Origin of the sequence: Mycolicibacterium brumae, assembly GCF_025215495.1 — a bacterium.
Taxonomy (GTDB): domain Bacteria; phylum Actinomycetota; class Actinomycetes; order Mycobacteriales; family Mycobacteriaceae; genus Mycobacterium; species Mycobacterium brumae.
In genome coordinates this window covers 2,091,896-2,149,566 of the sequence record NZ_CP104302.1, presented here as the reverse complement: position 1 = coordinate 2,149,566, position 57,671 = coordinate 2,091,896, and the positions used below count along the sequence as shown (strand labels likewise).

The following is a 57,671-nucleotide window of genomic DNA, read 5'->3' as shown; positions in this document are numbered from 1 at the left end:
CTGACCGCGAACCGGTCCGGCTCGCCACCGACCTCGTTCAGGGACACCAGTCGCGGATCCCGGTAGAACAGGCAATCCTCGACTGCCTTCGCGGTCACCGCGCCGCACAGCTGCTGGAAGCGCGCCGCCGGATCGGGGTGCAGCAGCCCGGCGATCACCAACTCCAGCGCGGAAGCCAATTCCGGGTGCGCGGAAACCGTTTCGGCGATCGCGATGCCCAGCACTTCCGACAGCCCGGCATAGTCGCAGCGATACACCGGGATCCGGGCCGCCAGCGCCACGATCGCATCCGGCAGCAAGTCGTGGTCGCGGCCCGCCGCGGCGGCCACCCCGCGGCGCAACCGCGCCAGTTCGGGGGCCAGAATCTCGGTGGCGGCCCGGCTTTTCAGATCGATCAGGGTGGGGGCGGGATCGTCGTCGTCGAATCCGGCCGCCGCGGCAAGTTCCGTCAGCCGGGCGCGGCCGGCCGGGTCGGTGAACAGCCCGCCGATCTCACGCAACACGTCGTAGCCGGTGGCGCCCTGCACCGGCAGCGTCGGCTCCAGCGCCTCACCGGCGGCGAGCACCTTCTCGATCACCAGGTAGGCGTCCGGCCCGATCAGCGCCCGCAACTGGTCGAGGTAGCCGGCCGGGTCGCTCAACCCGTCGGGGTGGTCCACGCGCAGACCGTCGATGAGATCCTCGTCGAACCAGCTTTTGATCTCGGCGTGGCTGGCGGCGAACACCTCCTCGGTGCGCTGGCGCAGCGCCGCCAGCGAGGTGATCGAGAAGAACCGGCGGTAGCCGCAGCCACCGGTGCGCCAGTCCACCAGCCGGTAGTGCTGCCGGTCGTGCACGGCGCGCGGGTCCCCGTTGCCGGTGCCCGGGGCGATCGGCAGCATCAGGTCCCAGAGCCGCAGCGTGTCGCCGTCGACCCGCAGACCCGCCAGATCGTCCTCGGAACCCAGCAGCGGCAACACGATCCGGCGGTCGGGGTCCAGCTCCCAGTCGATGTCGAAGAACGACGCGTACTGCGACTGCTCGCCGTGTCGGAGCACATCCCACCACCACGGGTTCTGTTGCGGTGCGGCAACTCCCACATGGTTGGGCACGATGTCGACGATCAGCCCCATCCCGCGCTGACGCGCGGCGGCCGACAGCCGGACCAGGCCCTCGCGACCACCGAGGGAAGTGGCCACCGTGGTCGGATCCACCACGTCGTAGCCGTGCTCGGAGCCGTGCACCGCGCTCAGGATCGGCGACAGGTACAGGTGCGAGACCCCCAGGCCGTCCAGGTAATCCAGCAGCCCTTCGGCTTCGGCGAATCCGAAGATCGCCCCGGACGCCGGGCCGCGCAACTGCAATCGGTAGGTGGACAGCACCGGGACACCCATGGGCTCAGTTGACCTTCCTCAGGATTTGCACGGACCTGCCGACCAGCCGGAATTTGTCGCCGGCGCGCACCGGCTGGTCCGAAAAACCATTGGGAATCGCGGTGTCCAGCACCGTGATCCACTCCTCGGCGTAGTGCTCGTTGGGGGCGAGCACGTCGATGTCGGCGCTGTGGGCGTTGAAACAGAGCAGGAACGAATCGTCCACCACCCGCTCGCCGCGGCTGTTCGGCTCCGGGATGGCCTGGCCGTTGAGATAGACCACCACACTTTTGAACCCGGAATACCAGTCGACGTCGGTCATCTCGACGCCATCCCGGGTGAGCCAGGTGATGTCGCGGGACTTGCCCTCCACGCCGAGAATCCGTCTGCCGTCGAAGAAGCGGCGCCGACGGAACACCGGATGCTTGCGGCGCAATTCGGTGATGCGGCCGACGAACTCGAGCAGTTCCGCGCCCGAATCCCGCATGGACCAGTCCATCCAGGACAGCGGCGAATCCTGGCAGTACACATTGTTGTTGCCGGACTGGGTGCGGCCGAACTCGTCGCCGTGGCTGATCATCGGCGTGCCCTGGCTGACCATCAGGGTGGCCATCATGGCCCGCACCTGTTTGCCGCGCAGCGCCAGGATCGCCGGATCGTCGGTGGGGCCCTCCACCCCGCAGTTCCAGGACCGGTTGTGGCTCTCGCCGTCCCGGTTGTCCTCGCCGTTGGCCTCGTTGTGTTTCTCGTTGTAGGACACCAGATCCGCCATGGTGAACCCGTCGTGCGCGGTGACGAAGTTGATGCTGGCGCTGGGCCGTCGGCCGGTGGCCTCGTACAGGTCCGAGGAGCCGGTGAGCCGGGAGGCGAACTCGCCGAGCGTCGCCGGCTCGCCGCGCCAGTAATCGCGCACGGTGTCGCGGTACTTGCCGTTCCACTCGGTCCACAGGCTGGGGAAGTTGCCGACCTGGTAGCCGCCCTCACCGACGTCCCACGGCTCGGCGATCAGCTTCACCCGGCTCACCACCGGATCCTGCTGCACCAGGTCGAAGAACGCCGAGAGCCGATCCACCTCGTGCAACTCCCGGGCCAGGGTGGAGGCCAGGTCGAAGCGGAAGCCGTCGACGTGCATCTCGGTCACCCAGTAGCGCAGTGAGTCCATGATCAGCTGCAGGGTGTGCGGATTGCGGGCGTTGAGGCTGTTGCCGGTGCCGGTGTAATCCCGGTACAGCCGTTTGTCTTCGTCGAGCAACCGGTAGTACGCGCTGTTGTCGATACCGCGGAAGTTGACCGTCGGTCCCAGGTGGTTGCCCTCGGCGGTGTGGTTGTAGACCACGTCGAGGATCACCTCGATGCCCGCCTCGTGATAGGCCTTCACCATCGCCTTGAACTCGGCGACAGCGCCGCCGGCATTACGGGTGGCCGCGTACTGGTAGTGCGGCGCGAAGAACCCAACGGTGTTGTAGCCCCAGTAGTTTCGCAGGCCCAGGTCCAGCAGCCGGTGGTCGTGCATGAACTGGTGCACCGGCATCAGCTCGATCGCGGTGACGTTCAACGACTTAAGGTGATCGATCACCACCGGGTGCGCCAGGCCGAGGTAGGTGCCGCGAATCTCCTCCGGCACCCCGGGATGGGTCTGGGTCATGCCCTTGACGTGCGTCTCGTAGATGATCGTCTCGTGGTACGGCGTGCGCGGCGCGCGGTCGTGGTCCCAGCCGAAGTACGGGTTGATCACCACCGAGGTCATGGTGTGTCCCAGCGAATCCAGCCGCGGCGGAACGCCGCCGGAGGCCAGGTCGTCGGCCTCCAGGTCGTAGGAGTACAGCTCCTGGCCGAAATCGAAGTCGCCGTGAAATGACTTGCCGTACGGGTCCAGCAGCAGCTTGGACGGATCGCAGCGCAGCCCGGCCGCCGGGTCCCACGGGCCGTGCACGCGGAAGCCGTAGCGCTGGCCGGGGGTGATGGTCGGCAGGTAGGCGTGCCAGACGTGGCCGTCGACCTCGTCGAGGTTGATCCGGGTTTCGGCGCCGGACCGGTCGATCAGGCACAGTTCGACCCGCTCGGCGACCTCGGAGAACAACGCGAAGTTGGTGCCGGCCCCGTCGTAGGTGGCGCCCAGCGGGTACGACGATCCGGGCCAGATCGAGGTGATCCCGCCCTGGCTGCGGTCGGCGTCGGTGCCGACCGGCAGCGACCCGGATTCACCGGAAATAGGGCGGGCGGTCATGCAGGAAACCCTAGTGGGTTCACCACCAGTTGGTGGCGGCGCCGATCTGACGGCCCAATTCCGCCGTCATCGTGCGCATGTAGGTCGAGGTGAAGTGATGAGAATCGTGGTAGATCAACACATTGCCCTCGACCGCGCGGCAGTAATCCGGGCGGCAGACCGCGTCGCTCATGTCCAGCGGCTTGAGCAACGGGAACTGGGTCAGGTACGCCAGCGTCGGGTTCGTCTCGGCCAGCACCACGTCGCGTTTGATGCCGCAGGACACCGCGTCGCCGCCCCCGGACAGGCAGTCCTTGGGCACCTGCGGGTTGCCGTCCTTGACCAGCCACGGGGTGTCGCGCATGGCCAGCACCGGGATGCCCGCCGCGTCGAGGTACTCCCAGATGCCGACGTAGCCCTTCGGCATGACGTCGCCCGGGCGGATGTTCCACGGCCGGGTCGAGGTGGTGAACACGTAGTCCGGGCGATCCTCGACGAGCTTGGTCATCACCTTGTCCACCCACTGCCGGCACTGCGGGTAGGGGGCGTTGGAGCCCATCACCTTCGGCACCGGCTCGGTGGTCAGCGCGCAGCCCATCTTCAGGTAGGTGACCACCTTGAAGCCGTGCTTCTTGCCCAGCAGGTCCAGCGCGGTGATCCAATGCTCGGCGTGCGACCCGCCGGCCAGCGCGATGGTGCGCCGCCCGTTCGGGTCGCCGTAAACGCAGTTGACGATGTCGCCGTTCTTGAAGTCGCTGATGCACTTGTCGTCGGTCGACATCGGCAGGTCTTTTTCGGCCTCCAGCACCGTCGGGCGCATCGGCACATTGGGCACCCGCAGGTGCGGGTCCAGCACCGCCCGGGCGCCCGGGTAGTCCCGGGGGCTCAGCGCGGCGAGCTCACCGCCGTCGGCGCGGGCATTCGCCACGTGGATGCGCCAGGTGAACGACGTCGCGACCAGCGCGACGCCGAGCAGCACCACGATCGTGGCCACCACGCCGGTGCGCCAGGACTGCCGCGCGGCGGAGTCCTGACGCAGCGGCTCCTCCACGAAACGCATGGTGAGGTAGGCCAGCACCCCCGAGATCAGCAGGATCGCGGCGCCGTCGAGCAGCCCGGCGCGCTCGTTGCCGGTCCAGGCCAGCCAGAAGATCAGCAGCGGCCAGTGCCACAGGTAGAGGGCGTAGGCCATGCCGCCGAGGGTCAGCAGCGGACGCCAGGCCAGCATCCGGTTGGGCAGCGGCAGCTTGTCGCGGGTGCGCGGGCTGCTCTGCCGGTTGGCGGCGGCCAGGATCAGCACAATGGTGGCGCCCACCGGAACTAGCGCCCACGGGCCGGGGAACTCGTTAACGCCGTCGATCCAGAAGCCGCAGCTCACGATCAGCCCGAGCGCGATGAAACCGAGCAGCGAACGCAGCCACATCGGCCAGCGGACCGTGCCGATCAGCGCCCCGGCCAGCGCGCCGATCAGCAGCTCCCAGGCGCGGGCGAAGCTGTCGTAGTAGGCCCAGGCCTGGTCGGCGTTCCCGGCGATGATCGCGTACACGAACGACGCGATGGTCAGCGCCGTGATCAGCACGATGAAGAACGGCCGCAGTTTCGCGCCCAGCGGGCGGCGCAGCAACCACGCCAGCCCCATCACCAGGATCAGCAGCGACAGGTAGAACTGGCCCTGCACCGACATCGACCAGATGTGCTGCAGCGGGCTGACCGCCTCGCCGGCGCGTAGGTAATCCGAGGCGGTGTTGGCCAGTTCCCAGTTCTGGTAGTAGCCGAGGCTGGCCAGCGTCTGATTGACGAAGGTCTCCCACCGGGTCTCCGGCTGGATCAGCACCGTCAGCACCGCGGCGCCGGCCAGCACCACGATCAGGGTGGGCAGCAGCCGGCGCAGGATCCGGTGCATCTGGTGCACCGGCCGCAGCGGCGCGCTCGGGTTGATCGCCCCGCGCAGCAGTTTCCCGCCGAAGAAGAAGCCGGACAGCACCAGGAACACGTCGACGCCGCCGGAAACCCGGCCGAACCAGACGTGGAAGACAGCGACCATCGCGATGGCGACACCGCGTAGGCCATCGAGATCGTGCCGGTAGAAACCCGCTTTCCTGGCGCCCATCGCGGTGGGGGCCACAGGCTCGGCGGGTGCTGTGCGCACCGGCCGCTCGGCGGTCATGGTTGCCATGATCGTCTGACAGGGTACCGGGACCTCCCGGTTAGCCTCGCGCTTTCATCGTGAGTCGCCACGCGGGGTGTGTCGTGAATAGAGAAAGGTGCTCTGAACTGGGATAATTCGGATTGTCAAGATCTGAATTTCCACCAGAAGCCGGAGCACCTTTCAGGTGAAGAAGTCTACGTCGTCCTATCCTGCGTTGTCCGTGGAGGCCACCGGAACCGGGATCGTGTCTCATGCCGGGGCGGTTCTGCTGACACGCACCGCCGATGCGACCGGGTTGAGCAGCACCTTGACCAGGGCGTTGACACCGTGGCGCAAACCCCTGGCCACTCACGATCCGGGCAAGGTCCTCCTCGATCTGGCGATCAGCCTGGCTGTGGGTGGGGATTGCCTGGCCGATATCGCGGTGCTGCGCGAACAACCCGCCGTCTTCGGGCGGGTGGCCTCAGATCCGACAGTGTCACGGCTGATCGCCACCTTGGCCGCCGACGCCCCGGCGGCGTTGTCGGCGATCGACTCCGCCCGCGCCCAGGCGAGGGCAACCGCCTGGGCCGCCGCCGGAGACAACGCCCCCGATCACGGGCGCACAGTCGCTGATCCGCTGGCCATCGACATCGACGCCACCCTGGTCACCGCGCACTCGGACAAAGAGTCCGCCGCGCCAACGTATAAGCGCGGCTATGGGTTTCACCCGTTGTGCGCGTTCGCCGACCACGGCCCCGACGGGACGGGGGAACCCCTGGCCATCATGCTCCGCAGTGGCAATGCCGGGGCGAACACCGCCGCCGACCACAAGACGGTGCTCCAACAGGCACTGGAACAAATCCCCGGGATCAGCGGGTATCGGGTGGGCAAGACGGTGCTGGTGCGCACTGACACCGCCGGCGGCACCCATGAATTCCTGAACTATCTGCACGCCCGACGGCTGGCGTACTCGGTCGGGTTCGGGCTCACCGAGACCATAGCCGCCGCCGTCGACCAGATACCCGAGCAGGCGTGGACCCCGGCCTATGACAGCGCCGGCGGCGTGCGCGACGGGGCGTGGGTCGCCGAGCTCACGGGCCTGATCCCCCTGGCCGGCTGGCCGCCCGGGATGCGCGTCATCATCAGAAAGGAACGCCCGCACCCGGGAGCCCAGTTGCGGTTCACCGACCGAAACGGCCTGCGACTGACCGCATTCGCCACCAACACTGCTCGCGGACAAGTCCCCGACCTGGAATTGCGGCACCGCCGCCGCGCACGCTGCGAAGACCGGATACGGGCCGCCAAAGACACCGGCCTGGCCAATCTCCCGCTGCACGGGTTCGATCAGAACCGCATCTGGTGCGCCCTGGTCCAACTCGCCTGCGAGCTCACCGCGTGGACCCAGATGATCACCCTGGCCGGCCACCAAGCCCGACGCTGGGAACCCAAACGCCTCCGCCTGCGCCTGTTCAGCGTCGCCGCGAGGATCACCCGCCACGCCCGAAGGACACGACTACCCCTCTCGGCCACCGCGCCCTGGTCCGAACTGCTGGTCACCGCCACCGCCAAGCTGCAACCCGGATAACCGGACAGACCAGCACTGATAACGCCGACCAACGAAAGACCCCCCGGGAAGTGGAACCCGGCAGAACCCGCTGACCCGGCGACCCTGTCACACCCACCAGCAAGAATCAGCCCGCAGCAACACAATCCGAACCCCGACAAGCAGGGAGATCAACCGCACGAAAGATTGAGGTTAGGCTCACATTCGTGGGAATGACCCCCGAGCGGATCCGCTCGATCGACGCCGCGCACATCTGGCACCCCTACTCCCGGATCGAGTTTGAGCCCGGATTCCTGCCGTTGGTGGCGACCGCCGCGCGCGGCGCGGAACTGACGCTGGTCGACGACGGCCGGGAGGTGGTGGCGCTCGACGCGATGGCGTCCTGGTGGACCGCGCTGCACGGCCACGCCCACCCGGTCCTGGACGCGGCGCTGACCAGCCAACTCGGCGTCCTCAACCACGTCATGTTCGGTGGGCTGACCCACCAGCCGGCCGCCCGGCTGGCCGAACTGCTGGTCGAGATCACCCCGGAGCCGCTGCAGACGGTTTTCTTCTCCGACTCCGGTTCGGTGTCGGTGGAGGTCGCGGTGAAAATGGCGCTGCAGTACCAGCGGGCGTGCGGCAAGCCCGGCAAGCACCGGCTGATGACCTGGCGTGGTGGATATCACGGCGACACCTTCACCCCGATGAGCGTGTGCGACCCCGACGGCGGGATGCACGCGATCTGGAACACCGGCGAGCATCCGTTGCTGGCCACCCAGATCTTCGCCCCGGCGCCGCCGGCGGACTACCGCCCCGAATACGCCGCCGCGTTCGACGCCCAATTGGCCGCGCACGCCGGCGAGGTCGCCGCCGTCATCGTCGAGCCGGTGGTGCAGGGCGCCGGCGGCATGCGGTTCCACGACCCGCGCTACCTCGTCGACCTGCGGGCCTCCTGCGACCGGCACGACGTGCTGCTGGTGTTCGACGAGATCGCCACCGGATTCGGCCGCACCGGCGAGCTGTTCGCTGCCGACCACGCCCGCGTCAGCCCCGACATCATGTGCGTCGGCAAGGCGCTGACCGGCGGCTACGTCACCCTGGCCGCGACGCTGTGCACGCGGTCCATCGCCGAGGCGATCAGCGGCTCCGGCGACGGGGCGCTGATGCACGGGCCGACCTTCATGGCCAACGCGCTGGCGTGCGCGGTGTCGGTGGCCAGCGTCGAGGTGCTGCTCGGCCAGGACTGGCGGTCCCGGGTCGCCGAGATCGGCGCCGGGCTGGCCGACGGTCTGGCCCCGCTGGCCGACGACCCGCGGGTCGCTCGGGTCCGCACCCTCGGCGCGATCGGGGTGGTGCAGACCCGCGAGCCGGTCGACGTGCCGACCGCCACCCGCGCCGCCCTGGACCACGGCGTCTGGCTGCGGCCGTTCCGCGACCTTGTCTACGTGATGCCGCCGTTCATCTGCACCCCGGACGAGGTGCTGCGGATCACCGCCGGGATGGCCGCCGCGGTTCGTTCGCAGGGACGCTGATCCCTTGGCGCTGAACGCTGTGCGCGCCAAGCGTGCGCTAAATTGAACACCGTTCAGGAAGTGAGGTGCTTCGGTGACCCGAGCAGTCGTTTCGCCGCTGGCCTGGCTCGCCGACGCCGAAGCGCGCCGCCGCGAAGCCAGCCTGCGTCGCACCCTACGGGTGCGCGGGGCTTGCGAACCCGTGCTGGACCTGGCCCGCAACGACTACCTGGGGCTGGCCGAACACCCCGAGGTGATCGCCGGAGCCGTCGAGGCGACGCGGATCTGGGGCGGCGGTTCCACCGGATCGCGGCTGGTCACCGGTAACACCGCGCTGCACGAAGAATTCGAAACCGCGCTCGCCGGGTTCGTCGGCGCCGAGTCCGCGCTGGTGTTCTCCTCCGGGTACACCGCCAACCTCGGCGCGGTGACCGCGCTGTCCGGAGCGGACTGCCTGCTGGTCTCCGACGAACTCAATCACGCCTCCCTGGTGGACGGCTGCCGGCTGTCCCGGTCCCCGGTGCGGATCACCACCCACGGCGACGTCGACGCGGTGCGGGCGGCGCTGGCCGGCCGCGAGCAGCCGCGCGCGATGGTGATCACCGAATCGGTGTTCTCCACCGACGGCCGGCTGGCGCCGCTGCGGGACCTGCACCGGGTCTGCCGCGAGCACGGCGCGCTGCTGCTGGTCGACGAGGCGCACGGCGTCGGCGTCCGCGGCGCGGGCGGGCGCGGGCTGGTTCACGAACTCGGCCTGGCCGGCGAACCCGACATCGTGACGACCGCGACGCTGTCCAAGGCGCTGGGCAGCCAGGGCGGGGTGGTGCTCGGGCCGGAACCGGTGCGCGCGCACCTGATCGACGCCGCGCGCAGCTTCATCTTCGACACCGGGTTGGCCCCGGCCGCCGTCGGCGCCGCCCACGCCGCGCTGCGGGTGCTCACCGCCCAGCCCGAGCTCGCGACCCGGGTGCGCGACAACGCCGCGGCGTTGGCGCGGGCCGCCGGACTCTCCGAAACCCCCGACAGCGCGGTGGTGTCGGTGATCCTGGGGGAGCCCGACGTCGCGCTGACCGCCGCCGCCCGCTGCCTGGAGCACGGGGTGCGGGTCGGGGTGTTCCGCCCGCCGACGGTGCCGGTCGGCACCTCCCGGCTGCGGCTGACCGCCCGGGCCTCGCTGACCCCCGACGAGCTGGACCTGGCCTGCCGGGCGCTGCAGGCCGCGCTGGCCGACCGGTCATGAGTCTGCTGTTCGTCACCGGCGCCGACACCGGTGTCGGCAAGACCATCGTGACCGCGGCGCTGGCGTCCGCGGCCCGACAGCTCGGCGTCGCGGTGTCGGTGTGCAAACCGGTGCAGACCGGCACCGCCGACGGCGACGACGACCTTGCCGAGATCACCCGATTGTCCGGGGTGGCCGACGTTCATCCGGGGTTCCGCTACCCGCTGCCGATGGCCCCCAAGGCGGCCGCCGCGGCCGCCGGCGCCCCGATGGCCAACCGGGCGGGTTTGCGCGAGGTCATCGCCGCCGCCGACGGCGGCGGGCTGACCCTGGTGGAGGGCGCCGGCGGGCTGCTGGTCGACCTGGCCGACGACGGCGCCACCCTGGCCGATCTGGCCGTCGACCTGCGTGCGCCGACGCTGGTGGTGGTGCGGGCCGGCCTGGGCACCCTCAATCACACCGAACTGACCCTGGAAGCGTTGGGCCACCGGGGAATTCGCTGCGCGGGCCTGGTGATCGGCAGCTGGCCCGACGACGCCGGGGCCACCGAACGCGACAACCTCGCGGAGCTGGGAGAACTGGCGGCGCTGCGCGGACGGCTACCGGCCGGCGTCGGCGCGCTGGACGCCGAGCGGTTCGGCGAGTGCGCGCTCGCATCGCTCGACCACGATTGGCTGCGCGCCCTGGCGGTCCAGCCCGTCGATCAGTAGGCCCAACCCGAAACCGAACGCGGCGCCGGTGTCGGCCGCCGGATTCCACACCGGCTCGCCGAGCGCCCCGGCGGCGTCCCACTGCAGCCGGGACTGTTCGTCGACGGTGAACCCCAGCACGTAGTAGACGACGGTCCGCGCGGCCGCCTCGCGGTGCTCCTCGCGCACCCCCGCGTCGCCGGCCGCGCGGCCCAGCTGCCCGAGCAACTCGGCCAGCACACGGGACTGTCCGGCGGCGAAACTCGCCGACACCAGTTCCGCGCCGTCGGTGTGGGACAGCAGCGCGTCGCGCAGCCGCCCGGCGATCGCGGTCACCCGGTCACGCCAGTCGCCGTCGTCGGTGCTCAGCGCCGGGGCCAGCAGCTGGTCGGCGACCGCCCCGAGCAGCTCCTGCTTGTTGGCGAAATGCCAGTACAGCGCGCCGGCGGTGACGTCGAGTTCGCGCGCCAGCCGGCGCATGGTCAGATCCGCCAGGCCGTAGGCGTCCAGGATCGCCACCGCGGTGGACACGATGCCCGCGCGGTCGTGGGAGTCGCGTTTGTGCGTCGACACGGCGCTAGCCTAACCTGAACACCGTTCAGGACAAGTGTGTCCGCAAGTAGTGCAGGAGGACGACGGGTGACGCAGGCGGCTACCGACGTGCTGGGACTGGCCCGCGAGCAGGTGCTCGAGCGGGGCGAGGGACTCACCAAGGATCAGGTGCTGGAGGTGCTGCAGCTGCCCGACGACCGGTTGGAGGAGCTGCTCGCGCTGGCCCACGAGGTCCGGATGCGCTGGTGCGGCCCCGAGGTCGAGGTCGAGGGCATCATCAGCCTCAAGACCGGCGGCTGCCCGGAGGACTGCCACTTCTGCTCGCAGTCGGGGCTGTTCGCCTCCCCGGTGCGCAGCGCCTGGCTGGACATCCCCAGCCTGGTCGAGGCCGCCAAGCAGACCGCCAAGTCCGGCGCCACCGAATTCTGCATCGTCGCCGCCGTCCGCGGCCCGGACAAGCGGCTGCTCTCGCAGGTCGCCGCCGGCATCGAGGCGATCCGCAACGAGGTCGACATTCAGATCGCCTGCTCGCTGGGCATGCTGGACCAGGACCAGGTCGATCAGCTGGCCGCGATGGGCGTGCACCGCTACAACCACAACCTGGAGACCGCGCGGTCGTTCTTCCCCAATGTGGTGACCACCCACACCTGGGAGGAGCGCTGGGAGACGCTGAACATGGTCGCCGAGGCGGGCATGGAGGTGTGCTGCGGCGGCATCCTCGGCATGGGGGAGACCCTGGAGCAGCGCGCCGAGTTCGCCGCCGACCTGGCCGCCCTCAACCCGCACGAGGTGCCGCTGAACTTCCTCAACCCGCGCCCGGGCACCCCGTTCGGGGACCTGGAGGTGCTGCCGGCCGCGGAGGCGCTCAAGGCCGTCGCGGCGTTCCGCCTGGCGCTGCCCAAGACCATGCTGCGCTTCGCAGGCGGCCGCGAGATCACCCTCGGCGATCTGGGCGCCAAGCAGGGCATCCTGGGCGGCATCAACGCCGTCATCGTCGGCAACTACCTGACCACCCTGGGCCGGCCGGCCGAATCGGACCTGCAGTTGCTCGACGACCTGCAGATGCCGATCAAGGCGCTGAACGCCAGCCTGTGATGACCGGCGCGCTGCCGGAGATCGTCGGGGCCGGGAAGTTCAACGTCTACACCGGCGTCGCCACCGACGACCGGGCCGGCGCGGTGCTGCCGACCGCCGCCCAGCTGGGCCTGGAGGCTCCGCGGTACTGCGCGGCCTGCGGCCGGCGGATGGTGGTGCAGATCCGGCCCGACGGCTGGTGGGCCAAGTGCTCCCGGCACGGGCTGGCCGACAGCACCGAGCTGGACCCGCACCGCTGAGTCGCAAGCGAAACCCGGAGCTTGCGGAGGGTTTTGCGCAGCGGGCTCAGCGCATTGACGCCGCTGAGTCGCAAGCGAAACCCGGAGCTTGCGGAGGGTTTTGCGCAGCGGGCTCAGCGCATTGACGCCGCGCTAAGCATGTTCGTCGCGGTGCGGTGCGCGAGCGCCAGCACCGAGACCATCGGGTTGACCCCGGAACAGCTCGGCATGCCCGACGCATCGGCGATCCACACCCCGGCGGTGTCGTGCAGTTCGCCCGACGGCGCCGCCACCGACGTCGCGGGGTCTGCGCCCAGCGGGGCGCTGGACATCTGGTGCGCGCTGAACACCGGCAATCCACCCGGGCCGATCGGCATCGCGTCGACGGCCGCGATGAACGCCTCCAGGTCCTCTCCGCGGGTCCACGGCGCGAACCGCTGCCCGCCGGCGAAGATCTGCCGCGCGCCGGCCGCGGCGTGCAGCCGGATCGCGGTGGCGATCCCGCGCCGGAAGTTCGCGCGGTCGGCCTCGTCATCGAACGGGTACCAGTGCTGGGCCTGGCCGTCGGCGTCGATGGTGACCCGGCCGGCGCCGCGGTCGCGGATCAGCATCACCCAGTCCGCCCGGTGCTGGTACTGCTGCGCGATCTCCTTGTGCGCGACGGCCCCGAGCCGGGGGATGGTGGTGGTGTAGAGGCCCGGAATGTGTTGCACCCCTTCGATGATGAAGCCGTATTCTTCTGCGCCCACACCGAATTCGTTCATCACCCCGGCCTGTGGCGGTCCGATCCACGGATCCTGCGGCTCGTCGTAGAGACCGCTGATGACCGTCGCCGGATGCAGTCGCAGGTTCGTGCCCGTCGCCGGGCCTCCGATGCCCGAACGCAGCAGCAGCGCCGGAGTTTCCAGGCTGCCGCAGGACACCACCACCTGCGGCGCGGTGATCGTCAGCGTCGAGGTCTCGCCGGTGGCCGGATCGGTGCGGAGCACCTCGACGCCGGTCGCGGCGCCGTCCGCGGTGCGGATGCGGCGGGCCCAGGCGTTGGGCAGCAGTTTCGCGCCGGCGTCGGAGGCGTCCTGCAGGTAGGTGCGCAGCGTGCCCTGTTTGGCGCCGGACTGGTCGCCCATCCCGCTGTACCCGATGAGCACCGGGTCCATCCGCTCCGGGTCGATGTTGAGGTTGGCCAGCGTGTACGAATAGCCAAGCGCGGCAGCGCCTTCGGAGAGCCGGCGGTGCGGGCCGTTCTGATAGGCGGCCTCGGTGTTGGCGCCGATCCGTCGCCACACGGCGTCCAGGTGCTCGTCGTAGGCGGCGTCGGTCACGTCGGACAGGCCGGCCTCGGCCCACTCCCGGCGCACCCCGGCGGGGGTGCGCAGCGAATTGGACCAGTTGACGGTGCTGCCGCCGCCGACCGCGCAGCCCGACGCGATCGCCACCATCCCGTCGGCGGTGGGGAAGAAGCCGCCCCGCAGGAACAGGTTCTGATAGGTGGCCGCCTCCAGCTGGATGAAGTCCGATTCGTTGAGGTAGCCGCCGGTTTCCAGCACCAGCACCCGCTTGCCTGCCTCCGCGAGCACCGCCGCGGCCACCCCGCCGCCGCAGCCCGACCCCACCACCACGACCTCGAAGTCCAACCCGTCGCGCGCCGGGTCGAACACGGTCAGCGTCTTCGGCTGCTGCGGCGGGTTCTGCGCAGGCCCGGGGTACCCCATTCCCGGCCACAGCGGATTGCGGCCCTGCTCGTCGACGAGGGCGAAGCTGTACAGCGAGGACAGCGTGAACAGCGCGTCGACGGCCAGCGCCGCTTCGGGCCCGCTCGCCGACACCGCGGCCAGGATCTGCTCGCGGCCCTCCAGCGGCTGGTCGTCGAAACCGAACGCGACCAGCCCGTCGAACAACTGCGTCAGGCCGGCGATCTCCTCATCGGTGAGCCGGGTGAGCAGATGCTGCGCCACCCCCAGGTCGGCGCCGATGTCGCTGCCTTTGGTCGCGAAGAACCCGGTCGGGTCGTCGTCGCGGGGAATCGAGGCGACGAAGGTGTCGACGATCAAGGTGAGGGTGCGCCGCTGCGCGTCGGTGAACTCGGGCATTTCAACAGCCTGCCCGCTGGGCCTTGTCCTATGGTGGATTTCGTCCATCCCGGCTGCGGGTGTCGGATCAGCGGCGGTCAAGGAGTGCAGTGCGCAGGATTCTGGTGGTGGCAGTGGCCGCCGCGCTGTCGACCGCGGTGGTGTCCTGCGCAGGCGAGGACACCGCGACCGACGCCCAGGACGTGCCGCCGCCGGCGACGTCCACCGCCGCCCCCAGCAAGCAGGAGACCCTGCCGCTGGCCGACCTCAGCCACCCGGAAGGCATCGCGGTGGATTCGGCCGGCGCGGTCTACGTCGTCGCCGACGCCTCCGGCGACAACCGGAACGGTAAGCTGCTGCAGCTGTCCGCCGATTCCGACGACGACGAGCCGGAACAGACCGAGCTGCCGGTCGGCGAGCTGGATTCCATCGGCTTCGTGGTCGTCGACTCCGCCGGCAACACCTACGTCTCCGATTCCGCCGGGAACCGGGTGATCAAACTGACGTCTGGGGACGACGCGCCCGCCGAGCTGGAGCTGACCGGACTCAGCAAACCGGAAGGGCTGGCCGTCGACGGCTCCGGGAACGTGTACGTCGCCGACTCCGGCAACAACCGGGTGGTGCGGCTCAGCCCGGGTGGGACCCAGACCGTGCTGGGCTTCAAGGGACTTCGCGCGCCGCGCGGAGTCGCGGTGGACTACGCCGGGACCGTCTACGTCTCCGAGTACGACGACGGCCGGGTGCTCCGGTTGCCCGCCGGGTCCACCGAGCAAACCGAACTGGCGTTTCGAGGCCTGCAATTGCCGTCCGCGCTGACCGTCGACGGGGAGGGCAACGTCTTCGTCGCCGACTCCGGCAACAACCGGGTGGTGATGCTGCCGCCGATCGGGCAGGGCCCCTCGGTGGACCTGCCGTTCGACGGGCTGTCCGGTCCGGGCGGCGTCGCGGTGGACCGGCGCGGGGCGGTGTACGTGTCGGATTTCGGCAACAACCGGGTGCTCAAGCTGCCCGCCGAATCCGTGCAGCGCGACTGACAGAGGGTTACCGTTCTCCCACACCCACGACGGGAGGTCACCATGGACGACGGCCGCGCGAGATCGGTTCGGCCGCTGACGCTGACGCTGGTCGCGCTGCTCATCGCGGGGATCGCCGCGATCGGGATCGGCGCGCCGAAGGCCTCGGCCGAAGGTGAGCACTACGTGGTGGCCACCGACATCACGTTCGCCCCGTTCGAGTTTCAGGATGACGACGGCCAGTACGTCGGCATCGATATGGATCTGATCCGGGCCATCGCGGCGGACCAGGGCTTCACCGTCGACATCAAACCGCTGGGCTTCGACGCGGCCCTGCAAGCGGTGCAGGCCAATCAGGTCGACGCCGTCATCGCGGGTATGTCGATCACCGACGAGCGCAAGAAGGTGTTCGACTTCTCCGACCCGTACTTCGAGTCCGGGGTGCAGATGGCGGTGCTCGACAGCGACGACGACATCAGCTCCTATGAGGATCTGCGCGGCAAACGCGTCGCGGTGAAGAACGGCACCGAGGGCGCCGCGTTCGCCGAGTCCATCAAGGACGAATACGGTTTCACCACCGTGTATTTCGCCGATTCGGCGTCGATGTACGACGAGGTCCGCACCGGCAACTCCGAGGCCATTTTCGACGACTATCCGGTGCTCAACTACGGCATCGCCCAGGGCAACGGTTTCAAGACCGTCACGCCGAAGGAAGCCGGCGCGAACTACGGCTTCGCGGTCAACAAGGGCCAGAACCCCGAATTGATCACCATGTTCAACACCGGGCTGAAGAACCTCCAGGAGTCCGGTCGCTACGACGAGATCGTCGAGACCTACCTCGGCGCGGGCGCCGCGAACGCGGACAACTCCTTCTTCGGCCTGCTCAAGAGCACCTTCCCGCTGCTCATGCTCGGCCTGAAGATGACGATGATCCTGACCGTGGTGTCGATCCTGATCGCGTTGGCCCTCGGCGTCTTCTTCGGCCTGCTGCGGGTGTCGCGGTCCATCTGGCTGCGCGCGATCGGCGCGGCCTATGTCGACATCTTCCGCGGCACACCGCTGCTGGTGCAGGCGTTCTTCATCTACTTTGGCATCCCGGCGGCGATGGGCTTCCAGATGTCGGCGATGACCGCCGGCATCATCACGCTGTCGCTCAACGCCGGCGCGTACATGACCGAGATCGTCCGCGGCGGCATCCAATCGGTGGACAAGGGCCAGATGGAGGCGGCCCGCAGCCTCGGCATCGGCTACCTGCCGACCATGCGGAAAGTCATTCTGCCGCAGGCGGTCCGGACCATGATCCCGTCGTACATCAACCAGTTCGTCATTACGCTGAAGGACACCTCGATCCTGTCGGTGATCGGCATCGCCGAACTGACCCAGACCGGGCGGATCATCATCGCCCGCAACTTCCAGTCCTTCAACATGTGGCTGATCATCGGCATCATCTACTTCATCGTGATCATGGCGTTGACGAAACTGTCCGACCGGGTGGAGACGAGGTTGGTGAAATGAGCCATCTGGTGCCCGAGGAAGCCGTCGCCGAACCCGAGGGCGCGGTGAAGATCCGCATCGAGGGGCTGCGCAAGTCCTTCGGCGACCTGGTGGTGCTCGACGGCATCGACACCACCGTCCGCAAGGGCGAGGTCGTCTGCGTCATCGGTCCATCCGGGTCCGGCAAGTCGACCTTCCTGCGGTGTCTGAACAAACTCGAGGACATCACCGGGGGCCGGGTGCTGGTCGACGACTTCGACCTCACCGACCCGAAGGTCGACCTGGACAAGGTGCGCCAGCACATCGGGATGGTGTTCCAGCACTTCAATCTGTTCCCGCACATGACGGTGCTGCAGAACGTCACCCTCGCCCCGCTGCTGACCAAGAAGATGGTCTCCCCGGGCGCGGAGCAGCGCGCGATGGAGCTGCTCGCTCAGGTCGGTTTGGCGGACAAGGCGAACGTGAAGCCGGCGACGCTGTCCGGTGGGCAGAAGCAGCGGGTGGCCATCGCCCGGGCGCTGGCGATGAACCCGTCGATCATGCTGTTCGACGAGGCCACCAGCGCGCTGGATCCGGAGATGGTCGGCGACGTGCTGGAGGTGCTGCGCACGCTGGCCGACGAGGGTATGACCATGGTGGTGGTGACCCACGAGATGGGCTTCGCCCGCGAGGTCGGCACCCGGGTGATATTCATGGCCGGCGGCCATATCCTGGAGGACGGCCCGCCCGCGGAGATCTTCGACAACCCGAAACACCCACGGCTGCAGGACTTTCTGTCCAAGGTGCTCTGACCCCTACAGCGCCCGCTTGGCGGCGGCGACGGCGATGGTCTGAGCGTCGGCCTGGCATTGGCCGCTGTTGCCGCTCACGCTGACCACGACGACCGGGGTGGGCGCCACCATATCCGGGGCGTTCGCCCCGACCTTGGCGATCGCGGGCGCCGCGGTGTTCAGCCGCGCGACCACCAAGCAGCTGTGATCGGCAAGGGTGAACAGTTCGACGCCGTCCTGTTCGGTGCGCGTCGCGGTGTCGCCCCACGGCACGTCCAGCACCGTGTCCGACCAGATGACCAGCCCGTACTTCACCACCGCGCCCGGGCCCCGTTGGTCGGTGGTGGCGCGCAGATCGCACACGTTGGCGTGCCGCCAACTGGTGGGGTATTGCGCGGCGGGCGCGGGCTCCCACCAGCTGAGCGTGGCCGCGCCCAGCTCGGTCGCCGCCGCGCACGGGTCGGCGGTCAGGAACCGCTCGGGGGCCGACGGCGAGTTCGGGTAGGCGGGCACGCCCTCGTCGCGGACCACGGTGGCGAGCCGACCGGCGAGCTCATCGCTCAACGCGCAGAGGGACGTGTCGTCGAGGTCGAGCCCGCCGTTGGCGGCCATCGCCCCGATCAGCAGGGTGGGATTGCGCATCGACGCGGGCGCCCCGGACAACGCGGTCAGCGGGAGTTCGACGCGCACCTGGCACCGCCAGCCGGGGGCGTCCGAGGTCCACACGCCCGGGCGCGTCGGATCCGGTTGATAGAAGTCGTCGCTGAACTGTTTCTCCCCGGGCAGCAACCGCAGGCCGAGGTCGACGGTGGATCCGGGCAGCGCCACCCGGCAGCTGCCCCAGTTCAGCGGCCAGATCGGGCCGACACCGCCGGGCTCGACCGCCGTTGCGGACCCGTAGGTGCGGCTGAAGTCGGGGTGACCGGACAGGGTCTGGCCGTCGAGGAACCCGCAGGGGTCGATCTGGCGAAGCGCGTACAGCTCGGCGAGGTGGTCCCGGTCGGTCCGCGTCAGCGTCATGCCGTAGTCGGCGAGATCGCCGGGGAAGAAGACGGCAGACTGGTCGGCCACCGCGGTGGGCGCCTTGGTGGTCGGTTCGGCGTCGGAAACCGGTGAGTTCTGGCAGCCGGTGATCAGCGCCACGCACAGCAGCGTCGCGGACAGAAAACGAAGCACGGGGACCATACCGGCAATTGTCACCTCGGCGCGGGTAGGGTTCTGACGGTGATTCAGCTCCCCGTCGAACCGGCCCCGCGGCACTCACACACCCGCGCGGCGCTGCTGGTGGTGGTCGCGATGGTCGCCGGCGGGGTGCTCGTCGGCGCCGTGTGGGCGTGGCTGGCGCCGCCGATTCATGGCGTGATCGCGCTGACCAAGAGCGGCAACCGGGTGCACGCCGCGCTCGGCGCGGAGTCCGACAACTTCTTCCTCGGCGCGGCTTTGCTGCTGGGCCTGCTCGCCGCGCTGAGCGTGATCGCCGCGGTGGCGGCCTGGCAGTGGCGGGCGCATCGCGGCCCACTGATGGCCGCCGCGCTGACTCTGGGTTCCATCGGCGCGTGCGCCGCGGCCGCGGGGGTCGGCGCGGGCCTGGTCCGGCTGCGCTACGGGGTCGTCGATCTCGCCGCCGCGCCGGTCACCCCGGAGAACCGGCTGCATTACGTCACGCAGGCCCCGTCGGTGCTCTTCGGCCACGGGCCGTTGCAGGTCGCGGCGACCCTGCTGCTGCCGGCGTTGGCCGCCGCGGTCGTGTACGCGTTCTACGCCGCCGCCAGTCCGCGCGACGACCTCGGTGGGTTCCCGCCGCAGGATTTGCTGGTGGCGCGGCCCGTCGCTGTGGGACAGCCGCTCGGAGCGCCGGAACAGCCGCACGGAGCGCCGGAACAGCCGCACGGGGCGCCGGAACAGCCGTACGCCTGGCCACATCAGCCCCAGGGGCAACAAATGCAGGGGTACCCGCCGCCCGCCCAGTAGCGCCGGGGACCGGCCTGGCGTTCGCCAGTGACGGGAGGCCGATGTGTCGCGACGCCAGTGACCGTGGGCCGATTCACGGCCTCTTTTTCGCCCCACGGTTACTAGCGTCGAGGCAGATCAGCCCAGGGGCACTGGCGAGCCCGAGGCATCAGTCTGGCGTCACTGGCGAGCCCGAGGGATCAGCCCGGCGTCACTGACGAAGGCCACACGCCACGGCACAGCCGCCGAAATCAGCCGCGCGACAGCGGAAAATCCCTACAGCGGGTTGCGCTTGACCATCTTGCCGCCGGCCATCCGGGCCAGCACCTTGCCGAGCCGGAACATGCCGGCGTAGGTGATCGGATTCAGCACCGTCGGCCAGACCGTGCGCACCATATTGTCGCTGGTGGGGCGTCCCTGGAAGCGGTCGGTCAGCCAGCGCAACGCCATCGGCGCGGCGAGCGGGTGCAGCAGCAGGTGCTCGCAGAACAGATCGCGGTGGTAGGCGATCCGCGCGCCGCCCTTGCTGTAGGTCTTGACCAGCGCGTCGATGCCCTTGACCGAGATGATCTGGTCGTGCACGGCCTGCACCATCAGCAGCGGCATGGTGGGCACATTGTGGCCCAGCCGGATGTCTTCGAAGATCTGCTGCATCAGCGGGCTCTGGACGATGTCGTCGAGTTCGCAGTCGACCAGGTTGTCCAGGTCCTTGCAGAACATCTTGGCCACGGCCTCGGCGGTGGTGAGTTTCTCCAGCTCGGCCAGCGTCTTGCGGCCGGTCTCGTTGATGTGCTCGTCGACCAGGTCGGCCAGCTCGGGGTAGACGTGGGTCATCGCGGCGACAACGGACGCCGACAGTCCGGAGAACGGACCGCCGTTGAGGCGGTTGAAGGTCATTTTCAGGTCGCCGACGGGGGAGCCCAGCACGGCGCCGACCATATTGAGTTCCGGGGCGTAGTAGCCGGCGAGCTCGGCGCCCCAGGAGGTGGCCAGTCCGCCACCGGAGTAGCCCCACAGGCCGATCGGCGCGTTCGGGGCGACCGCCACCCGCGGCAGCGCCAGCGTCGCGCGCAGCCCGTCGAGGATCCGGTAGCCGGGCTCGTTGGGGGCGCCCCACTGGCCGTCGGGCCCCTCATGGTCGGGGACGCTGACGATCCAGCCTTCGGCCAGCGCGGCGGCGATCATGATGAAGTCGATGTGCACCACCGAGCCCAGCGAGCTGCCCTTCTTGCGCCCGGCGGTGCCCGCACGCAGCGCGTACGACGGGAAACATCGGTCCGACACCGCGTCGATGGCGCACTGGTAGGACAGCACCGGGGTCGGCAACTGCGCGGAGCGCTGCGCCGGGATCAGCACGGTGGTGACGGTCGCGTCGGGGGCCCCGCGGTGGTCCTGGGTGCGGTAGAGCACCTGGATGGCGGTGATGCGCTGCGGGATCACCCCGAACAGGCCGAGCGTGACGTCGCGGGTCCGCAGCACGGTGCCCGGTGTGGCGTGTTCAAAGCCCAGCGGCGGGTCGTAGAATAGGTCCTCGGAGGGCAGCAGCGGCTTTCCGGTGGCACGACCCTCATGGGGCGCCGCGCCGAGCCAGTTCGCGCCAGCGAGGTTTTGAGCGACAGTCATTGAGCTCCCTCCAAGGTTCCAACATCCTTACTTAACGAGCGCTTAAACACAAGTATTGTTATGTTCACATCGCGGGCGTGTCTCAGCTCGGCGGACGCAATGCGGCGAATTCATCGGTGACCCGAAGCTCGTCGTCGGTGAACCGGAACAGCGCCGCCGGACGTCCACCCGATCGCCCGGACGCCGCCGTCGTGCCGGTGCGGGTGATCACTCCGCGCCGGGCCAGCACCCGTTGCAGGTTGGTGGCGTCGACCGGGTGTCCCAATGCGGCGCTATATATAGAACGCAGCGTGGACAACGCGAATTCCCTGGGCGCCAACGCGAATCCGATATTGGTGTAGGACAGTTTGGCGATCAGCCGGGCGTGCGCGTGGGTGACCATCGGGCGATGGTCGAACGCCATCGGCGGCAGATCGTCGACCGGGTGCCAGCGGGTGTCCGGCGGCAGCTCGGGCTGGGCGGGGGAGGGCACCAGGCCCAGGAAGGTCGAGGCGATGGTGCGCGCGCCGGGCACCCGGTGTGGGTCGGAGAACACCGCCAGCTGCTCCAGGTGGGCGATTTCACGCAGATCCACCTTTTCGGCCAGCTGCCGTCGCACCGAACTGGTCAGGTCCTCGTCGTCGCCCAATCGCCCGCCCGGTAGCGCCCACGCGCCGCGCTGCGGGTCCAGCGCGCGCTCCCAGAGCAGCACGCAGAGCCGGGGGTTTCGGGTGTCCAGGCCCCGAACTTGGAAGACGACGGCGAGCACTTCGTGCGCGGTGCTAAACTGTGGCATGTTTTCGATCATAAGTCGAAAACCTCGAACTCCGAAAGGAGCGGCCATGACCGTCACCGATCGCATCGACACCGTCCGCGCCCTGGCCGACGACATCGTCGACGGCCCGCACGGATACGACGGCGTCCGCGGCGACGCCGCCTGGGCCGCCGAGATCCGCCGGCTCGCCGACCTGCGCGGCGCCACGCTGCTGGCGCACAATTACCAGCTGCCCGAGATCCAGGACGTCGCCGACCACGTCGGGGACTCCCTGGCGCTGTCCCGGATCGCCGCCGAGGCGCCCGAGGACACCATCGTGTTCTGCGGCGTGCACTTCATGGCCGAGACCGCCAAGATCCTGTCCCCGGACAAGACCGTGCTGATCCCGGACCAGCGGGCCGGCTGCTCGCTGGCCGACTCCATCACCGCCGAGCAACTGCGGGAATGGAAGGCCGACTTCCCCGACGCGGTCGTGGTGTCCTATGTGAACACCACCGCAGCGGTCAAAGGCCTCACCGACATCTGCTGCACCTCCTCCAACGCCGTCGACGTGGTCGCCTCCATCGACCCCGACCGCGAAGTGCTGTTCTGCCCGGACCAGTTCCTCGGCGCCCACGTCAAGCGGGTCACCGGCCGCAAGAACATGCAGATCTGGGCCGGCGAGTGCCATGTGCACGCCGGCATCAACGGCGACGAACTGGCCGCCCAGGCCCGCAGCCACCCCGGCGCGGACCTGTTCGTGCACCCGGAATGCGGCTGCGCCACCTCCGCGCTGTACCTGGCCGGTGAGGGCGCGGTGCCCTCGGAACAGGTCAAGATCCTGTCCACCGGCGGCATGCTGGACGCCGCCCGGGAGACCGGGGCGCGGCAGGTGCTGGTCGCCACCGAGGTCGGCATGCTGCACCAACTGCGCCGCGCCGCCCCGGATGTGGAGTTCCTGGCCGTCAACGACCGCGCGTCCTGCCCGTTCATGAAGATGATCACCCCCGCGGCGCTGCTGCGCTGCCTGCTGGAGGGCGCCGACGAGGTGCACGTCGACGCGGCCACGGCCGACAAAGCCCGGGCCAGCGTCGAGCGGATGATCGCGATCGGGCAGCCCGGCGGCGGCGAATGACCATCCGCGCCGACGTCGTGGTGATCGGCGTCGGGGTGGCCGGGCTGGCCGCCGGGCTGGCCGCCCAGCGCGCCGGCCGCAGTGTCGTCGTGCTGAGCAAGACCGCGCCCCGCCGCGGCGCCACCGCCACCTACTACGCCCAGGGCGGGGTGGCCGTGGTGCTGCCCGACACCGATGACAGCGTCGCCGCGCACGTCGCCGACACCCTCGCCGCCGGCGGGGGCCTGTGCGACGCCGACGCGGTGACCTCCATCGTCGCCGACGGCTACCGCGCGGTCGCCGACCTCGCCGCCGCCGGCGCCCGGTTCGACACCGGCCCGGACGGCCGCTGGTCGCTGACCCGCGAGGGCGGTCACCACCGCCGCCGCATCATCCACGCCGGCGGCGACGCCACCGGCGCGGAAGTGCAGCGCGCCCTCGACCACGCCGCCGCCACCCTCGACATCCGCGCCCGGCACACCGCCACCGCGCTGCTGCACGACGGCGCCCAGATCACCGGCGTCGCGGTGCTCACCCCGGACGGCCCCGACATCGTCGCCGCGCCGTCGGTCATCCTGGCCACCGGCGGGCTGGGGCACCTGTACCGGGCCACCACCAATCCCGACGCGTCCACCGGCGACGGTGTCGCGTTGGCGCTGTGGGCCGGCGCGCAAGCCGCCGACCTGGAGTTCATCCAGTTCCACCCGACCATGCTGTTCGACGGCGCGGCCGGTGGGCGGCGACCGCTGATCACCGAGGCGCTGCGCGGTGAAGGCGCCCGCCTGCTGGACGCCGACGGCGAGCCGATCATGGCCGGGATCCACCCGCTGGGCGACCTGGCGCCCCGCGACGTGGTCGCCGCCGCCATCGACGCCCGGCTGCGCGCCACCGGCGCGGACTGCGCCTACCTCGACGCCCGGGGAGTCGCCGATGTGGCGCGGCGGTTCCCCACCGTCACCGCGTTGTGTGTGGCCATCGGCGTCGACCCGGCGCGCCAGCTCATCCCGGTCACCCCGGGCGCGCACTACAGCTGCGGCGGCGTCAGCACCGACCCGTACGGCCGGACCACCATGCCCGGGCTGTTCGCGGCCGGGGAGGTCGCCCGCACCGGAATGCACGGCGCCAACCGGCTGGCCTCCAACAGTCTGCTCGAGGGCCTGGTGGTCGGTGGGCGGGCCGGCGTCGCCGCCGCCGAACACGCGCTATCCGCCGGACCCGCCACACCGGGGCCGGAGACCAGCGCCCCGCGCGCCGCCATCGACCGCGCCGAACTGCAGCGCGTCATGTCCACCGAGGTGTCCGTGCTGCGCGACGGGCCCGGCCTGGCCGCGGCCGCCGAAAAGCTCGACCGCGCCCGCCCGCTCACGCCGCGCACCCGGCGCGATTTCGAGGACGCCGCGCTGACCACGGTCGCCGCGGCCGTGGTCGCCGCCGCCGCGCACCGCGCCGAGTCCCGCGGCTGCCATCACCGCGCCGATTTCCCCGACACCGACGACGGTCAGGCCCACAGCGTCCCGCTGCGCCTCGACGACACCCGAGACGCCCGGGTGGCCTGATGCTCGACGACTTCGAGATCGCCGAGGCCCGCCGGGTCATCCTGGCCGGCCTGGAGGAGGACCTGCGCTACGGGCCGGATGTCACCACGGCGGCCACCGTCGGACCCGACGCCGCCGGCAACGCCGCCCTGGTCAGTCGCGCCGACGGCGTCGCCGCCGGGATCGACATCGCGCTGCTCACCCTGGACGAGGTGCTCGGCGCCGACGGCTACCGGGTGCTCGGCCGCGCAGAGGACGGCGACCGGCTGCGCCCCGGCGACCCGCTGCTCACCCTGGAGGCCGAAACCCGCGGGCTGCTGACCGCCGAGCGCACCATGCTCAACCTGGTCTGCCACCTGTCCGGCATCGCCACCGCCACCGCGGCATGGGTCGAGGCGGTCGACGGCACGAACGCCCGGATCCGGGACACCCGCAAAACGCTGCCCGGCCTGCGCGCGCTGCAGAAGTACGCGGTCCGCGTCGGCGGGGGAGTCAACCACCGGATGGGCCTCGGCGACGCCGCGCTGATCAAGGACAACCACGTCGCCGCCGCCGGATCGGTGGTCGCCGCGCTGCGGGCGGTCCGCGAATACGCCCCGGACATCCCCTGCGAGGTCGAGGTCGACTCCCTGGAGCAGCTCGACGAGGTGCTCGCCGAGGATGTGCGGCTGGTCCTGCTGGACAACTTCGCGGTGTGGGAGACCCAGATCGCCGCGCAGCGCCGCGACACCCGCGCGCCGCACGTGCGGCTGGAGTCCTCCGGCGGCCTGAGCCTCGACGTCGCGGCCGCCTACGCGGCCACCGGGGTGGACTACCTGGCCGTCGGGGCGCTCACTCACTCGGTGAGCGTGCTCGACATCGGCTTGGATATGTGACTCCGTTTTCAATTCCCTGGACCGATCAGCGACAATAAGAAGCGATGTCCACATTCCGCATGCCCCGCGTCGACCTGCGTGACCGCAGCCTGTCGGCGGCCCAATTGCGCGCCGCCCTGCCCCGCGGCGGCGTCGACGTCGACGCGGTGGTCCCCGTCGTCCGGCCGATCGTCGAAGACGTCGCCGAGCGCGGCGCGGCCGCGGCGCTGGAGTACGGCGAACGCTTCGACGGCGTGCGCCCGGCCGCGGTGCGCGTCCCGGCCGCCGAGCTGACCGCGGCGGCCGCCGAACTCGACGACGACGTCCGGGCCGCCCTCGAGATCGCGATCGAGCGGACCCGCGCCGTGCACGCCGATCAGCGCCGCACCGACACGGTCACCGAACTCGGCCCCGGCGCGGTGGTCACCGAACGCTGGGTGCCGGTGGAGCGGGTCGGGCTGTACGTGCCCGGCGGCAACGCCGTCTACCCGTCGTCGGTGGTGATGAACGTGGTGCCCGCCCAGGCGGCCGGAGTGGACTCGCTGGTCATCGCCAGCCCGCCGCAACGCGACAACACCGGCGCGTTCGCCGGCCTGCCGCACCCGACCATCCTGGCCGCCGCCGCGCTGCTGGGTGTGCGGGAGGTGTGGGCCGTCGGTGGCGCCCAGGGGATCGCGCTGCTCGCCTACGGCGGCGCCGACACCGACGGCGCCGAGCTCGACCCGGTCGACATGATCACCGGCCCGGGCAATATCTACGTCACCGCGGCCAAGCGGATCTGCCGCAGCCAGGTCGGCATCGACGCCGAAGCCGGCCCCACCGAGATCGCCATCCTCGCCGACGACACCGCCGACCCGGCGCACGTCGCCGCAGACCTCATCAGCCAGGCCGAGCACGACGAGATGGCCGCCAGCGTGCTGGTCACCGACAGCGCCGAGTTGGCCGAGTCCGTCGACGCCGAGATCACCGCCCAGCTGGAGACCACCGTGCACCGCGAGCGGGTGCGCACCGCGTTGAGCGGCCCGCAATCGGCCACCGTGCTGGTCGACGACACCGACACCGGCGTGCGGGTGGTCAACGCCTACGCCGCCGAACACCTGGAGATCCAGACCGCCGACGCGCCCGGCGTCGCGGCCCGGATCCGTTCTGCCGGAGCGATTTTCGTCGGCGCCTACGCGCCGGTCAGCCTCGGCGACTACTGCGCGGGCTCCAACCACGTGCTGCCCACCGCGGGTAGCGCCCGGCACTCCAGCGGCCTGTCCACCCAGACCTTCCTGCGCGGCATCCACGTCATCGAGCACACCGAAGCCGCCCTCAAGGACGTCGCCGGGCATGTCATCGCGCTGGCCAACGCCGAGCAGCTGCCGTCCCACGGCGAGGCGGTCCGGCGCAGGTTCGAACGATGACCGCCGCACCCGGCGCGGCGGTCGCACTGGCGGACCTGCCGCTGCGCGCCGATCTGCGCGGCAAAAGCCCCTACGGCGCTCCGCAGTTGAGCGTCCCGGTGCAGCTCAACACCAACGAGAACCCGCACCCGCCGACCCGCGCCCTGGTCGACGACGTCGCCGCGTCGGTGGCCGCGGCCGCCACTGAGCTGCACCGCTACCCCGACCGCGACGCCGTCGCGTTGCGCGCGGACCTGGCGGCATACGTCAGCGGCCGCACCGGGGTGCGCCTCGGCGTCGAAAACCTGTGGGCCGCCAACGGTTCCAACGAGGTGCTGCAGCAACTGCTGCAGGCCTTCGGCGGCCCGGGCCGCTCGGCGATGGGGTTCACCCCGTCGTACTCGATGCACCCGGTCATCGCCGACGCCACCCAGACCGAGTGGATCGGCGTGCCGCGGGCAGACGACTTCGCGCTGGACACCGCGGCCGCCGCGACGGCCATCGCAGAGCGCCGGCCCGACGTCGTGTTCGTCACCAGCCCCAACAACCCGACCGGGGCCAGCGTCGGCATCGACGATCTGCGGGAGCTGCTGGCCGCCATGGACGGCGGGGTGCTGATCGTCGACGAGGCCTACGGCGAGTTCTCCGCCCAGCCCAGCGCGGTGCGGTTGATCGACGAGTTCGGCGACCGGCTGGTGGTCAGTCGCACCATGAGCAAGGCGTTCGCGTTCGCCGGCGGCCGGCTCGGTTACCTGGTCGCCGCGCCGGCGGTCATCGACGCCATGCTGCTGGTGCGGTTGCCGTACCACCTGTCGGTGCTCACCCAGGCCGGCGCCCGCGCGGCGCTGCGGCACGCTGATGACACCCTCGGGTCGGTGGCGGTGCTGATCGCCGAGCGCGAGCGGGTCGCGGCGGCGTTGCGCGCCATGGGATTCCGGGTCACCCCCAGTGACGCCAACTTCATCCTGTTCGGCGACTTCACCGATTCGGCGGCCGCCTGGCAGCGCTACCTGGACGCCGGCGTGCTGATCCGCGACGTCGGCATCCCCGGAAAACTGCGGGTCACCATCGGCCTGGACACCGAGAACGACGCATTCCTGGCCGCCAGCGCGCAGCTGGCGGGCACCGACCTCGTGCAGGAGCCATCATGACCAACCGTCGGGCATCCATCACCCGCACCACCCGGGAATCCGACATCACCGTCGAGATCGACCTGGACGGGTCCGGGGTCACCCAGATCGACACCGGGGTGCCGTTCTTCGACCACATGCTCACCGCGCTGGGCAGCCACGCCAGCTTCGACCTGACCGTGCGGGCGGTCGGCGACACTGACATCGAGGCGCACCACACCGTCGAGGACACCGCGATCGTGCTCGGCCAGGCGCTCGGTCAGGCGCTCGGCGCCAAGTTGGGCATCCGCCGATTCGGCGACTCGTTCATCCCGATGGACGAGACCCTCGCGCACGCCGCCGTGGACGTGTCCGGCCGGCCGTACTTCGTGCACACCGGCGAGCCGGACTACCTCGTCGACTTCACCATCGCCGGGACCGGCGCGCCGTATCACACGGTGATCAACCGGCACGTGTTCGAATCGCTGGCGTTCAACGCCCGCATCGCGCTGCACGTGCGGACGCTGTACGGCCGCGACCCGCACCACATCACCGAGGCCCAATACAAGGCGGTGGCGCGCGCGCTGCGCCAGGCCGTCGAGTTCGACCCGCGGGTGAGCGGCGTGCCGTCCACCAAGGGCACCCTGTGAAGTCTGTCGTCATCCTGGATTACGGGTCGGGCAACCTGCGCTCGGCCCAGCGCGCGCTGGAACGCGTGGGCGCCACCGTCGAGGTCACCCCGGATCCCGCGCGCGCGTCGGCCGCCGACGGCCTGGTGGTGCCCGGCGTCGGGGCGTTCGCGGCCTGCATGGCCGGGCTGCGCGGGATCGGCGGCGAGCAGATCATCGCCGACCGGTTGGCCGCCGGGGCGCCGGTGCTCGGTGTCTGCGTCGGGATGCAGATCCTGTTCAGCCGCGGGGTGGAGTTCGGACACAATGCGCAGGGCTGCGGTTTCTGGCCGGGCGCGGTGACCCGGCTGGAGGCGCCGGTCATTCCGCACATGGGCTGGAACACCGTGGCGGCGGCGCCGGGCAGCCGGTTGTTCGCCGGCCTGGACCCCGACACCCGGTTCTACTTCGTGCATTCCTACGCCGCGCAGGACTGGTCGGGCGCCGACGACGCGCAGCTGACCTGGGCCCAGCACCACGTGCGGTTTTTGGCCGCGGTCGAGGACGGGCCGTTGTCGGCCACACAGTTCCATCCGGAGAAGAGCGGCGACGCGGGCGCGGCGCTGCTGTCCAATTGGGTTGAAGGGTTGTAGATGTCGTTGATTCTGTTGCCGGCCGTCGACGTGGTCGAGGGCAAGGCGGTGCGTTTGGTGCAGGGCCAGGCCGGCAGTGAGACCGAGTACGGCTCGGCCATCGAGGCCGCCGAGACCTGGCAGCGCGACGGCGCCGAATGGATCCACCTGGTGGACCTCGACGCCGCCTTCGGCCGCGGCTCCAACCGGGAGCTGCTGGCCGAGGTGGTTGGCAAACTCGATGTGGCCGTTGAGCTTTCCGGCGGCATCCGCGACGACGAGTCGCTGCGCGCCGCGCTGGCCACCGGCTGCGCCCGGGTGAACCTGGGCACCGCCGCGCTGGAGAACCCCAAGTGGTGCGCGCGTGCCATCGCCGAGCATGGCGACAAGGTGGCCGTCGGACTGGACGTGCAGATCGACGACGAGGGCCGGCACCGGCTGCGCGGGCGCGGCTGGGAGACCGACGGCGGCGACCTGTGGGCGGTGCTGGAACGCCTGGACGCCGAGGGCTGCTCGCGGTTCGTGGTCACCGATGTCACCAAGGACGGCACCCTGACCGGCCCGAACCTGGACCTGCTGGAAACCGTCGCCGAATGCACCGACGCCCCGGTCATCGCCTCCGGCGGGGTGTCGAGCCTGGACGACCTACGCGCCATCGCCACCCTGGTCGGCAGTGGCGTGGAGGGCGCGATCGTCGGGAAGGCGCTCTACGCCGGGCGATTCACCCTGCCCGAGGCGCTGGAAGCCGTGCGCGGGTAGCGATGCCCACACCGTCGCCCGAGCAACTCGAGGCCCTGCTGGACATCGCCGCGGGGATCCTCGACGGTGTGTGCCCGCAGTTCCTCGACGGTCACCGCGCCGCCTCGGCGGTCGCCAAGCTCGGCAACGACTTCGCCACCGAGGTTGATCTGGCGATCGAGCGACGCGTGGTCGCCGAACTCACCGCGGCGACCGGGATCGGCGTGCACGGCGAGGAATTCGGCGGCCCCAGCCTCGATTCGGAGCTGGTGTGGGTGCTCGACCCGATCGACGGGACGTTCAACTACGCCGCCGGGTCACCGATGTGCGCGATCCTGCTCGGCCTGCTGCGCGACGGCGAGCCGGTCGCCGGACTGACCTGGCTGCCGTTCACCGGGGAGCGGTACCGCGCCCTGGTCGACGGCCCGGTGCTCGCGGGCGACAGTGCGCTGCCGCGGCTTTCGCCGACCACGGTGGCGGACTCGATCGTCGGCGTCGGCTCCTTCAACATCGATTCCCGCGGCTACTTCCCGGGGGCCTGGCGGGCGGCGGTGCTGGCCGGGTTGAGCCGACGCTGCTCGCGGATCCGGATGCACGGCGCGACCGGGATCGACCTGGCGTATGTCGCCGCCGGGATCCTCGGCGGGGCAATCAGTTTCGGTCACTACGTGTGGGACCACGCGGCCGGGGTGGCGCTGATCCGGGCCGCCGGTGGCATCGTGACCGACCTGGAAGGCCGACCGTGGACGACCGCTTCGCGCTCGGCCCTGGCGGCTGCGCCCGGGGTGCATGAGGAGATGCTGGAGATCGTGGCATCCGTTGGGACCCGAGAGGATTACCTGTGAGCTCAGACGTCGCCACCCGCGTCATCCCGTGCCTGGATGTCGACGACGGCCGGGTCGTCAAGGGCGTGAACTTCGAAAACCTCCGTGACGCAGGCGATCCCGTCGAACTGGCCGCCCGCTACGACGCCGAGGGCGCCGACGAGCTGACCTTCCTCGACGTCACGGCGTCCTCGTCGGGCCGGGCCACCATGCTCGAGGTGGTGCGCCGCACCGCCGAGCAGGTGTTCATCCCGCTGACCGTCGGCGGTGGCATCCGCGCGGTCGCCGACGTCGACGTGCTGCTGCGCGCCGGCGCGGACAAGGTGTCGGTGAACACCGCCGCCATCGCCCGCCCGGAGCTGCTGGCCGAGTTGTCACGGCAGTTCGGCTCCCAGTGCATCGTGCTGAGCGTGGACGCCCGCACCGTCCCCGAAGGTTGCGAACCCACCCCGTCGGGCTGGGAGGTCACCACCCACGGCGGCCGGCGCGGCACCGGCATCGACGCGGTGGCGTGGGCGGCGCGCGGCGCGGAACTGGGGGTGGGGGAGATCCTGCTGAACTCGATGGACGCCGACGGCACCAAGGCGGGCTTCGACCTGCCCATGCTGCGCGCGGTGCGCTCGGCGGTCAGCGTGCCGATCATCGCCAGCGGCGGCGCCGGGTCGGTCTCCGATTTCGCACCGGCGGTGCGGGCCGGCGCGGACGCGGTGTTGGCGGCCAGCGTGTTTCACTTCGGCGACCTGACCATCCCGGAGGTCAAGGCGGCCATGCGCGCCGAGGGGATCACGATCCGATGAGCGAGCGCTACGACCTCGACCCGGCGATCGCCGCGCGGCTCAAACGCAACGCCGACGGGTTGATCGCGGCCGTCGCACAGGAGCACGGCACCCGGGACGTGCTGATGGTCGCATGGATGGACGACGCCGCGCTGGCGCGGACCCTGGCGACCCGGGAGGCCACCTACTTCTCCCGGTCTCGCGGCGAGCAATGGGTGAAGGGCGCGACCAGCGGGCACACCCAGCGCGTGCACTCGGTGCGGCTGGACTGTGACGGCGACACGGTGCTGCTGGTCGTCGACCAGGTCGGCGGAGCGTGTCACACCGGCGATCTCACCTGCTTCGACACGGATCAGTTGCTTTAGCCCGACGCGGCGCCGGTGATGCGCCGAACGTCCCACAGGTGATGGTGGCTGTCGTGGATGGCCAGGCGCAGGGCGTCGAGCACGGTGATGGCCCCGGGTTCGGGGTGGAAGAACGTGAGCTCCTGCGGGGTCATATAGGCGGCCGAGACGAACGCCGCGCGCGCCCGGCGCATCGCGCCCATCGCGGATTCGAAGGGGATTTCCGGGTAGTGGCGCGCAGCGGCCAGCGCGTCCTGGTCGTAGGGCGCCACCCGCGGCTCGGCCATCGCGGGGAGGCCGGTGAACCGCTCCACCCAGATCGACTCGTTGTCGGCGACGTGGCAGATGTATTCGCCGACGCTCCAAGCCAGTTCGTCGATCCGCGCGCCGTAGGTGTGCGCCCGGACGGTCTTATCGAATCCGGCGTGCACCCGCTTGTGCAGCGCAATCAACTCGTCGAACGAATGCGACCACGAGTATCCGCACTCGCGGCAGGGTTCGCCGTACTCTTCGACGCCGGGTTGAGTCACCTCTCGATCGTCGCACGCCGGCCAACGGGCGCGCGCGTCACCCGATGATCAGCCGATCGGCGCGGGTCCGAGCGGTCCAGCGGCCGTCGGTGTGGCTCACCTCGATGGGGTGCCGGAAGGCCGCGCTGACGTGCTCGGTGGTGAGCACCTCCCGAACGGCGCCGGAGCAAACGGTGCGGCCCTCGGAAATGAGCAACGCATGGGTGGTGGACGTCGGCAGCTCCTCCAGATGGTGGGTCACCAGGATGGAGGCCATCTCCGGGTCGGCCTCCGACAGCGCGTCGATGGTCTCCAGCAACTGTTCCCGGGCGGCGACGTCGAGGCCGGTGGTCGGTTCGTCGAGCAACAGCAGTCGCGGACCGGAGATGAGGGCTCGCCCGATCAGCGCCCGGCCCCGCTCACCCTGAGAAAGATTGGGCCACAGCACATCTGCGCGGTGGCTCATGCCGACCAGGTCGATCATCGCCTCGGCGCGGGCCAGCTGATCGGCGGTGGGGGACCAGCGCATCGGGATGTCGATGGTGGCCGTGATCCCGGTCAGCACCACCTGCCGGGCGCTGAGCGGACTGTGCAGCCGGTGCCGCGGATTGACGTGGCCGATACTGCGACGCAACTGCGCCAGGTCGGTGCGGCCCATCTGCGAACCGAGGATCCGCACCGTGCCCGACGTCGGGAAGGTCACCGCAGCGCAGAAGCCCAGCAGCGTCGACTTGCCGGCGCCGTTGGGCCCCAGCAGCGCCCAGTGTTCCCCGCGCGGGATGGTCAGCGAGATGCCGTCGATGATCTGCTTGCCGTCGCGCCGGAAGGTGACGTTGTCGACCTCCAGGACCGGGCTCATCGGAACGCCTCGTTCAGCGCCGAGAGCCGCGTTTCCTCACTGTTTGCCTGATGCATCAACAGGGAGTCTAGGGCAGCCGTACCTCCCGGTTCTCGACTCATTTGAGGTCGCCTCCTCATTGTCTCGCGATGGACTTTAGGCCGCACTTGTAGTGGGGCTTAGGCGGTGTCGCTGAGCGTGGGACAGCTCCCGTGTGGGCCCCGAATTTTCTCATAGAATTCTCACCGTTTGAGGTCCGAATTCGGTTGTCTCGCAGCGTTTCTTGTCGGTGTCGAGGTATAGCGTTTTGGGTATGAGCAGCACCGCCTACGCCGATCGGGAGGCGATCTTCGCCGCCCTCGCGCAGGCCGAAACCGCTCACCACGTCCTGGCTTCGGCGTCCCTCGACGCGCTCTCGTCGGAGGAGATTCTGGAAGTTCTCGCCCGCCGGGAGGCGCTCGCGTGGCGGGCCCCGGCGGCCGACCATCGGCTGCTGGCCCGGCTGATCGCCGACGGCAATCCCGGGGTGTTGGGGGCGGCGAACCTCACCCTCGTGTTGGAGGACCGTCTGCGGATCTCCCGCGGCGCGGCCCGACGGCGGTTGGCCGAGGCAGCCGACCTGGGGCCGCGGGTCGCGGTGGATGGGCAACCCCTGGAACCGGTCATGCCCACCGTGGCGCAGGGGGTGGCGGCGGGGGTGATCGGCCCGGAACAGGTCGCGATCGGGGGGTGTCAGATGGTCTGTGTAAGTCCTGACAAGGGAAGGATCTCAGGGCATGACGACAGATCGGGATTTGGACGCGCGGCTGGCTGAGGCCGCGTCGACGGTGGAGGTGGCCGAGGCGCTGCGGGCATCCGGGGCGGTCGATGAGCTGCTGGCCTCGATCGACTCCGGCGAGGTCGCGCTGACCGGTGAGGGTGGCCTGCTGCCCGGGCTGATCAAGCTCGCGTTGGAGCGGGGCCTGGCCGCCGAGCTGACCGATCATCTCGGCTATGAGAAGGGCGACCCGGCCGGCCGGGGCCTGCCGAACGCCCGTAACGGGCACTCGGCCAAGACCGTGCAGACTGAGGCCGGCCCGGTCTCGTTGGAGGTGCCTCGGGACCGTGACGGGTCGTTCACGCCGCGGCTGGTGCCCAAGGGACAGCGCCGGCTCGGTGGGCTCGATGACATGATCGTTTCGCTGTATGCCGGCGGGATGACGTTGCGGGACATCCAATTTCACCTGCAATCAACGATCGGCGCCGAGGTGTCTCATGAGACGATCTCCAAGATCGTCGACGAGATCTCCGATGAGGTCCTTGCCTGGCAGCGTCGCCCGTTGGATGCGCTGTACCCGGTGATCTACCTCGACGCGATCGTGGTGAAGGTCAAAGACGGCGGCCACACCCGCAACAAGGCCGCGCACATCGCCGTGGGCGTCGATATGGCCGGCGTCAAGCATGTCCTGGGCATCTGGGTCCAGCAGAACGAAGGAGCCTCGTTCTGGGCGTCGGTCTGCGCTGATCTGGCCAACCGAGGGGTGCGTGACGTGCTTATCGTGTGCTGCGACGGGCTCACCGGGTTCCCCGAGGCCATCACGGCGACCTGGTCGCAGGCCACCGTCCAGACCTGCGTGGTGCACCTGATCCGCAACGCGCTGCGGTTCGTGTCCTACAAGGACCGCAAGGCCGTGGCCGCCGCGCTCAAGCCGATCTACACCGCCGCTGACGCCGATGCCGCCCGCGCCGAGCTGGATGCGTTCACCGCATCAGATTTGGGCAAGAAAAACCCCACTGTGACAATGGTTTTCGATCGATCATGGGAGCAATTCATCCCCTTCCTGGAGTTCCCTCCAGAGCTACGCCGGGTGATCTACACGACCAACTCGATCGAGTCGTTGAACTACCAACTTCGCAAGGTCACCAAGACCCGCGGGCAGTTCCCCAACGACGCCGCGGTGGTGAAACTGCTCTGGCTGGCGATCTGCAACATCGAAGACAAACGCGCCGCCGAACGGGCCAAGGAACGCGGCCAGAAACATAACCGAAAGGCCGCCGGACGCCTCGTGGAAGGACAAGTGGTCACCAACTGGAAGAAAGCCCTCGAACAGCTCGTGCTGGTCTACCCAGACCGCATCGAGCCCCACCTGTAGAACACACCAAACGACAACATCAGAGGAAACGACTTACACAAAAGACTTGACACGCTCCGCGATCGTGCGAGACACCTACGCGAAGATCCCGGCGGCGGTGGATCCGGAGACCCGGGCTGATGCCGAGAAGGAGTTGGCCGAGCTCGCCACGCAGTACGGGCCCTCGCATTTGAGCAAACTGGCGACCATGCTGCTCATGGTCCTCGATCCGGACGGGGACTTCGCCGATCGGCGCCGCGCCGCCGCCCGCGGCCTGTCCGTCGGCGCCCAGACCCATGACGGGATGCGCAACCTGCGGGCGCGGTTGACCCCCGAAGCGTGGGCCACCCTAGAACCCATCCTGGAGAAGTTGGCGGCGCCGGGCATGTGCAATCCCGACGATGAACACCCCTGTGTCTCGGGAACACCGTCGGAGGAGCAGATTCAGGGTGATCGGCGCACGATCGCCCAGCGCAACCACGACGCCCTGGTCGCCGCCATGCGGGCACTGCTGGCCTCCGGCGACCTCGGGCAACACAACGGACTACCCGTCACCGTGATCGTCACGACAACCTTGGCGGAATTGAACGCCGCCGCCCACGGCGGAGTCCCCGCCGACCTCAGCGGTGGGCCGATCATCGACCCGGTGGTGACGATCACCGGCCCCGACGCCCCGAGCGGCGGCCCGGTGACCCCGGCCGTGCCGGAACCGCCCGAGAACCCGACTGCCACTGATCCTGCCGGACTCCCGACCCCCTACGTCCCGGCCGCGCTCACGGGGTGGGCGGTGACTGCGGGCGGGTCGATGGTTCCGATGAGTGATTTCCTGCGGATGGCATCGCATGCCCTGCATTACCTGGTGATCTTCGACGGACGTGGCCGACCGCTGTGGCTGGGTCGGACCAAGCGTCTCGCTTCAGCCGATCAGCGGCTGGTCCTGTTCGCCCGGGACAAGGGATGCACCCGGCCGGGGTGCACAGCCAGCGCCTACCGGTGCCAGGCCGATCACCTCGACAATTTCAGCCAGGACGGCCAGACGAATGTCGACGAGCTGGGGCTGGACTGCGGCCCGGACAATCGGATGGCCTACCAACAGAACTGGAGCACCCGACTCAACGCCGAGGGCCGCGTCGAATGGACCCCACCAGCACACTTGGATCGCGGGCAGCCGCGGGTCAATCCGTATCACCAGCCCGCCGACATGCTCGCCCACTTCCACAAACGGTTCCGCCACCAACACCCACCCGGGACGGACCCACCCCAGGGGCCAAAGAGCTAGGGCCGAGAAGCGCCTGACTACCGGGCCGCGAGCGCCGCCAGCGCCTTATCCGCGTGCACGTCCATCGACACTTCGCTCGAGATGACTTCCAGCACCCGTCGGTCCGTCCCGATCACGAACGTGGTGCGCTTGACCGGCGCGAGCTTGCCCAGCAGTCCGCGCTTGACCCCGAATGCCGAGGCCACCGAACCGTCGGCGTCGGACAGCAGCGGGTAGTCGAACTTCTCCTTCTCGGCGAAGCGCGCCTGCTTGTCCACAGCGTCGGTGCTGATGCCCACCCGCTGCGCGCCGGCCGCGGCGAACTCGGCGGCCAGATCACGGAAGTGGCAGGCCTCCTTGGTGCAGCCGGGCGTCATCGCCGCCGGATAGAAGAACAGCACCACCGGGCCGTCGGCCAGCAGGTCGCTGAGCCGGCGCGGGGTTCCGGTCTGATCGGGCAGGGTGAAATCATCGACGGTGTCTCCGGGCTTCATAGAAGGTCACGCTACGCCGCGAATCCCGTTGGCGGCGTCTGGGAGGATGGTGCCCGTGCATTCCGACGACACCGGCGCCACCACCCGCGAACAATTCGCCGCGCTCGCCGCCGAGCACCGGGTGGTCCCGGTCACCCGCAAGGTGCTCGCCGACGCCGAGACACCGCTCTCGGCCTACCGCAAGCTCGCCGCCAACCGGCCCGGCACCTTCTTGCTGGAGTCCGCGGAGAACGGTCGGTCCTGGTCGCGATGGTCGTTCATCGGCGCCGGCGCGCCCACCGCGCTGACGGTCCGCGACGGGCAGGCGCACTGGCTCGGCGCCGCGCCGGCCGGCGCCCCCACCGGCGGTGACCCGCTGGCCGTGCTGCGCGACACCCTGGCCCTGCTGGAAAGCGAACGGCTGCCCGACGTGCCGCCGCTGACCGGCGGGATGGTCGGGTTCTTCGCCTACGACCTGGTGCGCCGGCTGGAGCGACTGCCCGAATTGGCCACCGACGACCTCGGCCTGCCGGACATGCTGATGCTGCTGGCCACCGACATCGCCGCTGTCGACCACCACGAAGGGTCGATCACCCTGATCGCCAACGCGGTCAACTGGAACGGCACCGACGAACATGTCGACGCCGCCTACGACGACGCGCTGGCCCGACTGGATGTGATGACCAAGGCGCTCAGCCAGCCGCTGCCGTCGACGGTCGCCACCTTCGCGCGGCCCGCGCCGACCTACCGGGCCCAGCGCACCCCCGAGGAGTACACCGCCATCGTCGACAAACTCGTCGGCGACATCGAAGCGGGGGAGGCCTTCCAGGTGGTGCCCTCGCAGCGCTTCGAAATGGACACCCCCGCCGAGCCCATCGACGTGTACCGGATGCTGCGGGTCAGCAACCCCAGCCCGTACATGTATCTGATGCACGTCCCCGACGGCGACGGCGGAACCGCGTTCTCCATCGTCGGCTCAAGCCCGGAAGCCCTGGTCACCGTCACCGACGGCCGGGCCACCACGCACCCGATCGCCGGCACCCGGTGGCGCGGGGAAACCGAGGAAGAGGACATCCTGCTGGCCAAGGACCTGCTGGCCGACGAGAAGGAACGCTCCGAGCACCTGATGCTCGTCGACCTCGGCCGCAACGACCTGGGCCGGGTCTGCGAGCCGGGCACCGTCAAGGTCGAGGACTACAGCCACATCGAGCGCTACAGCCACGTCATGCACCTGGTCTCCACCGTGCACGGCGATCTCGCGAAAGGCCGCACCGCCCTGGACGCGGCCACCGCGTGCTTCCCGGCCGGCACCCTGTCCGGCGCGCCGAAGGTGCGCGCGATGGAACTCATCGAAGAGGTCGAACTGACCCGCCGCGGCCTCTACGGCGGAGTCGTCGGCTACCTCGACTTCGCCGGCAACGCGGACTTCGCCATCGCCATCCGCACCGCCCTGATGCGCGACGGGAAGGCCTACGTGCAGGCCGGCGGCGGCGTGGTGGCGGACTCCAACGGCCCGTACGAGTACAACGAGTCGCGGAACAAGGCCACCGCGGTGCTCAACGCCGTCGCCGCCGCCGAATCCCTGACACCGACCCGTGGCTGACCGGTCGCGCCGGGTCGCGCAACTGTTGCTCCTGGTCGCCGCGCTCGGGCTGTGGGGCGCCTCCCGTTTGACCTGGGTGAGCATCATCGTCGCCGACGGGCTCGGCCAGCCCCGCGACATCGACGTCAACGGCGCGGCCTGGTCCGCCGCGCTGACGCCGCTGGCGTTGGTGCTGGCCGCGGTGGCGGTGGCCGCGCTGGCCGCGAAACCGTGGGCGCTTCGGCTGCTGGCCGCGGTGGTCGCCGCCGCGGTGGCCGCCCTCGGCTACCTGGGTGTCAGCCAGTGGGTGGTCGCCGATGTGGCGCGCCGCGCCGCCGGCATCGTCGACGTCGCCACCAACACCCTGGCCGGCAGCTCCCGGCACTACTCGGGCGCGGTGCTGACGCTGATCTGCGCGGGGTGCGCGCTGGCCGCGGCGGTGCTGCTGCTGCGGGCCGCGTCGAGTTCGGGGACCACCGCCGCCGCCCGGTACGCGGCTCCGGCCGTTCGGCGCGGTGATTCGGCCCGCACGGCCGGGGCCGGGGCGGCGATGTCGGAACGGATGATGTGGGACGCCATCGACGAGGGCGACGATCCCACGGCCGATTCGACGAGTGACGCCGACGCCGCGGACCGGGAGCCGGGCGGGCAGGGGCGGTGAACCGCAGGGCGCCTACGACGGCTACCCTTCTCCCATATCCCGCAGACCGATTTCGTATTGAAGGGGAACCGTCAGCCATGAGTTCGGCGAGCGTGCTCGACTCCATCATCGAAGGAGTCCGCGCCGACGTTGCCGCCCGCGAGGCGGTGGTGAGCTTTGCCGAGATCAAGGCCGCCGCGGAGGCTGCTCCGGCGCCGCGTGACGTGCCGGCCGCGCTGCGCCGGCCGGGTATCGGCGTTATCGCCGAGGTCAAGCGCGCCAGCCCGTCCAAGGGTCAGTTGGCCAATATCGCCGACCCGGCCGATCTGGCCCGGGCCTATGAGGCCGGCGGCGCCCGCATCATCAGCGTGTTGACCGAGGAACGGCGTTTCCATGGATCCTTGGCGGATCTGGACGCGGTCCGCGCGGCGGTCTCGATCCCGGTGCTGCGCAAGGACTTCATCGTCGGTCCGTACCAGATCCACGAGGCACGCGCGCACGGCGCGGACATGGTGCTGCTGATCGTCGCCGCACTCGAGCAGCCCGCGCTGGAAGCGATGCTGGACCGCACCGAATCACTTGGCATGACCGCGTTGGTCGAGGTGCACACCGAGGAGGAGGCCGACCGCGCGTTGCGCGCCGGGGCCAGCGTCATCGGCGTCAACGCTCGCGACCTCAAGACCCTGACGGTGGATCGGGACTGCTTCGGCCGGATCGCCCCCGGGCTGCCCAGCGGCGTGATCCGGGTGGCCGAATCCGGTGTTCGCGGCACTGCCGACCTGCTGGCCTACGCCGGAGCCGGCGCCGACGCTGTGCTCGTCGGCGAGGGCCTGGTGACCAGCGGAGATCCGCGCAGCGCGGTCGCCGACCTGGTCACCGCTGGCGCGCACCCGTCCTGCCCGAAGCCGGCGCGCTGACACCGATGGATCGCACCCCCGGGTTGCCGCACGCCAGCGCTGGCGTCGCCGTCCCCAGCCAGCATGATCCCGATGCTCGCGGTCACTTCGGCGTGTACGGCGGCCGGTTCGTCGCCGAAGCGCTGATGGCCGTCATCGAAGAGGTCACCGCGACCTACGAGAAGGTCCGCAACGACCGCGAGTTCCTCGACGAACTCGACCGGTTGCAGGCCGACTACGCCGGGCGGCCGTCGCCGCTGTACGAGGCGGCTCGGCTGTCCGACCACGCCGGCGGCGCCCGGATCTTCCTCAAGCGCGAGGACCTCAACCACACCGGCTCGCACAAGATCAACAATGTGCTGGGCCAGGCGCTGCTGGCGCAGAAGATGGGCAAGAAGCGGGTCATCGCCGAGACCGGCGCCGGCCAGCACGGGGTGGCCACTGCCACCGCGTGCGCGCTGCTCGGCCTGGAGTGCGTCATCTACATGGGCGCGGTGGACACCGCGCGGCAGGCGCTCAACGTGGCCCGGATGCGGCTGCTGGGCGCCGAGGTGGTTTCCGTGACCGCCGGTTCGGCCACCCTCAAGGACGCCATCAGTGAGGCGTTCCGGGACTGGGTCACCAACGCCGAGAGCACCTACTACTGCTTCGGCACCGCGGCCGGGCCGCACCCGTTCCCACTGCTGGTGCGCGACTTCCAGCGGGTGATCGGGCTGGAGGCCCGCCAGCAGATCCTCGACCGCGCCGGCCGGCTGCCGGACGCGGTGGTGGCGTGCGTCGGCGGCGGCTCCAACGCGATCGGCGTCTTCCACGCGTTCATCGACGACCCGGGTGTGCGACTGGTCGGTTTCGAGGCGGCCGGCGACGGGATGGAGACCGGCCGGCACGCGGCGACGTTCACCGGCGGATCGCCGGGCGCGTTCCAGGGCTCGTACTCCTACCTGCTGCAGGACGAGGACGGCCAGACCATCGAATCCCATTCCATCTCAGCGGGATTGGACTACCCGGGCGTCGGCCCCGAGCACGCCTGGCTCAAGGACACCGGCCGCGCGGAGTACCGCCCGATCACCGACACCGAGGCGATGGACGCGTTCGGGCTGCTCTGCCGCACCGAGGGCATCATCCCGGCGATCGAATCCGCGCATGCGGTGGCCGGCGCGCTGCAGCTCGGCCGCGAACTGGGCCCCGGCGCGGTGATCATCTGCAACCTGAGCGGTCGCGGTGACAAGGATGTGGCCACCGCCGCCAAGTGGTTCGGCCTGCTCGACGACGAGGCGGCGCAGTGACGAATCAGGTCGCGACCGGACAGCAGGGCCGGCTGGGCCCGGTGTTCGAGGCATGTCGCGCCGACAACCGCGCGGCGCTGATCGGCTACCTGCCCACCGGCTACCCGGACGTGGACACCTCGATGCGCGCGATGGCGACCCTGGTCGAATCCGGTTGCGACATCGTCGAAGTCGGCATCTCCTACTCCGATCCCGGGATGGACGGACCGGTCATCGCCGCCGCGACCGAAGCCGCCCTCAAAGGTGGTGTGCGGGTTCGTGATTCGCTGCGGGCCGTCGAGACGGTCAGCGCAGCCGGTGGCGCCGCGGTGGTGATGACGTACTGGAACCTGGTGCTGCGCTACGGCGTTGACGCTTTCGCCCGTGATTTGGCGGCCGCCGGCGGGATGGGCATCATCACCCCGGACCTCATTCCGGAGGAGGCCGACGACTGGCTGGCCGCCGCCGAGGCGCACCAACTGGACCCGATCTTCCTGGTCGCTCCGTCGTCGACCCCGGAGCGCCTGGCCATGACGGTGTCGCACTGCCGTGGCTTCGTGTACGCGGCGTCCACCATGGGCGTCACCGGGGCGCGGGACGCCGTGTCGAACGCGGCTCCGGAACTGGTGGCTCGGATTCGCGAGGTGTCCGACATTCCCGTCGGCGTCGGGCTGGGTGTGCGTTCCGGCGCCCAGGCCGCCGCGATCGGCGGCTACGCCGACGGCGTCATCGTCGGGTCCGCGCTGGTTTCAGCGCTCGGCGATGAGGGCATTCCGGCGCTGGGGGAACTGACTGCAGAACTTGCCGCCGGGGTGCGGCAGAGGGGATAGGTAGCTGGGTTGAGTACGACGTTGCTGGCGTATTTCCCCAGCCCACCGCAAGGCGTCTGGTATCTCGGCCCGGTGCCGATTCGCGCCTACGCGGTGTGCATCATCATCGGCATCATCGTCGCGCTGATGCTCGGCGACCGCCGCTGGGTTGCCCGCGGCGGCGAACGCGGCGTCATCTACGACGTCGCCCTGTGGGCTGTGCCGTTCGGGCTGATCGGCGGCCGGCTCTACCACGTGATCACCGACTGGCCGACGTACTTCGGTCCGGGGGGCCACGGCCCGATCGCCGCGCTGCGGATCTGGGACGGCGGCCTGGGCATCTGGGGCGCGGTGGCGCTCGGCGCCGTGGGCGCCTGGATCGGCTGCCGGCGGCACGGCATCCCGCTGCCGGCCTTCGGCGACGCGGTCGCGCCCGGAATCGTGCTGGCCCAGGCCATCGGCCGGATCGGCAACTACTTCAACCAGGAGCTCTACGGCCGCGAAACCACGGTTCCGTGGGGCATGGAGATCTTCAATCGCGGCCCCAAGGGGTGCGCCGGCCCGCAGCCGCTCGACGGGATGTCCACCGGCGAGCTGTGCGCGGTGGTGCACCCGACGTTCCTCTACGAACTGCTGTGGAACGTCCTGATTTTCGCGCTGCTGATCTGGGTGGACCGCCGCTTCAAGATCGGGCACGGCCGGTTGTTCGCGCTGTATGTGGCGGGCTACTGCGTGGGCCGGTTCTGCGTCGAACTGCTGCGCGCCGATTTCGCCAACGAAATCGGCGGCATCCGGGTCAACTCGTTCACCTCCACCTTCGTGTTCATCGGCGCGGTGGTGTACTTCATCCTCGCGCCCAAGGGCCGGGAGAAGCCCGAGGACCTCGAGGGCAAACGTCCTCCCGAGCCCATTCGGGAGGAACTGCACGATCTGGGCGGCAGCGTCAGCAAGGACCTCGCCGCCGCGGTCGCAGGCAGTGGCCTGGGGGTGGCGGTGGCCAGAGCCAGCGTCGACGGCAAGAAGGAAGCCGAGGCAGAGGCCGCCGAACTGGTGGCCGAAGAGGCGCCCGAGGCCGAACCCGATGATCTGGCCGAAGCCATCGAGGCCGGGGTGGACCCCGCGGCGGCCATGACCGTCGACATCGCCGACGATGCCGAAGCCGCCGAACCCGACGAGGCCATCGAGGTGGTCGAGGCGCTGGACGGCATTGAGCCCGACGCTGGCGAGGTGGTCGCGGTCGTCGAAGAAGACCCCGAACCTGACACGGTCGCCGGGGACGCCGAACTGGCCGAGGCCGAGTTGGCCGAGGATCCGGACGTGGCCATCGAGGCCGAGGACGACCTGGAACCGTCCCCCGAGCCGGAGGAAGACTCCGGCGAGGACGTCGATCTGCTCGACGAGTCCGAGCGCGAAGAGCTGGAAGGGTTCGCCGAGCCGGCCGGCCCCGCCGCCGTCTCCGAACAGGGCGAGGAAGAGCAACCGGCGTCCGCCGACGAGGCTGATGGCGACGAAGCCGAGCGGGACGCTGACGAGTCCAGCGAATCCGATGCCGACATCGACATCGACATTGACGAGGAGACTGCGCTGGGCGAGGACGCGGATTCCGACGAAGAAGCGGAACCCGAGGAAGACGATGAGCCCGAGGAAGACGGGGAGCACGACGCGGACGCGGCCGTCGATGGGGAACCCGAGCCGGTAGCCGCACTCGTTGAAACCGCCGCGGAAGTCGAGGCCGAGTCCGACACGGTCGCCGCAGACGCCGAACTCGCCGAGGCTGAACTGGCCGAGGGCCCCGAGGTCGTCATCGAGCCCGAGCCCGAGCCTGAGCCTGTGGCCGTGGTTGACGCGGAAGTCGAGGCCGAGTCGGAGGCTGACTCCGGTGCGGATGTCGACCTCCTCGATGAATCCGAAGCCGAGGAACTCGAAGGCCTGTCCGAACCGGTCAACGAGAGTGCCCCGGAATCCGAGGCGGCCGAAGAGATCGACTCCGCTGAGGAAGCGGAGGACGCGGAGGAAGCGGAGGACGCAGGCGCTCCCGAGGAACCGGCCGAGGAGCCAGACGCCGACGACGATCCGGTGAGCCGTGCCGCCGAGGAAGCCGAAGCCGAGGACGGCGACGAGGACGATCCGGTGAGCCGGGCGGCCGAAGCTGCCGAGTTCGACGACGAGGACGATGTCGTCGATGAGCCGTCGGAGACCGATGCGCCTGCCGAGGTCGAGAATCCTGCCGAGGTCGACGAAATCGCCGAGGCCGACGACCCCGCCGACACTGCTGAGACGTCCGAGACCGTCGTGGTGACCGAAGACCCCGCCGAAGACGACGTGGCCGCCGAAAGTGAGGACGACGCCCCGCAGGACGCCACGGCCGCCCAGATGGCTGCCGCGGTGGCGGAGCCCAACGAGCCCCGCCGTCGCTGGTTCCGCCGGCGGAAGTGAGCGGGCGGGCGAACCTGTACGGCGCGCTGGGCATCGGCGCGCTGACCGCCGGGGCGCTCACCTACACCGCGCTGGCAGACCCGCACCGGCCCGGTTTCCTGTTTCCGGGCTGTCCGTTCCTCGCGCTCACCGGTTGGTACTGCCCATTCTGTGGTGGCCTGCGGATGACGCACGCGGTGCTGCACGGCGACTGGTCGACCGCCGTGCACGACAATGTCTTCCTGCTGGCCGCCCTGCCGCTGTTGGCGCTCTGGGCGGGCTGGCGCTTGGGGACCAAGAAACCACTGCTCACGAGGGGTTTCGTTGTTACCGTGCTGGTCGCGCTGCTGGCCTGGACGGTGGTGCGCAACGTGCCGGGCTTCCCGCTGACGCCGGAGTTCTCCGCCCGCTGACCCCGCGTTGCCACAGCATGCTGGACGTCGTCCCGTTGACCGGAATCTGAACTCTTCTTGATCGGTCGAGACGCGCGCCGAACGGGACTATGCTGATTCGTCGTGAGTAGACGCGCCAAGATCGTATGCACGCTCGGACCCGCCGTCGGTAGCGAAGAAAAGGTGAAGGCGCTCGTCGAGGCCGGGATGGACGTCGCCCGGATGAACTTCAGCCACGGCGAGTACTCCGCGCACCAAGCCACCTACGAATGGGTCCGGGCGGCTTCCAACGCCACCGGGCGGGCCGTCGGCGTGTTGGCCGACCTGCAGGGCCCGAAGATCCGCCTGGGCCGGTTCGCCGACGGACCCACGGTCTGGGAGACCGGCGAGACCGTCCGGATCACCGTCGAAGACGTCGAAGGCACCCACGACCGGGTGTCCACCACCTATAAGCACCTCGCCAAGGACGTCAAGGTCAATGACCGGCTGTTGGTCGACGACGGCAAGGTCGCGCTGATCGTCGAAGGCGTCGACGGACCCGACGTGGTCTGCTCGGTGATCGAGGGCGGGCCCGTCAGCAACAACAAGGGCCTGTCCCTGCCCGGCGTCGAGGTGTCGGTTCCGGCGTTGTCCGAGAAGGACATCGCCGACCTCGAGTTCGCGATGAGCCTCGGCGTCGACATGGTGGCGCTGTCGTTCGTGCGGTCCCCGGCCGACGTCGACCTCGTGCACGCGGTGATGGACCGGTGCGGGCGCCGGGTGCCGGTGATCGCGAAGCTGGAGAAGCCGGAGGCCATCGACAATCTCGAGGCGATCGTGCTGGCCTTCGACGCGATCATGGTGGCCCGCGGCGACCTCGGCGTCGAACTGCCGCTGGAGGCGGTGCCGCTGGTGCAGAAGCAGGCGATTCAGATGGCCCGCGAGAACGCCAAACCGGTGATCGTCGCGACCCAGATGCTCGACTCGATGATCGAGAACTCCCGGCCCACCCGGGCCGAGGCCTCCGACGTCGCCAACGCCGTGCTCGACGGCGCCGACGCGCTGATGCTGTCCGGTGAGACCTCCGTCGGCCGCTACCCGTTCGACGCCGTGCGCACCATGAGCCGGATCATCACCGCGGTGGAAGACAATTCCACGGCCGCGCCGCCGCTGACCCACACCCCGCGCACCAAGCGCGGCGTCATCTCGTATGCCGCCCGCGAGATCGGCGAGCGGCTCGACGCCCGGGCGCTGGTGGCGTTCACCGAATCCGGCGACACCGTCCGCCGGCTGGCCCGGCTGCACAGCCCGCTGCCGCTGTTGGCGTTCACCGCCCGCCCCGCGATCCGCAGCCAGATGGCCTTGACCTGGGGCACCGAGACGTTCATCGTGGGCCAGATGACCAGCACCGACGGCATGATCCGCGAGGTGGACAAGTCACTGCTGGCGCTGGGCCGTTACCGTCGCGGTGACCTGGTCGTCATCGTCGCGGGCGTGCCGCCGGGCACCGTGGGGTCCACCAACCTGATCCACGTGCATAGGATCGGCGAGGACGACCACTAACAGGACGGGGGCCCGCGTGCCGCAGCGCGACTTCGATGAGCTGCTGGCGGTGCTGGACCTCCGCGCCGGTGGCGAGGACGTGTTCTTCGGGGCGCACCCCAGCAAGAACCCGGTCCGAACCTTCGGCGGGCAGATGATGGCCCAGGCCTTCGTCGCGGCGTCGCGCACCCTGCCGCGCTACATCCCACCCAGCGCGCTGAACATCCACTTCATCGCCGGTGGAGATCCCGAGCACGATCTCGAGTTGCGGGTGGTCCGGCTGCGCGACGAGCGCCGGTTCGCCAACCGGCGCGTCGACGTCATGCAGGACGGCACCCTGCTGGCGACCGCGCTGGTGGCGTTCATGGCCGGCGGACGCGGGTTGGAGCACAGCACCCCGCCTCCGGAAGTGCAACCGCCGCATGACCTTCCGACGATCGAGAAGCTGTTGGAAGGTTACGAGGAAACGGTGCCGCTGTTCGTCGAGGCGCTCAAACCCATCGAGTGGCGGTACACCAACGACCCGGCATGGATCATGCGGGACAAGGGCGAGAAGCTTCCGCACAACCGGGTGTGGCTCAAGGCCCGCGGCGAGATCGGCGAGGACCCGGTTCTGCACCAGGCGGCGATGGTGTACTCGTCGGACACCACCGTGCTGGACTCGATCATCACCACCCACGGCCTGTCCTGGGGGCATGACCGCATCTTCGCCGCCACGATCAACCATTCGGTGTGGTTCCACCGCCCGATCACGTTCGACGACTGGGTGCTGTACTCGACGCAGTCGCCGGTGGCGGCGGAATCCCGCGGCATGTCGAAGGGTCACTTCTTCGACCTGGACGGCCAACTGCTGGCCACCGTCGTCCAGGAGGGCCTGATCAAGTACTTCCCGACGAACTGAGGATCAGGGCTCGGGCGTCACCGTGACGCTGAAGCGATCTTCCAGATTGTTCGCCCACTGGTCCTGGCAGGCCTGTTGGGCGGCGACGTCGTCGCCGGCCCGGTTCAGGCAGTCCACGAAGTCCTTCCCGCCACCCTCGTTGAACAGCCACATGCCGGCGGTGATCATCACGATCACCACCACCACCGAGGCGACGACGCCGAGCGCGCCGGTGACGATGCCGGCGGTGGCCATCCCGCCGTTGTTCGCTTCGCCGCGCTTGGCGCGACCGCGGCCCACCACTCCGCAGACGATCCCCGCGACGCCGAGCACCACACCGCCGACGACCGTGAGCGCCGCCGGCAGCGACAACAGGCCACAGATCAGGGCGCTGAGACCCACCCCGTTCTTCGGTTGGGCCGGCGCCGGGTAGCCGCCCGGCTCGCCGGAATAGGGCTGCGGAGGCGGCGGCGGATAGTTCCAGGGCTGTTCGCCGGACGGCTGATACGGCGGCTGAGTCAAGGCGTCTGCTCCCGGTCGGCCGGTGGACGATTTCCCCGACCACGATACACGCGGGGCCTTCCCAACAGCTGGCGGCAGGCGAAGCCCTCGGGCGCCAGCCCTAACCCGGAACGCGGATCCGCTGCCCGGCGAAACCCGCCGGCAGGTGATGGGTGGCGACCACCACGGTGCGCTCCGGACCGAACAGGCCGCCGACGCGCAGCAATTCGTCGAGCACCGGTTCGGCGTCGCCGATGTCGAGATGTTCGGTCGGCTCGTCGAGCAGCAGCACCGGCGCCCGCGAGCACAGCGCCCGGGCCAGTAGCAGTCGTCGGCGTTGCCCGGCCGAGACCGCCGAGGCCCCGCCGGTCAGCACCGTGCCCAAACCCCCCGGCAGGCCCGCCAGCCATTCGCCGAGACCCACCCGGCGCAGTGCCTCCTGGAGCTCGGCGTCCGCGCAGTCGCCGCGGACCACCAGCAGATTGTCCCGAACGGTGGTCTCGAAGATGTGCGCGTCCTCGGCGAAATATCCGATCCGGGAACGCAATTGGGCTTCGTTGAGGTTGCTCAGCGCCACCCCGCCGACGGTCACGCATCCCTGCTGCGGCGGGATCAGCCCGGCGAGGGTGAGCAGTAACGCGGTCTTGCCGGCGCCGCTGGGCCCGGTCACGGCCACCCGGGCGCCGGCGGCCACATCCAGGGATCCACTGAAACCGCCGCTGGCGCCGGGGAAGCCGGAACACAGATTGTCGGCGCGCAGGTCGACGCCGTCCGGTTCCGGTCCGGGCGGCCGATCCACCGGCGGGTTCGAGGGGCGAGGAACGAGCTCCGAAGAGGCCCGGCGCAGCCGACCAGCCGGCTCGGGTGCGCGCGGGTTCCCGGTGAGCTCCAGCAATCGCCGGGCGGCGATGCGGGAACGGGTCAGCTGGACCGCCGCCGCAGGCAGCGCCGTCGTCGCCTCGAACGACGACAGCGGCAGCAGCATCAGGATCGCCAGAATGGGGGCGTCCAGCGTGGGGGACAGCCCGATCCCGACGACGGCGGCGGCCAGCACGGCGGCGCCCAGAGCCAGCGTCGGCGCGGCCGCCCCGAGCGACGCGGGTGCGGCGGCCCGGTCCAACTCGGCGCCCCAATCCCGTTGCCGCGCGCGGGTTTGTGCGATCAGCCCGGGCAGCCGGCCGGCCACCCGAAGCTCCGGGCCGTGCCGCAACGCGAGCACGGCCGCCTCATCGCGGTCGGCGTGACGTTCCCGTGCGGACAATTCGGCGGCAGCGGCGCCGCGGGCGGCCAACCACGGGGCCAGCATCCCGGCGACCAGCAGACAGATCGCCAGCACAGCCGCGACGACGGGGGAGATCAGCGCGATCGCCCCGACGGCGGCCACCGACAGCACGGCGGCCACCGCGATCGGCAGCACCGCCCGCACCAGCACCTCGGACAGTTCGTCGACGTCGGCGCCGACCCGGCCGGCCAGTTCACCGCCGGAGACCCGCAACGCCGCCGGGCGGGCCACCAACCGGCGGTAGGTCTGCGCGCGGGCGTTCGACGCGCCGGTCAGCGCCTCATCGTGGCTGACCAACCGCTCGCAGTAGTGCAGCACGCCCCGGGAGATGCCGAACGCCCGCACGGCGACCACCGCGACCGATAGGTCCAGGATCGGGGGCATCTGCCAGGCGCGGGCGATCAACCATGCCGACACCCCCGCCAACGCCAACGCGCTGCCCAGCGAGCCGACGCCGAGCGCGATGGCCAGCAGCAGCCGAGGCAGCCGCGGGCGCAGCAGGGCCAGCGCCTGCCACAGCGGGTCGGCGCGGTCCCCGGGATCACCGTCGCGCATGGCTAGCCACCTCGATCACCGTGTCGGCGCAGTCCAGCACCGGTCTGCGGTGCCCGACGACGACGACCGTCGCCCCGGCTCGCGCCCGCTCGCCCAGCGCGGTCAGCACCCGGGCCTCGGTTCCGGCGTCCAGGTGCGCGGTCGGCTCGTCGAGCAGCAGCAGCGGGGCGCGGGAGCCCAGCGTTCGGGCCAGCCCGAGGCGCTGGCGCTGACCCAGCGACAGTCCGGCGCCGCCCGGACCCAGCACGGTGTCCCCGCCGTCCGGCAATTCCGCCAGCACGGCATCGAAACCGGCTGCCGCGCACGCTGATTCGACATCGGTCAGCGGACCGAAGAGCTCGAGGTTCTCGGTCACCGTGCCGGGGATCAGCACCGGGCGCTGCGGCAGCCAGGACAGCTGCGCCCACCAGGGTTCCGGCGCCAGCTCGGTCACGGGTACGCCCGCCACCGTCACCGTGCCCGCGTCCGGCCGGGTCAGCCCGGCCAGCACCGTCAGGGTGGTGGATTTGCCCGCACCGTTGGGTCCGGTCAACACCGTCACCCGACCCGGTTCGATCACCCCGGACAGCCCGGCGGGCGCCGCGCCGTCGCGGCCCTCGACGCTGAGTCCGTCCAGCTCGATCCGCGCCCCCGCGGCCTGCGCCCGCGCAATCCCGGCGGGCGCCGGTTCGGCGCCGTCGATCAGGGCGAACGCCGCTTCGGCGGCGGTCTGGCCGTCCTGGGCGGCGTGGAACTCCACCCCGACCCGGCGCAGCGGCCAGAACACGTCCGGGGCCAGCAGCAGCGCGGTCAGCCCGGCGACCAGGGTCACCTCGCCGTAAACCAACCGCAGCCCGACGCTCACCGCGACCAGCGCCACCCCGAAGGTGGCCAGCAGCTCCAGCACCAGGGTGGACAGGAACGCGATCCGCAGCGTCGCCATCGCCGAGCGGCGATGCGCGGCCCCCAACTCGGCGATCCGATCCGCCGGCCCGGCGGCCCGGCCCAGCGAAACCAGGGTCGGGATCCCGGCGATCAGATCCAGCATCCGGGCCCGCAGCGTCGTCATCGCGGTCAGCGCGGCCGCCGACCGGTCCCGGGTGGCCAGTCCGATCAGCACCATGAACAGCGGGATCAACGGCAGCGCCACCAGCACGATCAGAGTGGCGGGCAGGTCGAAGCACGCCATCACCACCAGCGCCGCCGGGGTGAGGATCACCGCCTGGAACAGCGCCGGCAGGTACGCGGTGAAGTAGGGGCGCAGCCCGTCCAGGCCGTCGATCACCACCGTCGTCGCGGCGTCGCGTTGCTCGGCGATGAGCCGGGGATCGCGGGCGGTCACCGATTCCAACACCCGGGCGGCCAGGTCGGCGATCGCGGCCGACGCGCCGCGCTGCGACAACCGGGCCTGGCGCCATTGGGCCAGCGCGTGCAGGACCCAGACGGCGGCCAACCCGGCCAGCAGCGGCGCCCAATGCGCCACGGTGCGGGTGGACGGATCGCTGATCACCCCGGCCACCAGCGCGGCCAGCAGCACCGAACCCGCGATCGCGGCGAGGCTGACCAGCGCGCCGTAGCCGACGCTGGCCAGCAGGAACCGCCGGACCGCGGGCGATTCCCGCCACAGCCGGGGGTCGATCGGGCCGCGGGCGCTCAGCGCGCTACCTCGGCAGACCGATGGGCTCGGGGATCCGGTCGGCGGAAATCCGCTGCCGGAACACCCAATAGGTCCAGCCCTGGTAGCAGATCACCAGCGGAGCGACGATCACCGCGGCCCAGGTCATGATCTTCAGCGTGTACGGGCTCGACGAGGCGTTATGGATCGTCAGGCTCCAGTCCGGGTTCAACGTCGATGGCACCAGGTTCGGGTACAGGTCGCCGAAGAGCATGGTGATGACCAGCAGCACGGTGACCGTCGTCGCGACGAACGCCCACCCGTCACGGGTTCCGTTGCGCAGCAACAGGATCGAGCCGACCAGGCTCAGCGCGGCCGCGGCGAACACGATCCATGTCCACGGCTTGCCGTAGGCGAACTCGGTCCACAATCCGAACCCGCCGATGACGACCAGCGCGGGCGCCGAGATCCGGCGCGCCGCGGACAGCGCGTCCTCGCGCACCGTCCCGCTGCTCTTGAGCGCCAGGAACGCCGCTCCGTGCAGCAGGAACAGCGCGCACGTGGCCAGCCCGCCGAGCAGCGTGTAGACGTTGATCACGTCGAAGAAGGACAAGTCCCAGACCTGCTGATCCTCGGCGACCGGCAGGCCGCGGACCAGGATGGCGAACGCGACACCCCACAGGACCGCGGGCAGCCAGGAGCCTGCGGCGATGCCGATATCGGCCCAGCGCCGCCAGTTCGGGTCGTTGATCTTGCCGCGCCACTCGATCGCCACCACCCGCAGGATCATCCCGAACAGGATCAGCAGCAGCGGCAGGTACAACGTCGAGAACACCGTCGCGTACCAGCCGGGGAACGCGGCGAACATGGCGCCACCGGCGGTGATCAGCCACACCTCGTTTCCGTCCCAGACCGGGCCGATGGTGTTCAGCGCCGCGCGCCGGTGTCGCTCGGCGTCCTCACCCCGGCGCGCGGCCATCCGGCCCAGCGGGCCCATCAGCATGCCGACGCCGAAGTCGAAGCCCTCCAGGATGAAGAAGCCGACGAAGAGCGCGGCGACCGTGATGAACCAGAACTGTTCGAGACCCATCGTCGATCAACTCCCTTCCTAGTAGGCGAACGACAGGGGTTCGACGTCGTCGTCGCCCGGGGTGACCGCCGGAGCGGGCTCGGCGTCGTGCTCCTGCGGGCCCGCCGCGATGTAGCGGCGCAGCAAATAGGACCAGGCCACCGCGAGCACCGCGTAGGTCAGGGTGAACAGGATCAGCGAGGTCCACACCATCCCCGCCGAATGGTTGGACACCCCGTCCTGCACCGTCAGCCGGATCGCCTGATCTCCGTCCGGGTTGGGCGCGACCACCCACGGCTGGCGTCCCATCTCGGTGAACACCCAGCCGGCGGAGCTGGCAAGGAACGGCATCGGCAGGCTGAGCAGGGCGAACCCGGAGAACCAGCGCTGATTGGGGATCCGGCCGCGCCGGGTCATCCACAGCGCCGCCAGCGCGAACAACCCGGGCAGCACCATGAACCCGATCATCGCCCGGAACGACCAGTAGGTGACGAACAGGTTCGGCCGGTAGTTGCCGGGACCGAACTTCTCCTCGGCGGCCTTCTGCAGATCCTCGACGCCTTCCAGCGTCACCCCGCTGAACTGGCCCTCGGCCAGATACGGCAGCACGAACGGCACCTCGAGGACGTGGATGACGCCGTCACAGCTGTTGTGCGTGCCGACGGTCAGCACCGAGAACTTCGGATCGGTTTCGGTGTGGCACAACGATTCCGCCGACGCCATCTTCATCGGCTGCTGCTGGAACATCAGTTTGCCCTGCACGTCCCCGGTGAACAGCAGCCCGAAGGACGCCACCAGCGCAACCCAGCAGCCGAGAATGGTGGCCGGCCGGAACATCCGCACCGCGTCGGATTCCGGGGCCGCCGGGACCGGGTGGCCGGCGTCCTCGTCGGCGCGGCGCCGGTCGCGGACCATCCACCAGGCGCTGACCGCGGCGACGAAGATCGCGGCGGTCAACATGGAGGCGGCCACCGCGTGCAGGAACGCCCAGATCGCGGTGTTGTTGGTGAACAGCGCGACGATGCTGGTGAGTTCGGCGCGGCCGGTGTCCGGGTTGTAGACGGCGCCGACGGGATGCTGCATGAACGAGTTGGCGGCGATGATGAAGAACGCCGAGGCGTTCACCGCGAACGCCACGATCCAGATGCAGGCCAGGTGCACCGCGCGGGGCAGTCGGCTCCAGCCGAAGATCCACAGGCCGATGAAGGTGGATTCGAAGAAGAAGGCGACCAGGCCTTCCATGGCCAGCGGGGCGCCGAAGATGTCGCCGACGAAGCGGGAGTACTCGCTCCAGTTCATCCCGAACTGGAACTCCTGCACGATGCCGGTGGCGACGCCGATCGCGAAGTTGATCAGGAACAGCTTCCCGAAGAATCTGGTCAGTCGGTACCACTCGTGGCGGCCGGTGATGTGCCAGATGGTCTGCATGACCGCGATGAGCGGGGCCAGGCCGATGGTCAGCGGCACGAAGATGAAGTGGTAGACGGTGGTGATGCCGAACTGCCACCGTGCGACGTCTAGTGCGTCCATATTCACACCGGCTTCCTGCGCTCAGGTTCTACGACGCAGTGTAGTAGCACTCGTCGTCGGGTGAAACCCGCCGCTGTCCAGTGTGAGCCGAACGACAGCTTTCCGGCCAACGCAACAGGCCGCCGTCCACCGCAGTGGACGACGGCCTGTTGGCGGGGTCGATCAGACCGGGGACTTGCCGGCTTCCTTCTTGAGCGCCAGCGCCGAACCGATCTCGAAAGCGCCGAGCACGATCAGCCACGCGCCGACCACCAGGGTCAGCATCACGATCGAGGAGAACGGCGCGACCATCATGACGATGCCGGCCAGCGTGGTGATGACGCCGAAGAAGATCGCCCAGCCGCGGCCCGGCAGGTCGGGGTCGCCGACGGCGGTGCCGGTGGTGGCCACGCCGCGGAAGATGAAGCCGACGCCGATCCAGATGGCCAGCAGCATGATGGCAGTCAGGCCACCGTCGCTTTCGTTGCCACCGAAGCTCTTCAGCGCCAGGAAGCCCAGCACGATGCTGGCGGCGCCGCTGATGAACATCAGCACCCGGCTACCGGCCGAGGCGTGGATCGCGAACGCGAAGACCACCTGGGCGATACCGCTGATCAGCAGGTAGGCGCCGAACAGGATGGCGGTGACGAGCAGCGTCTTACCGGGCCAGGCCAGGACGATGACGCCGAGGATGATGGCCAGAAGGCCGGACACAACAGAGGATTTCCACAGCGGGCTCACCAGTTCGGGAATGATGGTGCCGCGTTGGGGCGTGCTAGTAGTCATGGGCGAATCTTGACACAATCAGATCAACGCTGGGTAACCACCCCCGCATCGTTAGCTTCCGGTTATCGAAACGGCTGCTGAGAATCAACCTGAGGGGATCGGAAATGGCGGCGCAAGGTCCTGATCCGGCCGCTCCGCTGTGGCGCGCTGCCCAGGTGTTTCGTCTCCTCGGTTACCTCTACGCGCTGGGCTTCCAAATTGCCGTCAACGGCGATCTGGAACGCCCCCTCCTCGCCTGGTCAATGTTTGCTGGCCTCACGGTGTGGACCGTCTTTTGTGCGGTCGCCTATTTGCACGGGTTCGGCCGCCGGCCGGGGTGGGTGATCGCAGAGCTGGCCGTTTCGCTGGCGCTGCTGTTCGGCACGCTGCTGGTGGCCTCCCCGGACTGGGTGGCCGACAACCAGTCCCTGCCGACCACCTTGTGGCTGACCAACGCCACCGTGTCGGCGGCCATCCTGTGGGGTCCGGTCGGCGGCGTGCTGACCGCCGCGCTGATCATGGCCGCCTACGCGCTGGAGAAGGGCGCGGTCGAGGTCAACCTGGGCCGTAGCGCCGGGCTGGTCATCGAACTCGCGGTCGGCCTGGCGGTGGGCCTGGCCGCGCGCACGGCGCGCCGCGTCCACGCCGAACTGGAGCGGGCGGCCCGGCTCACCGCCGCCGCGTCCGAGCGGGAGCGGCTGGCCCGGCAGATGCACGACGGGGTGATCCAGGTGCTCGCGCTGGTCGCCCGACGCGGCCGGGAGATCGGCGGGCCGACCGCCGAACTCGCCGAACTCGCCGCCGAACAGGAGCGGGTGCTGCGGCGCTTCGCGCACACCGGTGACCTGGCCGTGCGCCCCACCGCCGACGGGGACGCCGACGGCCGGATCGACCTGCGCCCCCTGCTGGACCGCTACGCCGGGGACCGGGTGACCGTCGCGATGCCGGCCACCGCCGTGCCGCTGCCCGCCGAGGACGCGACCGAACTGGCCGCCGCGGTCCGCAACGCCCTCGACAACGTCGCCCTGCACGCCGGTCTCGACGCGCGGGCCTACGTGCTGGTCGAGGATCTCGACGACGAAGTGGTGGTCAGCGTCCGCGATGACGGAGCCGGCATCGCCCCCGGCAGACTGGAAGCCGCCCGCGCCGAGGGCCGGATGGGCATCGACAAATCCATCGTCGGTCGACTCTCGGCGCTGGCCGGAACGGCCGTGCTGCACAGCGACGACGAGGGCACCGAGTGGGAGCTGACCGTGCCTCGGTCAGCCGGGAAGGCACAGCGATGACGACGGAAACCCCCGCCCCGACGGTCATGGTCGTCGACGACCACCCGATCTGGCGCGACGCCGTGGCCCGGGACCTGGCCGATGAGGGCTTCACCGTGGTGGCCACCGCCGACGGGGTGGCAGCCGCCAGGCGGCGGGCCGCGGTGGTGCTGCCCGACGTGGTGGTGATGGATATGCAACTGGCCGACGGCGACGGGGTTCGCGCCACCGCTGAGGTGCTCGCGGTGTCCCCGGCCAGCCGGATCCTGGTGCTCTCGGCCTCCGGCGAACAAGACGATGTGCTGCAGGCCGTCAAGGCGGGCGCCACCGGATACCTGGTCAAGAGCGCGTCGAAAGCCGAACTGTCCGAGGCGGTCCGGGCCACCGCTGCCGGGCGCGCGGTGTTCACCCCCGGACTGGCCGGGCTGGTGCTGGGGGAGTACCGGCGAATGGGCCGCACCCGCAAGGCCGCGCCTATGCTCAGCGAGCGGGAGACCGAAATCCTGCGATACGTGGCGAAGGGGATGACCGCCAAGCAGATCGCCGAGAAGCTGTCGCTGAGCCACCGGACGGTGGAGAACCACGTCCAATCGACGTTCAAGAAGCTGCAACTCGCCAATCGGGTAGAGCTGACCCGCTACGCCATCCGGCACGGCCTGGACAAGGAACCCTGAGCCGCTGCCACAACGGTTCGGGTAGTACTACCTAGCGCTCGCCCGACATGATGGGGCAATGGCTGACCCCAATCCCGCCGCCGTCGCCGTGCTGTCGCGACTGTCCGGCGAATGCGCCGCGCTATCGGACCGGTTGACCGCGATGGCCGGCGAGCTGACCGAACTGCAGAGCGCCTTCGGCGTCGCGGTTCCCGCGCAACCCGCCACGCCGCCGCCTGTGCTGCCGCAGCCCGCGGTCCCGCAGCCGGCCATGCCGTACCCGGCGCAGCCCGTCGCCGCGTACCCGGCTGCCCAATACCCGTCCCGGCGAGAAGGTTGGGCCCCGCCCACCGTGGCGTACCAGCCTTTCCCGTCGACCCCGTCGACCCCGTCGGCGCCGAAGCCGCCGCGCCCCGATCGCGGGTCGGGCTGGGTCGGCAAGCTGCTCGCGGTCGCGGGCGTCGGGGTCACCCTGATCGGCGTGGCGCTACTGCTGGTGCTGGCCGCCCAGGCCGGCATCCTGCGCCCGGAGATCCGCGTCATCGGCGGGGCGGTGCTGGCCGGGGCCCTGGTCGCCGGGGCGATCCGGTTCAACCGCCGCCCCGGCGGCCGCACCGGCGCGATCGCGCTGGCCGCCACCGGCGTCGCCGCCGCCTACCTCGACGTCATCGCCGTCTGCACCATCTACGGGTGGATTCCCGCGCCGGTCGCCCTGCTGCTGGCCTTCGGCCTGGCCGGCGCCGGCATGGTGCTCGCCCGGCGCTGGGATTCCCAGGCTCTCGGACTGCTGGTGCTGATC

The 57,671-nt window shown here is 70.1% G+C and carries 53 protein-coding genes (2 of these 53 running past the window's edge); 36 read left to right on the top strand and 17 right to left on the bottom strand.

Translation table 11 applies throughout. From position 1 onward, the window contains the following. The 3 genes in view from treY to L2Z93_RS10400 are tightly spaced (at most 19 nt apart) and all read right to left on the bottom strand, a layout consistent with a single transcriptional unit that may run on beyond the window. Positions 1-1,373, bottom strand: partial view of a malto-oligosyltrehalose synthase gene (treY, locus tag L2Z93_RS10410; RefSeq protein WP_090592423.1) — the 5' portion only. It extends 943 nt beyond the left edge of the window; 1,373 of the gene's 2,316 nt are visible here — the first part of the coding sequence; it begins with the start codon at positions 1,371-1,373; its stop codon lies beyond the left edge, outside the window. 4 nt (positions 1,374-1,377) lie between these two features. Further along, positions 1,378-3,579: a glycogen debranching protein GlgX gene (glgX, locus tag L2Z93_RS10405; protein WP_090592419.1), complete on the bottom strand. Its 2,202-nt coding sequence runs from the start codon at positions 3,577-3,579 to the stop codon at positions 1,378-1,380. 19 nt (positions 3,580-3,598) lie between these two features. Further along, on the bottom strand, positions 3,599-5,734 hold the full coding sequence (locus L2Z93_RS10400; protein WP_370745896.1) for an acetyltransferase SucT: 2,136 nt from the start codon (positions 5,732-5,734) through the stop codon (positions 3,599-3,601). A gap of 157 nt (positions 5,735-5,891) precedes the next feature. Here L2Z93_RS10400 and L2Z93_RS10395 point away from each other — a divergent pair, with 157 nt between their 5' ends. The 4 genes from L2Z93_RS10395 to bioD all read left to right on the top strand — a co-directional run bounded on the left by L2Z93_RS10395 (position 5,892) and on the right by bioD (position 10,675). Then, positions 5,892-7,274 (top strand): IS1380 family transposase, encoded by a 1,383-nt coding sequence (locus L2Z93_RS10395; protein WP_099541447.1) that lies wholly within the window; start codon positions 5,892-5,894, stop codon positions 7,272-7,274. A 191-nt stretch (positions 7,275-7,465) separates the two neighbouring features. After that, a complete protein-coding gene (locus L2Z93_RS10390; protein ID WP_090585941.1) occupies positions 7,466-8,767 on the top strand; it encodes an adenosylmethionine--8-amino-7-oxononanoate transaminase in 1,302 nt (433 codons plus the stop codon). Positions 8,768-8,840: 73 nt separating this feature from the next. Then, entirely contained in the window at positions 8,841-9,986 is a 1,146-nt protein-coding gene (locus L2Z93_RS10385) for an 8-amino-7-oxononanoate synthase (protein WP_090585944.1), read from the top strand. Next, positions 9,983-10,675, top strand: a complete 693-nt coding sequence (bioD, locus tag L2Z93_RS10380) for a dethiobiotin synthase (protein WP_090585946.1) — start codon at positions 9,983-9,985, stop codon at positions 10,673-10,675. Before L2Z93_RS10385 ends, bioD begins: the two co-directional genes overlap by 4 nt. On the opposite strand, the gene L2Z93_RS10375 is transcribed toward bioD, so the two are convergent. Beyond that, entirely contained in the window at positions 10,565-11,227 is a 663-nt protein-coding gene (locus L2Z93_RS10375) for a TetR family transcriptional regulator (RefSeq protein ID WP_090585949.1), read from the bottom strand. The genes bioD and L2Z93_RS10375 overlap by 111 nt on opposite strands. 66 nt (positions 11,228-11,293) lie before the next feature. On the opposite strand from L2Z93_RS10375, the gene bioB reads away from it, so the two are divergent. Next, positions 11,294-12,301 carry a biotin synthase BioB gene (bioB, locus tag L2Z93_RS10370; protein ID WP_090585952.1) on the top strand — a complete coding sequence of 336 codons (1,008 nt, stop codon included), beginning with the start codon at positions 11,294-11,296 and terminating at the stop codon, positions 12,299-12,301. After that, positions 12,301-12,540 (top strand): biotin synthase auxiliary protein BsaP, encoded by a 240-nt coding sequence (gene bsaP / locus L2Z93_RS10365; RefSeq protein WP_090585955.1) that lies wholly within the window; start codon positions 12,301-12,303, stop codon positions 12,538-12,540. The genes bioB and bsaP overlap by 1 nt, the downstream gene beginning before the upstream one ends. A 113-nt stretch (positions 12,541-12,653) precedes the next feature. Here the strand turns inward: bsaP and L2Z93_RS10360 are convergent, their stop codons facing one another. Then, positions 12,654-14,609: a GMC family oxidoreductase gene (locus L2Z93_RS10360; protein WP_090585958.1), complete on the bottom strand. Its 1,956-nt coding sequence runs from the start codon at positions 14,607-14,609 to the stop codon at positions 12,654-12,656. 89 nt (positions 14,610-14,698) lie between these two features. On the opposite strand from L2Z93_RS10360, the gene L2Z93_RS10355 reads away from it, so the two are divergent. The 3 genes from L2Z93_RS10355 to L2Z93_RS10345 are packed head-to-tail and all read left to right on the top strand — an operon-like array spanning position 14,699 to position 17,886. Next, on the top strand, positions 14,699-15,622 hold the full coding sequence (locus L2Z93_RS10355) for an NHL repeat-containing protein (protein ID WP_162561861.1): 924 nt from the start codon (positions 14,699-14,701) through the stop codon (positions 15,620-15,622). A gap of 42 nt (positions 15,623-15,664) precedes the next feature. Next, a complete protein-coding gene (locus L2Z93_RS10350; RefSeq protein WP_090585966.1) occupies positions 15,665-17,116 on the top strand; it encodes an amino acid ABC transporter substrate-binding protein/permease in 1,452 nt (483 codons plus the stop codon). After that, a complete protein-coding gene (locus L2Z93_RS10345; protein ID WP_090585970.1) occupies positions 17,113-17,886 on the top strand; it encodes an amino acid ABC transporter ATP-binding protein in 774 nt (257 codons plus the stop codon). The genes L2Z93_RS10350 and L2Z93_RS10345 overlap by 4 nt, the downstream gene beginning before the upstream one ends. A gap of 3 nt (positions 17,887-17,889) precedes the next feature. Here L2Z93_RS10345 and L2Z93_RS10340 read toward each other — a convergent pair whose 3' ends face one another. Further along, entirely contained in the window at positions 17,890-19,050 is a 1,161-nt protein-coding gene (locus L2Z93_RS10340) for a hypothetical protein (RefSeq protein ID WP_090585973.1), read from the bottom strand. Positions 19,051-19,089: 39 nt separating this feature from the next. On the opposite strand from L2Z93_RS10340, the gene L2Z93_RS10335 reads away from it, so the two are divergent. Beyond that, complete coding sequence (locus L2Z93_RS10335) at positions 19,090-19,836, top strand: DUF2567 domain-containing protein (protein WP_306439056.1); 747 nt, start codon at positions 19,090-19,092, stop codon at positions 19,834-19,836. 255 nt (positions 19,837-20,091) lie between these two features. Here the strand turns inward: L2Z93_RS10335 and L2Z93_RS10330 are convergent, their stop codons facing one another. Then, positions 20,092-21,438, bottom strand: a complete 1,347-nt coding sequence (locus L2Z93_RS10330) for a lipase family protein (RefSeq protein WP_090585976.1) — start codon at positions 21,436-21,438, stop codon at positions 20,092-20,094. Positions 21,439-21,520: 82 nt separating this feature from the next. After that, the gene (locus L2Z93_RS10325; protein WP_090586022.1) at positions 21,521-22,213 is read right to left on the bottom strand and encodes an NUDIX hydrolase; all 693 of its coding nucleotides are present in this window, start codon (positions 22,211-22,213) and stop codon (positions 21,521-21,523) included. Between the two features lie 46 nt (positions 22,214-22,259). Between L2Z93_RS10325 and nadA the strand changes: the two genes are divergently transcribed. From nadA to hisI, 11 genes are read left to right on the top strand one after another with little or no spacing between them, the layout of a single operon-like run. Continuing rightward, complete coding sequence (gene nadA / locus L2Z93_RS10320) at positions 22,260-23,306, top strand: quinolinate synthase NadA (protein WP_090585980.1); 1,047 nt, start codon at positions 22,260-22,262, stop codon at positions 23,304-23,306. Further along, positions 23,303-24,841: an L-aspartate oxidase gene (locus L2Z93_RS10315; RefSeq protein WP_090585984.1), complete on the top strand. Its 1,539-nt coding sequence runs from the start codon at positions 23,303-23,305 to the stop codon at positions 24,839-24,841. Before nadA ends, L2Z93_RS10315 begins: the two co-directional genes overlap by 4 nt. Next, a complete protein-coding gene (nadC, locus tag L2Z93_RS10310; RefSeq protein ID WP_090586025.1) occupies positions 24,838-25,695 on the top strand; it encodes a carboxylating nicotinate-nucleotide diphosphorylase in 858 nt (285 codons plus the stop codon). The genes L2Z93_RS10315 and nadC overlap by 4 nt, the downstream gene beginning before the upstream one ends. 44 nt (positions 25,696-25,739) lie before the next feature. Next, positions 25,740-27,080, top strand: a complete 1,341-nt coding sequence (gene hisD / locus L2Z93_RS10305; RefSeq protein WP_090585987.1) for a histidinol dehydrogenase — start codon at positions 25,740-25,742, stop codon at positions 27,078-27,080. Beyond that, entirely contained in the window at positions 27,077-28,210 is a 1,134-nt protein-coding gene (locus tag L2Z93_RS10300) for a histidinol-phosphate transaminase (protein WP_090585990.1), read from the top strand. Before hisD ends, L2Z93_RS10300 begins: the two co-directional genes overlap by 4 nt. After that, positions 28,207-28,818 carry an imidazoleglycerol-phosphate dehydratase HisB gene (gene hisB / locus L2Z93_RS10295; protein ID WP_090585993.1) on the top strand — a complete coding sequence of 204 codons (612 nt, stop codon included), beginning with the start codon at positions 28,207-28,209 and terminating at the stop codon, positions 28,816-28,818. Before L2Z93_RS10300 ends, hisB begins: the two co-directional genes overlap by 4 nt. Beyond that, complete coding sequence (gene hisH, locus L2Z93_RS10290) at positions 28,815-29,429, top strand: imidazole glycerol phosphate synthase subunit HisH (RefSeq protein WP_090585996.1); 615 nt, start codon at positions 28,815-28,817, stop codon at positions 29,427-29,429. Before hisB ends, hisH begins: the two co-directional genes overlap by 4 nt. Continuing rightward, positions 29,430-30,167, top strand: a complete 738-nt coding sequence (gene priA / locus L2Z93_RS10285) for a bifunctional 1-(5-phosphoribosyl)-5-((5-phosphoribosylamino)methylideneamino)imidazole-4-carboxamide isomerase/phosphoribosylanthranilate isomerase PriA (protein WP_090585998.1) — start codon at positions 29,430-29,432, stop codon at positions 30,165-30,167. A 2-nt stretch (positions 30,168-30,169) separates the two neighbouring features. Beyond that, positions 30,170-30,991, top strand: coding sequence for an inositol monophosphatase family protein (locus L2Z93_RS10280; RefSeq protein ID WP_090586000.1), 822 nt, complete (start codon positions 30,170-30,172; stop codon positions 30,989-30,991). Beyond that, the gene (gene hisF / locus L2Z93_RS10275; protein ID WP_090586004.1) at positions 30,961-31,767 is read left to right on the top strand and encodes an imidazole glycerol phosphate synthase subunit HisF; all 807 of its coding nucleotides are present in this window, start codon (positions 30,961-30,963) and stop codon (positions 31,765-31,767) included. The genes L2Z93_RS10280 and hisF overlap by 31 nt, the downstream gene beginning before the upstream one ends. Continuing rightward, entirely contained in the window at positions 31,764-32,111 is a 348-nt protein-coding gene (hisI, locus tag L2Z93_RS10270; RefSeq protein WP_090586006.1) for a phosphoribosyl-AMP cyclohydrolase, read from the top strand. Before hisF ends, hisI begins: the two co-directional genes overlap by 4 nt. On the opposite strand, the gene L2Z93_RS10265 is transcribed toward hisI, so the two are convergent. Next, on the bottom strand, positions 32,108-32,620 hold the full coding sequence (locus L2Z93_RS10265) for a DinB family protein (RefSeq protein ID WP_090586009.1): 513 nt from the start codon (positions 32,618-32,620) through the stop codon (positions 32,108-32,110). The two genes, hisI and L2Z93_RS10265, sit on opposite strands and share 4 nt — an antisense overlap. Positions 32,621-32,657: 37 nt before the next feature. Continuing rightward, positions 32,658-33,458 carry an ABC transporter ATP-binding protein gene (locus L2Z93_RS10260; protein WP_090586013.1) on the bottom strand — a complete coding sequence of 267 codons (801 nt, stop codon included), beginning with the start codon at positions 33,456-33,458 and terminating at the stop codon, positions 32,658-32,660. A 292-nt stretch (positions 33,459-33,750) separates the two neighbouring features. Here L2Z93_RS10260 and L2Z93_RS10255 point away from each other — a divergent pair, with 292 nt between their 5' ends. The 3 genes from L2Z93_RS10255 (at position 33,751) to L2Z93_RS10245 (ending at position 36,827) form a co-directional block, all read left to right on the top strand. Beyond that, a complete protein-coding gene (locus tag L2Z93_RS10255) occupies positions 33,751-34,251 on the top strand; it encodes a DUF222 domain-containing protein (protein WP_090586017.1) in 501 nt (166 codons plus the stop codon). Further along, positions 34,214-35,569: an IS256 family transposase gene (locus L2Z93_RS10250; RefSeq protein WP_090585016.1), complete on the top strand. Its 1,356-nt coding sequence runs from the start codon at positions 34,214-34,216 to the stop codon at positions 35,567-35,569. The genes L2Z93_RS10255 and L2Z93_RS10250 overlap by 38 nt, the downstream gene beginning before the upstream one ends. Before the next feature lie 64 nt (positions 35,570-35,633). Next, a complete protein-coding gene (locus tag L2Z93_RS10245; RefSeq protein ID WP_234786006.1) occupies positions 35,634-36,827 on the top strand; it encodes an HNH endonuclease signature motif containing protein in 1,194 nt (397 codons plus the stop codon). Positions 36,828-36,844: 17 nt separating this feature from the next. Here L2Z93_RS10245 and L2Z93_RS10240 read toward each other — a convergent pair whose 3' ends face one another. After that, on the bottom strand, positions 36,845-37,300 hold the full coding sequence (locus L2Z93_RS10240) for a peroxiredoxin (protein ID WP_090585910.1): 456 nt from the start codon (positions 37,298-37,300) through the stop codon (positions 36,845-36,847). 55 nt (positions 37,301-37,355) lie between these two features. On the opposite strand from L2Z93_RS10240, the gene L2Z93_RS10235 reads away from it, so the two are divergent. The 9 genes from L2Z93_RS10235 to L2Z93_RS10195 all read left to right on the top strand — a co-directional run bounded on the left by L2Z93_RS10235 (position 37,356) and on the right by L2Z93_RS10195 (position 47,700). Further along, on the top strand, positions 37,356-38,882 hold the full coding sequence (locus L2Z93_RS10235; protein WP_234786005.1) for an anthranilate synthase component I: 1,527 nt from the start codon (positions 37,356-37,358) through the stop codon (positions 38,880-38,882). After that, positions 38,875-39,522: a TIGR02234 family membrane protein gene (locus tag L2Z93_RS10230; protein WP_090585905.1), complete on the top strand. Its 648-nt coding sequence runs from the start codon at positions 38,875-38,877 to the stop codon at positions 39,520-39,522. Before L2Z93_RS10235 ends, L2Z93_RS10230 begins: the two co-directional genes overlap by 8 nt. A gap of 77 nt (positions 39,523-39,599) precedes the next feature. Continuing rightward, positions 39,600-40,418: an indole-3-glycerol phosphate synthase TrpC gene (trpC, locus tag L2Z93_RS10225; RefSeq protein WP_090585902.1), complete on the top strand. Its 819-nt coding sequence runs from the start codon at positions 39,600-39,602 to the stop codon at positions 40,416-40,418. 5 nt (positions 40,419-40,423) lie between these two features. Continuing rightward, on the top strand, positions 40,424-41,683 hold the full coding sequence (gene trpB / locus L2Z93_RS10220) for a tryptophan synthase subunit beta (protein WP_090585901.1): 1,260 nt from the start codon (positions 40,424-40,426) through the stop codon (positions 41,681-41,683). Further along, positions 41,680-42,492 (top strand): tryptophan synthase subunit alpha, encoded by an 813-nt coding sequence (gene trpA / locus L2Z93_RS10215; protein WP_090585898.1) that lies wholly within the window; start codon positions 41,680-41,682, stop codon positions 42,490-42,492. The genes trpB and trpA overlap by 4 nt, the downstream gene beginning before the upstream one ends. 9 nt (positions 42,493-42,501) lie before the next feature. Then, a complete protein-coding gene (gene lgt / locus L2Z93_RS10210) occupies positions 42,502-44,907 on the top strand; it encodes a prolipoprotein diacylglyceryl transferase (RefSeq protein WP_090585895.1) in 2,406 nt (801 codons plus the stop codon). Continuing rightward, positions 44,886-45,299, top strand: coding sequence for a DUF2752 domain-containing protein (locus tag L2Z93_RS10205; protein ID WP_090585892.1), 414 nt, complete (start codon positions 44,886-44,888; stop codon positions 45,297-45,299). Before lgt ends, L2Z93_RS10205 begins: the two co-directional genes overlap by 22 nt. A 102-nt stretch (positions 45,300-45,401) precedes the next feature. Beyond that, on the top strand, positions 45,402-46,820 hold the full coding sequence (gene pyk / locus L2Z93_RS10200) for a pyruvate kinase (protein ID WP_090585889.1): 1,419 nt from the start codon (positions 45,402-45,404) through the stop codon (positions 46,818-46,820). Positions 46,821-46,836: 16 nt separating this feature from the next. Beyond that, positions 46,837-47,700, top strand: a complete 864-nt coding sequence (locus L2Z93_RS10195; RefSeq protein WP_090585886.1) for an acyl-CoA thioesterase II — start codon at positions 46,837-46,839, stop codon at positions 47,698-47,700. Between the two features lie 3 nt (positions 47,701-47,703). On the opposite strand, the gene L2Z93_RS10190 is transcribed toward L2Z93_RS10195, so the two are convergent. The 6 genes from L2Z93_RS10190 to L2Z93_RS10165 form a co-directional block, all read right to left on the bottom strand. Continuing rightward, positions 47,704-48,201, bottom strand: a complete 498-nt coding sequence (locus L2Z93_RS10190) for a DUF4190 domain-containing protein (protein WP_090585884.1) — start codon at positions 48,199-48,201, stop codon at positions 47,704-47,706. 100 nt (positions 48,202-48,301) lie between these two features. Next, entirely contained in the window at positions 48,302-50,017 is a 1,716-nt protein-coding gene (gene cydC / locus L2Z93_RS10185; RefSeq protein WP_090585881.1) for a thiol reductant ABC exporter subunit CydC, read from the bottom strand. Next, positions 50,004-51,623, bottom strand: a complete 1,620-nt coding sequence (gene cydD, locus L2Z93_RS10180) for a thiol reductant ABC exporter subunit CydD (RefSeq protein WP_090585878.1) — start codon at positions 51,621-51,623, stop codon at positions 50,004-50,006. Before cydD ends, cydC begins: the two co-directional genes overlap by 14 nt. 34 nt (positions 51,624-51,657) lie before the next feature. After that, positions 51,658-52,701 carry a cytochrome d ubiquinol oxidase subunit II gene (cydB, locus tag L2Z93_RS10175; RefSeq protein WP_090585875.1) on the bottom strand — a complete coding sequence of 348 codons (1,044 nt, stop codon included), beginning with the start codon at positions 52,699-52,701 and terminating at the stop codon, positions 51,658-51,660. An 18-nt stretch (positions 52,702-52,719) separates the two neighbouring features. Continuing rightward, a complete protein-coding gene (locus tag L2Z93_RS10170; RefSeq protein WP_090585871.1) occupies positions 52,720-54,210 on the bottom strand; it encodes a cytochrome ubiquinol oxidase subunit I in 1,491 nt (496 codons plus the stop codon). A 162-nt stretch (positions 54,211-54,372) separates the two neighbouring features. Further along, entirely contained in the window at positions 54,373-54,993 is a 621-nt protein-coding gene (locus L2Z93_RS10165) for an HdeD family acid-resistance protein (protein ID WP_370745793.1), read from the bottom strand. An 86-nt stretch (positions 54,994-55,079) separates the two neighbouring features. On the opposite strand from L2Z93_RS10165, the gene macS reads away from it, so the two are divergent. The 3 genes in view from macS to L2Z93_RS10150 are tightly spaced (at most 58 nt apart) and all read left to right on the top strand, a layout consistent with a single transcriptional unit that may run on beyond the window. After that, the gene (gene macS, locus L2Z93_RS10160) at positions 55,080-56,240 is read left to right on the top strand and encodes a MacS family sensor histidine kinase (protein WP_090585864.1); all 1,161 of its coding nucleotides are present in this window, start codon (positions 55,080-55,082) and stop codon (positions 56,238-56,240) included. Then, a complete protein-coding gene (locus L2Z93_RS10155; RefSeq protein WP_090585860.1) occupies positions 56,237-56,893 on the top strand; it encodes a response regulator in 657 nt (218 codons plus the stop codon). Before macS ends, L2Z93_RS10155 begins: the two co-directional genes overlap by 4 nt. A gap of 58 nt (positions 56,894-56,951) precedes the next feature. Continuing rightward, positions 56,952-57,671, top strand: the 5' portion of a protein-coding gene (locus L2Z93_RS10150; protein WP_090585856.1) for a DUF2339 domain-containing protein. The gene runs 1,185 nt beyond the window's last position; the window shows 720 of its 1,905 coding nt (coding positions 1-720); it begins with the start codon at positions 56,952-56,954; its stop codon lies off the right edge, out of view.

Bases quoted from the DNA above. Each gene is read 5' to 3' on its own strand.
- L2Z93_RS10390 (WP_090585941.1), top strand. From the start codon at position 7,466: ATGACCCCCGAGCGGATCCGCTCGATCGACGCCGCGCACATCTGGCAC.
- hisI (WP_090586006.1), top strand. From the start codon at position 31,764: ATGAGCGAGCGCTACGACCTCGACCCGGCGATCGCCGCGCGGCTCAAA.
- hisD (WP_090585987.1), top strand. From the start codon at position 25,740: ATGTCCACATTCCGCATGCCCCGCGTCGACCTGCGTGACCGCAGCCTG.
- L2Z93_RS10280 (WP_090586000.1), top strand. From the start codon at position 30,170: ATGCCCACACCGTCGCCCGAGCAACTCGAGGCCCTGCTGGACATCGCC.
- L2Z93_RS10170 (WP_090585871.1), bottom strand. From the start codon at position 54,210: ATGGACGCACTAGACGTCGCACGGTGGCAGTTCGGCATCACCACCGTC.
- bioD (WP_090585946.1), top strand. From the start codon at position 9,983: ATGAGTCTGCTGTTCGTCACCGGCGCCGACACCGGTGTCGGCAAGACC.
- L2Z93_RS10300 (WP_090585990.1), top strand. From the start codon at position 27,077: ATGACCGCCGCACCCGGCGCGGCGGTCGCACTGGCGGACCTGCCGCTG.
- bsaP (WP_090585955.1), top strand. From the start codon at position 12,301: ATGACCGGCGCGCTGCCGGAGATCGTCGGGGCCGGGAAGTTCAACGTC.
- trpC (WP_090585902.1), top strand. From the start codon at position 39,600: ATGAGTTCGGCGAGCGTGCTCGACTCCATCATCGAAGGAGTCCGCGCC.
- L2Z93_RS10255 (WP_090586017.1), top strand. From the start codon at position 33,751: ATGAGCAGCACCGCCTACGCCGATCGGGAGGCGATCTTCGCCGCCCTC.
- hisB (WP_090585993.1), top strand. From the start codon at position 28,207: ATGACCAACCGTCGGGCATCCATCACCCGCACCACCCGGGAATCCGAC.
- L2Z93_RS10350 (WP_090585966.1), top strand. From the start codon at position 15,665: ATGGACGACGGCCGCGCGAGATCGGTTCGGCCGCTGACGCTGACGCTG.
- cydB (WP_090585875.1), bottom strand. From the start codon at position 52,701: ATGGGTCTCGAACAGTTCTGGTTCATCACGGTCGCCGCGCTCTTCGTC.
- nadA (WP_090585980.1), top strand. From the start codon at position 22,260: ATGACCGTCACCGATCGCATCGACACCGTCCGCGCCCTGGCCGACGAC.
- L2Z93_RS10400 (WP_370745896.1), bottom strand. From the start codon at position 5,734: ATGGCAACCATGACCGCCGAGCGGCCGGTGCGCACAGCACCCGCCGAG.
- cydC (WP_090585881.1), bottom strand. From the start codon at position 50,017: ATGCGCGACGGTGATCCCGGGGACCGCGCCGACCCGCTGTGGCAGGCG.
- L2Z93_RS10340 (WP_090585973.1), bottom strand. From the start codon at position 19,050: ATGGTCCCCGTGCTTCGTTTTCTGTCCGCGACGCTGCTGTGCGTGGCG.
- L2Z93_RS10330 (WP_090585976.1), bottom strand. From the start codon at position 21,438: ATGACTGTCGCTCAAAACCTCGCTGGCGCGAACTGGCTCGGCGCGGCG.
- trpB (WP_090585901.1), top strand. From the start codon at position 40,424: ATGGATCGCACCCCCGGGTTGCCGCACGCCAGCGCTGGCGTCGCCGTC.
- L2Z93_RS10250 (WP_090585016.1), top strand. From the start codon at position 34,214: ATGACGACAGATCGGGATTTGGACGCGCGGCTGGCTGAGGCCGCGTCG.
- L2Z93_RS10345 (WP_090585970.1), top strand. From the start codon at position 17,113: ATGAGCCATCTGGTGCCCGAGGAAGCCGTCGCCGAACCCGAGGGCGCG.
- L2Z93_RS10325 (WP_090586022.1), bottom strand. From the start codon at position 22,213: ATGCCACAGTTTAGCACCGCGCACGAAGTGCTCGCCGTCGTCTTCCAA.
- glgX (WP_090592419.1), bottom strand. From the start codon at position 3,579: ATGACCGCCCGCCCTATTTCCGGTGAATCCGGGTCGCTGCCGGTCGGC.
- macS (WP_090585864.1), top strand. From the start codon at position 55,080: ATGGCGGCGCAAGGTCCTGATCCGGCCGCTCCGCTGTGGCGCGCTGCC.
- L2Z93_RS10240 (WP_090585910.1), bottom strand. From the start codon at position 37,300: ATGAAGCCCGGAGACACCGTCGATGATTTCACCCTGCCCGATCAGACC.
- priA (WP_090585998.1), top strand. From the start codon at position 29,430: ATGTCGTTGATTCTGTTGCCGGCCGTCGACGTGGTCGAGGGCAAGGCG.
- L2Z93_RS10360 (WP_090585958.1), bottom strand. From the start codon at position 14,609: ATGCCCGAGTTCACCGACGCGCAGCGGCGCACCCTCACCTTGATCGTC.
- L2Z93_RS10260 (WP_090586013.1), bottom strand. From the start codon at position 33,458: ATGAGCCCGGTCCTGGAGGTCGACAACGTCACCTTCCGGCGCGACGGC.
- L2Z93_RS10155 (WP_090585860.1), top strand. From the start codon at position 56,237: ATGACGACGGAAACCCCCGCCCCGACGGTCATGGTCGTCGACGACCAC.
- L2Z93_RS10315 (WP_090585984.1), top strand. From the start codon at position 23,303: ATGACCATCCGCGCCGACGTCGTGGTGATCGGCGTCGGGGTGGCCGGG.